Below are 57,239 nucleotides of genomic sequence, written 5' to 3'. Positions count from 1 at the left end.
AGGTGATGAAGAACCGGGTCATCGACCTCGCCCGGGCCCGCAACCGGGGCCCCGCCCTCCTGGACAACGCGACCTTCGAGACCGCGATCCTCAAGGACGCGGTCGACCCCATCGCCGCCCTGGAGGAGAGCCTGAACCTCTATCAGGCGATCAAGAAACTCCCCGAGCGCCAGCAGGACGTGGTCATCCTGCTCCACTGCCGCGGCTACAGCGTCGCCGAGACCGCCACCCACCTCGGCATCACCGAGGCCGGTGTGCGCTCCACCGCCCGCTACGCCCGCCGCCGTCTGCAACAACTCCTGGCCAAGGACAACCGATGACCTCACCCATTGACCGCATCCTCGCGCGGGCCCTGCTCAACCCCACTCCTCCCATCGACTTCGAGGCCGCCGAGGCCCGGCTCGCCGCCCGCCACGCCAACCCCGGCGGCGTCCCGCCCCAGGAGCGCCCCCCACAACAGGGCCCGGGGACCGCCGCGGCCGCCGGAGCCGCGGTGCCGGGCGCGGACGAGCGGATGGCGCAGGATCTGCACACCCTGTGCGAGGCGATCATCGCCCGGCCCGACGCCCTGACCCAGCTGCGGGACTTCCTCACCCGCCGCATCCTCGAACCGCCCGGCTCCCGGGTCCTGGGATGCGTACTCCAGCTGGCCGGGCACGAGGACCACGCCCAGTTCTGGTGGCAGTTCGCCGCCGGGGCCGGCGACCCCGCCGCCGCGTACTGCCTCTACCTCCACCACATGGCCCTCGGCGAGGACGGCCAGGCGCACGCATGGCTCGAGTGGTGGCACGAGCAGGCGGGCAACGACATCCCGCCGGTCACCGACACCGTGGAGGACTGGACCGCCACCGACCACGAGATGGCCGCCGCCCTGCGCATCCTGCACGGCCTGAAGAGAGGGCAAGAGGTCCCGCCCGCCACCAGGGCGGTCATCCACTACGTCGCCGAGGCCGTCGACTTCACCGACGACCCCGACATCGACCTCCCGCTGCCGGAGCCGGGGTTCGCCGACCGCATCGAGGACCTCACGACCACCAAGACCACCACGGACACCGCGCCCCCCGCCGACCGCGCCGTACTGCCGGAGCGGCCGCGCAGCGGTTCACCGGCGTAAGCGCGGCTCCGCGTAAGCGCGGCTCCGCCGCATGGCAGGGGCTTCGCCCCCGGACCCCGGGGTCCAGGGGCGAAGCCCCAGTCGGCACAACCCGCCGCAGGCGCGAACCTCAGCGCCGGGCCACCAGATCCCTGAGCGCCACGTTCAGCTCGAGGACGTTCACCCGCGGCTCGCCGATGAACCCCACCATGCGCCCCTCGGTCTTGTCCTTGACCAGCCTCTCCACCTGGCCGACGGACAGCCCGTTCCGCGCCGCGACCCGATGGACCTGGAGCTCCGCGTACCGCGGGGAGATGTCCGGGTCCAGACCCGAGCCGGAGGACGTCACCGCCTCGGCGGGGACCTGGGACGGCTTGACGGTGTAGCCGGGCACCGAGTTGTCCCTGACGACGGCTGCCTTGGCGTCCCGGACCTGCTGGAGGAGGTCCTTGCTGTCGGCGGAGAGGTTGGTGGCTCCGGACAGCAGCAGCTTGTACTGGGTGTTGACGCTGTTGCTGCCGAGGCCGTTCGCCGGGCGCCCCTGGAACCACTTCAGATCGGGGTCCGGGGTCTCCTGGCCCTTCTTCAGCGGCAGGTCGTACGACTGCCCGATCAGCGAGGAGCCGACGACCTTGCCGTGCGCCGTGATCTCGGAGCCGTTCGCCTTGTCGTGGAACAGCCCCTGGGCGACGCCGGTGACCAGCAGCGGGTAGATGACGCCCGTGACCAGGGTCAGCATCAGCAGGGCGCGCAGCCCGGCGCCGAACAGCCGGGCGGTGTTCGTGACGGTGTGGTTCATGGCGATCAGCCGATCCCGGGGATGAGGGAGATGAGGATGTCGATGATCTTGATGCCGATGAAGGGCGCGATCAGGCCGCCGAGACCGTAGATCCCGAGGTTGCGCCGCAGCATCCGGTCCGCGCTCATCGGCCGGTAGCGCACCCCCCGCAGGGCGAGCGGCACCAGCGCGACGATGATCAGCGCGTTGAAGATGACCGCGGACAGGATCGCCGAGTCCGGCGAGGACAGCTGCATGATGTTCAGCTTGTCCAGGCCCGGGTAGACCGCCGCGAACAGCGCCGGGATGATCGCGAAGTACTTCGCCACATCGTTGGCGATGGAGAAGGTGGTCAGCGCGCCCCGGGTGATCAGCAGCTGCTTGCCGATCTCCACGATCTCGATCAGCTTGGTCGGGTTGGAGTCGAGGTCGACCATGTTGCCGGCCTCCTTGGCGGCCGACGTCCCCGTGTTCATCGCCACCCCGACGTCCGCCTGCGCCAGCGCCGGGGCGTCGTTGGTGCCGTCACCGGTCATCGCGACCAGCTTGCCGCCCGCCTGCTCCCGCTTGATCAGGGCCATCTTGTCCTCGGGCGTGGCCTCGGCGAGGAAGTCGTCGACGCCCGCCTCCTCGGCTATCGCCTTGGCCGTCAGCGGGTTGTCACCCGTGATCATGACGGTCTTGATGCCCATGCGGCGCAGCTCGTCGAACCGCTCCCGCATGCCCTCCTTGACCACGTCCTTGAGGTGGATGACGCCCAACACCCGTGCCCCGTCGGCGTCTTCGACGGCGACCAGCAGCGGGGTGCCACCGGCCGCGGAGATCCGGTGGGCGAGCCCGTCCGCGTCCTCGGCGACCGTACCGCCGCGCTCCCGGACCCAGGCGATGACCGAACCAGCCGCCCCCTTGCGGATCTTCCGGCCGTCCACGTCCACGCCCGACATCCGGGTCTGCGCGGTGAACTCGATCCACTCGGCCCCCACCAGCTCGCCCTGGTGACGCTCGCGCAGCCCGTACTTCTCCTTCGCCAGGACGACGACGGACCGGCCCTCGGGGGTCTCGTCGGCCAGCGAGGACAGCTGGGCGGCGTCGGCGACCTCGGCCTCGGTGGTGCCGCGCACCGGCGCGAACTCCGCCGCCTGCCGGTTGCCCAGGGTGATGGTGCCGGTCTTGTCCAGCAGCAGCGTGGAGACATCACCGGCGGCCTCGACCGCCCGGCCCGACATCGCCAGCACATTGCGCTGGACGAGGCGGTCCATGCCCGCGATGCCGATCGCGGAGAGCAGCGCGCCGATCGTCGTCGGGATCAGACAGACCAGCAGCGCCACCAGCACCACCATCGTCAGATGCGTGCCCGCGTACTCCGCGAACGGCGGCAGTGTGGCGCAGGCGAGCAGGAAGACGATGGTCAGCGAGGCGAGCAGGATGTTCAGCGCGATCTCGTTGGGCGTCTTCTGCCGTGCGGCGCCCTCCACCAGGTTGATCATCCGGTCGATGAAGGTCTCGCCGGGCTTGGTGGTGATCCTGATGACGATGCGGTCGGAGAGCACCTTCGTACCGCCGGTCACGGCCGAACGGTCGCCACCGGACTCGCGGATGACCGGCGCCGACTCGCCGGTGATGGCCGACTCGTCCACCGAGGCGACGCCCTCGACGACATCGCCGTCGCCGGGGATGACATCGCCGGCCTCGCAGACCACCAGGTCACCGATGGTCAGCCCGGTGCCGGGGATCCGCTCCTCCGCGCCGTCCCCCAGCAGCCGCCGCGCGACGGTGTCGGTCTTGGCCTTGCGCAGGGTGTCGGCCTGCGCCTTGCCACGGCCCTCGGCGACCGCCTCCGCCAGATTGGCGAAGATCACGGTCAGCCACAGCCAGGCGCTGATCGCCCAGCCGAACCAGTCGCCCGGGTCAGTGAAGGAGAACGCGGTGGTCAGTACGGACCCGACCAGCACGACGAACATCACGGGCGACTTCACCATCACCCGCGGATCCAGCTTGCGGAAGGCGTCCGGCAGCGACCGCAGCAGCTGCTGGGGATCGAAGAGGCCCGCGCCGACACGGTCCTCGGCCGAGGTGTGCCCGGAGGGAACGCCGCTGTGCGGCGCCCTGGTCGGAGTGGCAGTGGACATGGAGTCCTCGTATTTTTCTCTCTGGGTGGTCATCACGCCAGCCCCTCGGCCAGCGGCCCCAGCGCCAGCGCCGGGAAGTACGTCAGACCGGTGATGATCAGGATCGCGCCCACCAGCAACCCGGTGAACAGCGGCTTCTCGGTGCGCAGCGTGCCCGCGGTGGCCGGGACCGGCCGCTGCCCGGCGAGCGAGCCCGCGAGCGCCAGCACGAAGACCATGGGCACGAAGCGGCCGAGCAGCATCGCGAGCCCGGTGGTGGTGTTGTACCAGTCGGTGTTCGCGTTCAGGCCGGCGAAGGCCGAGCCGTTGTTGTTCGAGGCGGAGGTGAAGGCATACAGCACCTCGGAGAAGCCGTGCGCGCCGGAGCCCCGCATCGAGTTCGGCGGCGTCGGCAGGGCCATGGAGGCGGCGGTGAAGACCAGGACCAGCGCCGGGGTGACCAGGATGTAGCAGGCCGCCAGCTTGATCTCGCGGGGACCGATCTTCTTGCCCAGATACTCGGGCGTACGGCCGACCATCAGCCCGGCGATGAACACCGCGATGATCGCCATGATCAGCATCCCGTAGAGGCCGGAGCCCACCCCGCCGGGCGCGATCTCGCCCAGCATCATGCCGAGCATGGTGATGCCGCCGCCCAGGCCGGTGAAGGAGGAGTGGAAGGAGTCCACCGCTCCGGTCGAGGTGAGCGTGGTCGACACCCCGAAGAGCGCCGAGCCGCCGACCCCGAAGCGGGTCTCCTTGCCCTCCATCGCGCCACCGGCTGCCTGGAGCGCCGGGCCGTGGTGGGCGAACTCGGTCCACATCATCAGGGCCACGAAGCCGACCCAGATGGTGACCATGGTCGCCAGGATCGCGTAGCCCTGCTTGACCGAGCCGACCATGACGCCGAAGGTGCGGGTCAGCGCCAGCGGGATGACCAGGATCAGGAAGATCTCGAAGAGGTTGGTGAACGGGGTCGGGTTCTCGAACGGGTGGGCGCTGTTGGCGTTGAAGTAGCCGCCGCCGTTGGTGCCCAGCTCCTTGATGGCCTCCTGCGAGGCCACGGCGCCGCCGTTCCACGCTTGCGAGCCGCCCATGAACTGGCCGACCTCGTGAATGCCGGAGAAGTTCTGGATCGCCCCGCAGGCGACCAGCACCACGGCGGCGACTGCCGCCACCGGCACCAGGACGCGGACCGTGCCGCGCACCAGATCGGCCCAGAAGTTCCCGAGCTCACCGGTGCGCGAGCGCGCGAAGCCGCGCACCAGCGCCACCGCGACGGCCATGCCCACCGCCGCCGACACGAAGTTCTGCACGGCCAGACCGGCGGTCTGCACGACGTGGCCCATGGCCTGCTCGCCCGCGTACGACTGCCAGTTGGTGTTCGTCACGAAGGACGCGGCCGTGTCGAACGCCTGCGCGGGCTCGATCGAGGAGAACCCCAGCGAGCCGGGCAGGCCGCCCTGGAGCCGCTGCAACAGATAGAGGAAGAGCACCCCGGCCGCCGAGAAGGCCAGCACCCCGCGCAGATACGCGGTCCAGCGCATCTCGGTGTCGGGGTTGGCACCGATGCCCTTGTAGATCCACTTCTCCACGCGTAGATGCTTCTCGGAGGAGTAGACCCTGGCCATGTAGTTGCCGAGGGGGACGTAGGCGAGCGCCAGCGCCCCCATGAGGGCGAGCAGCTGGAGCACGCCGGCGAGTACGGGACTCATGCTTGTTCTCAGAACCTCTCCGGGAAGATCAGGGCGAGGACGAGATAGCCCAGCAGGGCGACGGCCACGATCAGGCCGACGACGTTTTCGGCGGTCACAGCTTCGTCACCCCTTTGGCGACAAAGGCCACCAGCGCGAACACCGCGATGGTGACGACGACGAAGGCCACATCGGCCATCGCGAGCTCCTGGAAAGAGGTCGGGGGAGATCCGCGAACAGCGGATCGAATGGACAACGCAAGAAGGAAACCCCGACCCATGGCCGGATCCGACCGCCGTTGACGGGTCCCATACGGCGATCGACGCGCCTTTGACGCGCCTCTTACGGGCGCTGCGACGAGGGGTGGCGGCGACGGGCGCCACCACCTCCGGGAAACACGAAGTGCCGGCCGAGATGAGACTCGGCCGGCACTCTCATGGAGCCCGTGGGCTGTCGGTATGGGGGTCGGCGGACGGCTGACGCGCGGGCGTACCCGATCCGGACATGCCCTGCCGTCTCGGTCCTAGCGGCCGGCGGCCGGGATCTCCCGTCGCCGGTCGTCGCCGGCTGTGGCGGGGATGGCGTTGTCGATGAGGACCGCGGCGATGGCGGCGGCGGTGGGGAAGGCGTCGGCGTTGAGGACCCGGGTGCGGGCCGCGGCGCCGTCGATGAGCAGCGCGAGCTGCTCGCCGAGCTGTTCGGGGTCGGCGGCGCCGGCTTCGCGGGCGGTCTCGGCGAGCCGCGCGGCGACGGCCTTCTTGTAGTCGCGTGCGTACTGGGATGCCGGGTGCTCGGGGTCGTGGAGCTCGACGGCGGCGCCGATGTAGGGGCACAGGGGGGTGGTGGCGGGGACGTCGAAGGCGGCGAGGAGCCGTTCGCGGGGCGTGAGGTCGGTGCGGTCGAACACGCCGGACAGAACGGAGGGGTCGAACCGGCGCAGGTACTCGGCGACGAGTTCGTCCTTGCTGGTGAAGTGCTGGTAGGCCGTGCGCTTGGACACCTGGGCCACCGCGCAGAGCTGGTCCATGCCGGTGGGGTTGATGCCCTGCTCGCGGAACAGTTGCCGGGACGCGCTGAGGATGCGTTCGCGGGCGCCCCGGCCGCGGCGGCGGCCCTTGGGGCCCTTCTCCAACTCCGTCATGGCCCCATGGTACCGCAGCTGGGTAACGACCGGTGTACATAGTTTGCGCGCCGGCTGCCCGCCCGTACCGTAAGCACACAGGGCGGTGTACATAACGCCGTCACCCCAGGTGCGCACGGCACCACCGACCCAAGGGAGCGACTATGGGAAAGCTCGACGGCAAGGTAGCGGTCATCACCGGCGGCACCAGCGGCATGGCACTGGCCGGCGCCAAGCTGTTCGTCGACGAGGGAGCGCACGTCTTCATCACCGGCCGCCGCCAGGACGCCCTGGACGAGGCCGTGCAGCAGATCGGCCGCAATGTCACCGGCGTCCAGGGCGACGCCGCCGACCTGGCCGACCTGGACCGCCTGTACGACACCGTCAAGCGGGAGAAGGGAAGCCTCGACGTGCTGTGGGCCAGCGCCGGCATGGGCGAGCCCGCCCCGCTCGGCGAGATCACCGAGGCCCACTTCCACGCCGCGTTCTGGCTCAACGCCCGCGGCACCCTGTTCACCGTCCAGAAGGCCCTCCCGCTCTTCAACGACGGCGGCTCCATCCTCATGACCGGCTCCAACGCCTCCCTCGGCGCCTTCCCCGGCTGGAGCGTCTACGCCGGCAGCAAGGCCGTCCACCAGGCCTGGGCCCGCGTCTGGCTCAACGAGCTCAAGGACCGCCGCATCCGCGTCAACGTCCTGACCCCCGGCCAGGTCGCCACCGCCAAGCAGGAGGAACTCTTCGACGAGGCCACCAAGTGCCAGTTCGAGTCCCTCATCCCCCGCGGCCAGATGGGCCGCCCCGACGAGATCGCCACCGCCGCCCTCTTCCTCGCCTCCGACGACTCCAGCTACGTCAACGGCATGGAACTCGTCGCCGACGGCGGCATCACCGCCATCTGAACCGAGCGACGCACAACCAGGACAGGACATCTCATGAGCAACATCAGCATCATCGGCACCGGAAACATGGCCCGCACCATCGGCGCGCGGGCGATAACGGGCGGCAACGCCGTCGAGATCATGGGCCGCGATCAGTCCAAGGCCGCTGACCTGGCCAAGGCTCTCGGCGGCGGCGCCAACCACGGGGTGGGGAACTTGGACTTCGCGCTCAGCGTCACCGAACTTCCCGGCTGAGCAAAGAGAACTCCCCGCCCGGACCGACCCGAGCGGGGAGTTCGCCCGCCGGAAAACCACCTGAATCACTGGTATTGCCCCTAGGGGGCCGAAGCCGCCCCCGCCCCCCGGCGTCGCGACTGTTGACGTACCCAGGCCGTAGCCGGTAACTGTTGACGAGTCGCCTTCAAACCGGTTTAGAAATCGGTGCCCCAAGCCGAAGCCGTGACCGAATCAGCACCCGGAAGACCTCGTCGACCGACGCACGCCCCCACGGCAGCGTTGTCGGGATCTGGGCGCGCCCAAAGGAGTCCGCATGACGGAAAACGGAGTCGTCCCCCTGCCCGATCGACGTCGCGTCCTACTCGGGGGCCTCGGAATCACCGCCGGTGTCGCCGGGCTGACGCTGTCGGTGCCGGCTCTCGCGCGGGCTGCGGAGGCCGGTGGGAGTCGAGCGGTCACGGATGACATTCAGCTCATCATCGAACGCCTGCAACAGCGGTTCCTTGCGCAGGGCGACCAGGTGAGGATCGCCAATGGCATCTTCCTCGCCCGTACGTCCGAGGCCCTGACCTATGTCGAGTCCCTGCGCGCCGACGGCTCGTGGCCCAATGTGGACTACGACGACACCACGAGTTCCGCCAACGGTCGGGTCTGGTCGCCCTATCACGCGCTGTACCGCATGATCGCAATGGCTCATGCCTACCGTGACCCGGATGCCGCGGGCTACGGCAAACCGGAGCTGATCGAGGCCCTGAACCGTGCGTTTCTCTACTGGGACAGTGTCAAACCGACCAGCACGAACTGGTGGGAAGTCGAGATCGGCAAGTCGATGGCCATGGGCCGGGTGTCGATCTTCGTCGGCGACGAACTCAGCGCCGAGGCGCGGGAGGTGACCTACGCGCACAACACCGGCCGCCTGGACCCGGCCGGGGCGAACGGCTCCTGGAGGACCGAGAACTACCTCTATGAGGCCGTCGCGAAGCACGCGACCGCCGACATCGAGCAGGGTTACGCCACCATGTCGCAGACGGTCGCCGTCGACAGCAGCGGTAAGGTCACCGAGGCCGTGCAGGTGGACTCGTCCTTCTGGGCACATGGGGCGCAGCTCTACAGCGAGGGCTACGGCATGGCCCTGTTCACCATCGTCGCGGCCTGGGCCGATGTCGCGCGCGGCACCAGCTTCGCCTTCTCGCCCGAGAATATCGACGCCATCGCCTTCTACATCCTCGACGGGACCCGCTGGCTGATCCGCGGGGAGATCGGGATGATGTACCTCGGGTACCGTCCCCCCAATACCATCGATGGCATTACGAGTTACGCGGCCGACTTCCTCGAGCCGCTCGACCGGATGGTGCGGGCCGATGAGACGAACTCGGCGGCGTATCAGCGACTTGCCGACAATATCCGCGGGAAGATCCGGGAGAACGGCGTCACCGGGCATAAGTACTTCTGGCGCTCGGAGTTCTCCTCACATCTGCGGGACGAGTATGGAATCTTCACCAGGATCAATTCCCCTCGCATGAAGGGCAGCGAGTACCGCTCGACCTTCCGGCCCGAAGTCGGCAACGAGATCGACTGGAATGCGGCGGGAGCCACCTCGATCCAGGTCACGAACCGGGAATACGATGACCTCGTACCCGCCTTCGACTGGTTCCACTACCCGGGTGTCACCGCGCCTTACACCAAGGTGACGACGCAGTCGAGTCCCTCCAACCGCGGCAGCTTCACCGGCGGCGTCTCCGACGGGCGTTACGGGGCAAGCGTCTTCACCCTCGACCGGTTCTCGACGACGGGGCGCAAGAGCTACTTCTACTTCGACGATGAGATGGTCGCGCTCGGCGCCGGGATCAGTTCCACCTCGCAGCACGCCGTCCATACGACCGTCAATCAGGGAGCGGCCCGGCCCAATGCCTCCGTCGGCGGCAAGGCCGTACGCCCGGGGGCCGATTCAGCTGCCACCGGCGCCTCTTGGGCGTACAACGACGAGATCGGCTATGTCTTCCCGGAGGGTGGGCCGTTGAAGGTCTCGAACAAGGAGCAGACCGGGAGCTGGCTCGACCGTGATCCAGTGAAGCGGAACGCCTTTACCCTCTTCTTCGACCACGGCACCACCCCGGACGGAGCCAAATACGCCTACGTCCTCCTTCCCGGCGCGACACCCGAAAAGGTCCGCTCCTATGCGGCCAAGCCGGTCGTCAAGATCCTGCGCAACGACGAGCAGGTCCAGGCAGTCCGCCATCCGCGGCTGCGGCTGACGATGGCGACCTTCCATGCCGCGGGCTCCCTCGACCTGGGATCAGGCCGCACGCTGCGGGTCGATCAGCCCGCCATCATCATGCTCGACGAGGACGGCAGCTCCGCCGTGGTGAGCGTGGCCAACCCCGACCAGCCCGGCCTGACGGTCTCCGTCACCCTTGCCGCCCCCGGCCGCACCCGTCGTGCCGGCTTCCCGCTGGGCACCGGCCCGAACCTCGGCAAGACGGTGACGCAGCCCCTCAGGTGACGCGAAGCGCAGACATGAACCGCCCGCTGGCCTGTCTGTCCAGCTCTTCCACGTTTCGGCTCCGGTCGGGCCCACCCGAGCCCCGGCCCAACAGCCCGCGCCACACCCGCAGCGGTGAAGTACCGGTTCACAGGTCAGAGGCGTCAGTCCGCGGTCCGCTCCAGAGCGGCTACGCCGATCGCGCTGTCCGCCATCCCGTAGAACACATAGACGGTCCCCGCGATGCGCTCGATCGCAGTCGGGAAGACAACGTTGCCAAGCGTTCCTACCGTCTCCTCGCGGGTCTCCGGAGACAGCCACGGCTCCTGCGAGCGCGCCAGCACCCGCGCCGGATCGTCCGGGTCCAGCAGCATGCCCCCGGCCCGGTAGACGGCGCCATGGCTGAGCTCAAAGCCCCTCGCGACCGGACCGGTCACACCGTGGTGGACGAGCAGCCAGCCCTCGGGCACCCGCAGTGGCGGCGGACCCGCACCGATCTTCGCCGCCTCGAACGGCATCTCCGGAGCGGCCACCGGAGCGGAGTGCCGCAGCGAGGTCAGCGCCGAAAGATCGCGGCGGGCCGCCTCGGCGTCTACGTACGCGATCCAGATCGACGGGCGGCCGTCGGCCACCCCGGCCGGGACCGGGGCGCCCTCGCCCGGGCGCAGCCAGTCCAGGTCCCACATCGGCCGGTGCAGCATCGCAAAGCTCGCACGGCCGTCGGGGCCGGGCACGATCTCGGGGAAGAAGACAAGGTCCTTATTGGGGAAGAAGTTCAAGTCGGTGGACAAGTGCGACTGATACGTAAAATGCAGTGGGCCCAGACGGCGCCAGCTGATCGTGTCCGTGGAGACGGCCAACGCGGGCCGCGGGCCGAGCGGACCGTAGGCGACGTATGTCATGACGTGCACGCCCAGGTCGGGGATGAAGGTGATGCGGGGATCCTCCACGCCGGCATTGTGTGCACCCCGCTCGAAGCCTTCGTCCGGGGACAGCACCACGCCCTGGCGCTCGACGCCGACCGGTACGCCGTCTTCGATCACGACACGGGCGCGGCCGATCCGGGAGACATTGCCTGCCGCGACCATGCGGGGGAAGAGATAGAGCTCGCCGTCGGGTCCCCAGGCGGTGGCCGGATTGAGGACGCCCTCGGTCTCCAGGGGGTCGGCGGGGTCGGCGTTCATGAGCACGCCGACCCGGTTCAGTGCAAACGGGAGCGCGCTTTCGGTGTTGAGCCGGGTCATACCTAGCCTTTGATCGCGGATCCGAGGTTGGCGGAGGTGAAGTGGCGCTGGAAGAGCAGAAAGAGGACGACGGCCGGCACCGCCAGCACGCAGGCACCGGCGAGCACAGCGCCCATGGGGTTGGCCTGGGAGGTGGAATTGGCCTGCGAGAAGTTCGCCAGGCTGACCGCGAGGGGCTGCATCCCCTGGTCCTTGGTCACCAGGAACGGCCAGAGGAACTCGTTCCACGGGCCGATGAAGGTCACCAGCATGGCTGTGAGAATCGCCGGGCGCACCAGTGGCACCGCCACGGAGCGCAGGATGCGCAGCTCACTGGCTCCGTCCATACGCGCCGCGTCGAAGATCTCGCGCGGGATCTGGAGAAAGTACTGGCGGAAAATGAGCACGGCGACGGAGTTGATGGCGAACGGCAGGATCATTCCGGCGTAGCTGTCGGCGAGGCCGAAGTAACGCACCACCATCACGTACAGCGGGATCATCAGCAGCTGGAACGGGATCGCCTGGACCAGCAGGACGAGCGCGAACACCAGGCCACGGCCGCGGAAGCGCAGGATCGCCAGGGCGTAGCCGGCCAGCAGGCCGAAGACCAGCGTGCAGACCACCACCCCGACCGTCATGATCAGCGAGTTGGCCAGGGCGCCCAGCAGGCTGAACGAGTCGTCGATACCGGCGAGGTTGTCCAGGGTCAGGTTGCTCGGCTTCGGCAGCAGGCCGCCGAGGCCGGTGTCGCGCTTCTTCTGTAGCGCCCCGATGAGCATGTAGTAGAACGGCAGCAGCGCGGCGATGGCGCCGAGGCCGAGCGCGGCGTGGCGCAGGATGCGCAAGGTGCGGGCCATATCAGTCCCTCTCCATGACGCGCCGGGCGACGGTCGCGATGATGAGCACGCCGGTGACGAGAATCAGTCCGATGGCGGCCGCGGCATCCGGCTCGCCCTGCTCGATGCCCCGCTGGTACACCAGCAGCGCGGGGGTGAGCGAGGCGCCGCTCGGGCCGCCGCCGGTGAGCAGGAACGGCTCGGTGAAGATCTGCCCGGACGTGATGATCGACAGCAGGATGACGAGCGAGGTGACGGGCCGGACGGCCGGCAGGGTGACGGCCCGGAACGCCTGCCAGCGCCCGGCTCCGTCGGTCAGTGCCGCCTCGTGGAGCTCCTTGGGCACGTTCTGTAGCGCGGCGAGGTAGAGCAGGATGTAGAACCCGAGCTGCTTCCAGGTGACGTAGACGGCGATGAGCGGCATCACCAGGTGCTTGTTCGCCAGCCAGGACGGGTCCGGGGCCCAGGGGCCGAGGACGTTGTTGACGGCACCGGAGCCATTGAACAGAAACAGCCAGACCGCCAGCGTGGCGACCGAGGCCGTCACGTACGGCACGTAGTACGCCACCCGGAAGAAGCCGCGCCAGTGAGTCGCGGCGTTCAGTGCCGACGCCAGCACGAGCGCCAGGACCACGGTCAGCGGAATGTTGATCGCCATGAACAACCCGAGGTTGGCGAAGGCGCGCTGGGTCTTCTCCTCTCCGAGGACCTCGGTGAAGTTGTCGAACCCGACGAACGGGTGCGGCACGGAGACGCCGGGCGCGGTGAAGAAGTAGTCGTGGAAGGCCATCCATACGCCGACCCCGAACGGGATGATGAACACGACCAGGACGTAGGCGGTGTACGGCGCGGTCAGGACGAGCCCGAGCGGGCTGTTGCCCAGCCAACGCTCGAGCCGCGAGGCGCCGGGCCGGCGACCCGGCATACGGCGTTCGGGTCCGGCTGCCGGCGGTGTGTGCCGGGTCGATGGCCGGGGACGCCGGCCGCGGGGCGGATCACCTGCGGCCTGAGTCCCATCGCGGCTGTCGCGGAGTGATTTCATGGTGTGCCTCGTCAGCCGACGATCTGGTCGTCGATCTGTTGCGCGGCCTTGTCAAAGGTCGACTTCACATCGCCCTTCCCGGGCAGCACCGCGTCTTCCCAGGCTGTGCGGAACGTCTTCCACACCTCGGTCGAACCAGCGATGTTCGGCACGTCCACCGCCCGCGGCACCGCGTCGGCGAAGGGCTGGTAGAAGGGATTGTCCTTGAGATAGCCGCCCGCGACGGCGGCCACGTCACTGCGGGTGGGGAACTGTCCCGTCTCCTCCAGCAGTGCCGCGTCGTTCTTCGCGCTCATCGAGAACTTGGTGAATTCCCAGGCGGTCTGCTTGTGCTTGCACGAGGTGAACAGGCCGACGTTCTTGGAGTCCGCGAACGTCGATGTCTTGTCTGCCGGTATCCCCGCGGCCGTGGGCAGCGGCACCACGCCGTACTTCACCTTGCCGTCGAACTGCCCCTTGCCCCACGGCCCGGCGATGCCCATGGCGGCCACCCCGTCGGCGAACGGGCCCGCCCACATGTCGCCGCTGTACGCCTCCGGGGACGAGTAGCCGTTGGCATACATCTGCTGCCAGAGGCCGAGGGTCTGCCGTCCGGCCTGGGAAGTGAAGGTGGCCTTCTTGTCTTTCACCAGTTGCTTGCCACCGGAGTTGGCCAGGTACAGCGGATAGAAGTCGAACAGCGCATTGGTGTAGTCACTGGTCGCCGGCGGATACAAGGTGAACTTCGCCGCCTTGCTGCTCTTGATCTTCTTCGCCGCCGCCAGCACATCGTCGTACGTGCTCAGCTTCGGATTCTCGGCATCCAGACCGGCCTTTTTGAAGACGTCCTTGTTGTAATAGAGCATGAACGGGTTGGTTTTCCACGGCACTTGATACAACTTGCCGTCCGGGGAACGGAAGCCGCCCACGGCACCGCCGGAGCGCTTCTTGATGAAGGACTCGGCATCGCCGAAGGTGTCCGAGAGATTCACCAGACCGCCCTGCTTCTGGAATGCGGCGACCGCCGCCGGAGCGGTGTTGTAGACGAGGCACGGGGTGTTGCCCGCGGTGATCGCGGCCCCGATGACGTCTTCGGTGGACTTGCCCGACGGCACCGCCTTGGCGGTGACCTTCTCCTTGGGGTGCTCGGCGTTCCAGGCAGACACTGTGGCCTTGGCCCAGGCTTGCTCCTGCTCATTCGTCGAGTACCAGATGTCGATCGGTCCCGAGGTCGGCTTGCCGCCGCCGGCGTCGCCCGAACCGCAGGCGGACAATGGCAGGACAAGCGCCGCGGCGGCGGCCAGCACCGTAACGCGCGGAAAACGCCTCATTGTGCCCAACTCCCTTCCATGCGGGTGAATGAGGGTCCGAAGCGACTCCCCTCCTATCGCCGCCGACCCGCCCCGCCAGAATGATCACCGCGGGGTTACGAGCGTCATCAAACCGGTTTAATATCTAAGCGTCAAGGACGGGTGCGAAACGTTTCGGTAACCTGGTGGCGCAGAACTGCGCCACCCGGGAGCCGTACGTCCCGAATCAGTGGAAGGCGAGGCGGTATGGTGCGGGGCCAGGGCAAAGCGGGTGGATCGGCGGGCGGTTCCCGCCAGGCGATGCCTCCGCCGTCACGCCGGGGCGGGGGCAGTCGGCCGACGATCGGTGATGTCGCCGCACTGGCCCAGGTCTCCAAGGCGACGGTCTCCTTCGTCATCAACGACCGCCCCGGGGTCAGCCCGCAGGCGCGCCAGCGGGTCCTGGACGCGATCGACCAGCTGGGCTGGCAGCCCAACGCCGGCGCCCGGGCGCTCTCCACCAAGCGGTCCCAGACCCTCGGTCTGGTGATGCGCCGGCCGCCGGAGCTGCTGAGTACCGACCCGTTCTTCCCGCAGTTCGTCGCCGGCATCGAGACCGGCCTGGCGCCGCTCGGCTACGCGCTCGTGCTACAAGTCGTCCCCGACGAGGAAACCGAACGGCAGGCGTATGAGCGGCTGGCCCGTGACGGTCGGGTCGACGGCGTGTTCCTCACCGATCTGCGCACCGACGACCCGCGGCCGGCGCTCGTGACGGAGCTGGGTATCAGCGCCCTGATCGTCGGACCACCGCACCACGGCGGCCAGGTGCCGGCCCTCGGGGTCGACGACGGCAGCGGGGTGCGGCGTGCGGTCAGCCATCTGCGCTCACTCGGCCACCGGTGGATCGGACACGTCTGCGGCGCCGCGGGGTTTGTGCACACCGAGGCCCGGTGCGACGCCTGGCGCGGTGCGCTGGCGGATGCCGACCTGCCCGAGATCCCGCCCGTGGCCGCGGACTTCACCGGCGCGGCCGGCGCCCGGGCCACGCATCAGCTGCTGGACCTGGACCGTCCACCGACCGCCATCGTGTACGCCAACGACCTGATGGCCATCGCCGGGATCACCGCCGCGACCAGCCGCGGGCTGCGGGTCCCCGAGGACCTGTCGGTGGTGGGCTTCGACGACATCCCGCTGGCCGACTGCATCGCGCCACCGCTGACGACGGTGCGCCAGGATGTGCTGACCTGGGGTCGCGCCGCCGCACAGGCGCTGGTTTCGCTCACCGAGGGAAGAGAGTTCCAGGCTGCCGAGCTCCCGCCAGTGGAATTCGTGGTGCGGGCGAGCACCGCGCCGCCGCGGAGCTGAGTGTGGAGCCGTGAGCGGGGGCGGGCGCAGGCTCTCAGCTTCGGCCGACCGGTCCCGTCGACGTACGGCACTGCGAAGCAGGCGCCGACCCCGCCCTCGTCACACAGTGGATCGCCGAGACCCAGACCCGCCGGGTCGGACCGGCTCACCTACGTCCCGGCCCAAGCGATGGTACGTGCCGAGATCACGCTCGACCCGAAGAATGAAAAATCCCCACGGTCGGCGAACAACCGTGGGGAACTGGTACGTGTCCGAGGGGGGACTTGAACCCCCACGCCCGATAAAGGGCACTAGCACCTCAAGCTAGCGCGTCTGCCATTCCGCCACCCGGACCAGGTGTCTGCCGGTCGGCCCGTGGCCGTTCCGACAGGGAAAACCATAGCAAACATCGGGGCGTGCTCGATCACGGCCGGTCGTGCCCCGGAGTGGCCGGGTGAGTGGGCTGTGTGACGGGAGCATGACGGCGGCATTGCCGCCTTGGGCTGGGCGGGCGAGCGGAGGAGTATGGGCGGGTGACCCCTGTCGCGGGGGCCGTGGCAGGGCGTTCCGTGGCAGCGCAACGACGAGGAGGCATCGTGAGTGAGTCGCTTTCGGGCGCGACGACGACCGGGACGGTCAAGGGCGAGGACGAGGTGGTCGACCTCTGCCGTGACCTGATCCGGATCGACACCAGTAACTATGGCGACCACTCCGGCCCCGGTGAGCGCGCGGCCGCCGAGTACGTCGCGGAGAAGCTGGCCGAGGTGGGGCTCGAGCCCAAGATCTTCGAGTCGCACAAGGGCAGGGCGTCGACCGTGGCGCGGATCGAGGGGGAGGATCCGTCCCGGCCCGCGCTGCTCATCCACGGCCACACCGACGTCGTACCGGCCAACGCCGAGGACTGGACCCACCACCCCTTCTCCGGCGAGATCGTGGACGACTGCGTCTGGGGCCGGGGCGCGGTGGACATGAAGGACATGGACGCGATGACGCTCGCGGTCGTCCGGGAGCGGCTGCGCAGCGGCCGCAAGCCCCCGCGCGACATCGTGCTGGCCTTCCTCGCCGATGAGGAGGCGGGCGGGGTCTACGGGGCCAAGCACCTGGTCAACAACCACCCCGAGCTCTTCGAGGGCGTGACGGAGGCGATCGGCGAGGTCGGCGGCTTCTCCTTCACCGTCAACGAGCAGCTGCGGCTGTATCTGATCGAGACCGCCCAGAAGGGCATGCACTGGATGCGGCTCACGGTGGACGGCACCGCGGGTCACGGCTCGATGACCAACAACGACAATGCCATCACCGAGCTGACCGAGGCGGTCGGGCGGCTCGGGCGGCACAAGTTCCCGGTGCGGGTCACCAAGACCGTACGGTCCTTCCTGGACGAGCTGTCCGACGCCCTCGGCACCCCGCTCGACCCGGAGAACATGGACGAGACGCTCGCCAAGCTGGGCGGCATCGCGAAGATCATCGGGGCCACGCTCCAGAACACCGCCGCCCCGACCATGCTCAGCGCGGGCTACAAGGTCAACGTCATCCCGGGGCAGGCCACGGCGCATGTGGACGGGCGCTTCCTGCCGGGGTTCGAGGAGGAGTTCCTGGCCGACCTCGACCGCATCCTCGGCCCGCGGGTCAAGCGGGAGGACGTGCACGCGGACAAGGCGCTGGAGACCACTTTCGACGGGGCGCTGGTGGACGCCATGCAGTCGGCGCTGAAGGCCGAGGACCCGATCGCCCGCGCCGTGCCGTACTGCCTCTCGGGCGGTACGGACGCGAAGTCCTTCGACGACCTCGGCATCCGCTGCTTCGGCTTCGCGCCGCTGCGGCTGCCCCCGGAGCTGGACTTCGCCGGGATGTTCCACGGGGTCGACGAGCGGGTGCCGGTGGACGGGCTGAAGTTCGGTGTGCGGGTGCTGGACCGGTTCCTGGACGCCTGCTGAGGGCCTGCCCGAGGGGACTGCCGGGTCCGCCGAAGGGCTGACCCGATCGGCCTAATCGATCACACATACCGAAGGGACCAAAAAGGGTGAATGGTGTCGTAGCTTGATAGCTTGATTGCTCCTTCCTCGTTACATGGTGTGTGCGGCTCGTAACCGGGCCGCGATGCCGACGAGGGGGTGGTGCTGTGCCCCGCCTTCGGCGACTACCGCATCGATCACGTGACATCGGGTCACGGTCCACCGGGGTGTGATCCCGGGCGGTCTCGGAGTGTGCGCGCTCCGGGGCCGCTCGGGGATGGGGGTGCGGGCGAGATCGCCCGCGCGCACTCCGTCCGGGACGGAAGGCTAGGGGAGCAGAAAGTTATGCGACAGGTTGCGAAAAAGGGCCTGATCACCGTAGCCGCGGCCAGCGGCGTTCTCGCCGTGACCGGCGGCTATGCCCACGCGGCGGGGTCGGGCGCCGACGGTGGCGCCGCGTACTCGCCGGGCATCGTCTCGGGCAACAACATCCAGGTCCCGGCGCATGTGCCGGTGAACCTGTGCGGAAACACGGTCAGCGTCGTCGGTGTCCTCAACGGCGCGGGCGGGGGGCAGTGCGGCGACCGGAGCGGCGGCGGCTCGGGCGGCTCGTCCGGCGGTGGCGGCTCCCAGTCCGGCGGCTCGCAGGCGCAGGGCAGCAGCAGCGACTCATCGGGCATCGGCTCCGGCAACAACATCCAGGCCCCGATCGGCGTCCCGGTCAATGTGTGCGGGAACAACATCAGCGCGGTCGGGTACGGGAACAGCAGCGACGGCGGCGAGTGCGGGGAGACGGTGCCGGCGGTGCCGGAGAACCCAGGGGAGCCGGGGGAGCCGGGGGAGCCTGGCAATCCGGGTAACCCTGGCAATCCGGGGAACCCCGGGAACCCGGGCAATCCGGGGAACCCGGGGAATCCTGGCAACCCTGGGAACCCGGGGAATCCCGGAAACCCTGGTAACCCGGGTCAGCCTGGGAACCCGGGCAACCCCGGTAACCCGAGCAACCCGGGGGGCTCGAACCCCGGTGGTGGCTCGGAGCAGCCCGGGGACTCCCCGCAGGGCCACCAGGCCGAGCACGCGGGCGCCCATGGCCTCGACCCGTCCGCGAACCTCGGCAGCAAGGAGCAGCTCGCGCACACCGGTGCGGGCCCCGTCGAACTGGCCATTCCGGCCGCCGCGGGCATGCTGCTCGCGGGCACGGTGCTCTACCGCCGGGCCCGCGCCGCGCAGCCCTGATCACACCTCGCGCTGATGGGTGCTGACGGGTGCCGGGCGGTGTGCCCACCGCACCACACACCGTGCACCGCACCTCACACGCCGCGCATCACCCACCGGATCCCGTACGCCGGGTGACAGTGGCGTCACTCCGGGCGGGCCCCGCATCAAGTGGGGCCCGCCCGGTCATGCCCCGGCCCGCTACCAGGTCGCCCGTAGCTGGCGGATGATCCGGCGCCGCAATCGCACTCTGCGGCTGCCGTCGGGGTTGAGTCTCAAGCGATCCAACTCCCAGTGTCCGTACTCGGCATGGTCGGTGAGCAGGCGGGTAGTGGCCTTGCGGGAAACACCCCGCGGCACATACACATCACAGAATTCGTATTCCGGCATCGCATCTATTGTGCGGGAACTGCCCTGCTACGGATAGCGTCTGCACTATGTCTGATGCTGCGCAGCCATCCGCTGCCGAGGTACGTGCCGCCGCTGAAGCGGTGAAAGCCGCACTGGATCGTCACCTCGACGCCGTCGAACGTCGGTCGGGGGAAGGCGATCCGGCCGTCTACGCCGCGTTCAACGAACTGGCCGCGGCAGCCGAGGTCTACGACGAGCTGCTCTATGACGCCTACGACGAGGTGACGCCCTTCGAGATCCCTGGTGACGACCGCCTCCCCGCCTACACCGGGCCGGAGGAGCCGAGCGCGCTGAGCGTGCTGATCCGCAGGGACTACGTCGTCGCCGAACCGCAGCGACTGCTCTCGCAGGCGCAGCGGATCGCCGACCTGGATCCGGACATCGACACGGGGAACGACAAGCAGGGCGGGGCGGCCGCCGGGGAGAGCGTGCACACCGCCCTGGGGGTGGTCTTCGGCGAGTTCGAGCCGGACGAGATCGCCTCTCGGCACAAGGAGTTCGGCCTGGAGGAGGGTGACTCCACGCTCTGGGTGGTGGCGGCCGAGGAGCCCCCGGAGCCGGGGGAGTGGCTCTCCGCCCCCTTCGATCAGGCGGATCCGCATATGGTCGTGTGCCGCTTCGACATGAGCTCGGTCTTCGACGAGGAGCTCGAGGACGAGGACGAGGACGAGGACGACCTGGAGGTCCTGGAGCCGGGCAGCTGAGGTCGGGGGTCCGGGGCTGCTTGGCCCGGGGGCCGTTTGCCTTCGGACCGCTCGGCTCCGGACCAGCCGGTCCCGGACCGCTCGGTCCGGGACCGCTTCGCGGCCCGGGGCCACTTCGCAGTGGGCGGCTCGGTTCCCGGCCGCGTGGCTCGGGGCTGCTCGGTTCCCGGCCGCGTGGCTCGGGGCTGCTCGGTTCCGGGCCGCGTGGCTCGGGCTGCTCGGTTTCGGGTCTCTTGGGACCGCACTGCCCGGCTCCGGGCATCCGGTCCGGGATCCCCGGCCCCGGATCGTCTGACCGCGAGGCCGGGTGATCCGGGGGCTGGTCGCGGGGCGGGGCCCGGCGCGGGCCGTCGGTCAGCCGGTGGGCGCGGGTGGGACCTGGGCCTGGAGGAGGGCTCGCAGGCGGGTGGTGCGGTCCTTGAAGGGGGTTTCCGCCACCGCTCGCGGCAGCGCCGCATCCGCGCCGTGGACCACGGACAGATGGCGCTCACCGCGGCCGAAGGCCGTGTAGACCCAGGCCCGGGTCAGCCCCGCCGTGGCGTCGCCCGGCAGCACCACCACGGCGGCGGGCCAGCGCGCTCCCGCCGCTTGGTGCGCGGTGAGGGCCCAGCCGTGCCGCACCAGCTCGCCGACCTCCTCGCGCGCCACCACGACCGGTGTGCCCGCGCAGTCCAGACGCAGCCCCTCGGCGTCGGCCGAGACCACGGTGCCCGGCACCGTACGGCCCGGGGCCGGGGTGTACGCCACGCGGTCACCCGGGTCGAAGCCGCCGAACCGGCCGGGGCCGGGGTTGAGGCGCTCCTTCAGGGCCGCGTTGAGCGCGCGGGTGCCGGCCGCGCCGCCGTGGCCCGGGGTGATCACCTGGGTCTGCTCCGGCGGGACGCCGATCGCACGGGGCACCGAGTCGGCGACGAGCTGCACGGTGCGGTGCACCGCCTCGCCCGCGTCCCGCACAGGCACGATCACGACCTCCTTGCCGGGCGCCTCCACCTGGTTGAGCTCGCCGATCCCGATGCCCGAGACCAGCTCGCCGATGGGGCCCGGGTCGGGGGTGCGGGAGACGACCTGCGGGCAGCGGCGGGCCGCCACCAGATCCGCGAAGACCCGGCCGGGACCGGCCGACCACAGCACCCCCGGGTCCCCGTTCAGCACCAGACGGGCGCCGTCCGGCAGCGACTCGACCAGCATCGCGGCCGTCTCCACATCGAGCTGCGGGGCGTCCAGGACGACGAGCAGATCGAGCGCCAGAGCGCCCTCCTCGTCGCGTCCGGGGCCCTCGGCGTCGGCCAGCAGCCCGGCGACCGTGACGGCTGCGGAGGCGGCCGCCGGGGCCTCGTCCGGGCCCGCGGCGTCCGGACCGGCGCCCGGGGCCTCGCTCAGCGCGGCGGCCAGCCGCCGCCTGCCGTCCTCGGTGTGCGTGGCGGCGTAGGCCCGCAGGCCCATCGCGCGGGCGGCGGCGACCAGCGCCGCCGGTTCGGCGCGCGCCGCCTCGCCACCGCTGTGGGCGACCAGGCCGTGGGCCGCGACGGTACGGATGAGCTCCGCGGCGGAGGCGGAGGTCGCGGCGGCGGCCGCGCTCTCCCACTCGGCGCCGCCCACCGGCGCCTCGCCGTCCTGTGCGGGGGCGAAGGTGCTCGCCAGCCGGGCGAGACCGTCGGCCAGGCTCTCCTCCGCCAGGGCATAGCGGTCCAGCCCCAGCAGCACCCGCACCGGCTGCTCGGCGTCCTCGTCCTCGGCCGCCCGGGGCCGGGCCCCCGCCGGGGCGTCGAGCGCGTCCTGGAAGACCAGCACCGCGCCGTCCGCGATCGCGGTGCGCAGCGCCTCGTCCGGGTCCGGCACGGACGCCTTGGCGAGCGCGTCGCGCAGCGCGGACGACTCCAGCGCGGTGTGCCCCTCGAGGGCGGCGCGCTCCAGCAGCCATCCGGTGAGCGCCAGCGCGCGGCGCTCGTCACCGGGCTCGCAGGCCGGGCCGAGGAGGGAGCGGGCGAAGCCGTCCGCCTGGTCGGGGCGTACGCCGGGCACGGCCAGCAGCTGCCAGGGGTCCTCGCGCAGCGCCTCGGCGGCGTGCTCCCCGAGCGTTTCGGCGACCTTCCCGGCCAGGGCCTCGGGGGCGCCGCCCGCCGCGAGTACCTCCCGGACGTCGCCACTGCCGGGGACCTCGCCCCCCGGCCCGCGCGCCGGGCGGGCCGACGCCGGACGTACGGGAGCGGGCGCGGAGGCGGGCGCCGGCGCATGGGCCCGCTCACGGGGGGCTGCGGGTGCGGCGGGCGCCGCCGGACGCGCTGCCGGGGCGTCGTTGAAGAACGACGCCGCCGACCGCTCACCGCTCTCCACGGCCCGCACGGCGGCGGCCAACGCCTCAGCCGCCGCCGACCGCCGCCCCTTGCCACCACCGCCGGAGCTTTCCGCGCCGCCGCCGGATGAGTCCTGCCCGGCGGATCCGGAAGCGCCATCCCCCGCGCCCGCGTCACCGCTCGCCCCGGCGCCGCGCCCGGCCGGCCCCGGGCTTGACGCGCCGTGCCCGGCGGGAGGCTGCTCTCGGTCGGCGCCCTCGGCCTGAGGGCTCGCCCCGGCACCGCCGGACCCGCCCTGCCCGGCGGGGGTGGGAGCACCTGCTCCCGCGCCATCGCCCGCCCCGTCCGGCCCTGGCGCTTCCGCGTCCCCGGCCCCGGAACCCTGGCCCGCCCCTGAACCGCCGGACGGGCCCTGCCCAGCGGATGGGCCCTGCCCAGTGGACGGGCCCTGCTCAGTGGACGGGCCCTGCTCAGCGGATGGGGCCAGCCCCCCACCCGTTGCGGGCCCGTCGGCCCCGCCTGCTGCCGGGGGCTGTTCGCCGTCGGTGCCCTGGGCGCCGTGGGAGCTCGCTCCGGAGGCGGCGGCCCCTGCCTCGTCGGCCCCGCCCCGGCCGGCGGATTCCGCAGGTCCGGCGGCCGCGGCCGCCCTCGCGTCGTTCTGGTCCGCCCCCGCCGGGCCGCCCGACCCCACGGGGCCGCCCGTGGCGGCGGGCTCGCCGTGGGCGTCCGGGGCCGTCCCGGTAGCCGGGGCACCCGGGGCGCGGGCCGCAGGGTTCGCCGGCTCCGCCGGCGGGTCGGCCTCCTCGGGCGCGGGTGCGGCGTCGCCGGCGAGGCGGTCGGTACTCACAGCGTGCTCCAGTCCTGATCGGGATAGCGGTGCACGGGCGCCGACACATCGTCGAGCGCCTGGCAGATCTCGTCCGGAAGACTAAGGGTCTCCGCCGACAACGCCGCCCTCAGCTGCTGGGCGTTGCGCGCGCCGACGATCGGGGCGGTGACGCCCGGGCGGTCGCGGACCCAGGCCAGGGCCACATTGAGCGCGGTGGTCGCCAGGCCGTCGGCCGCTATGGCGACCGCCTCGACGATCCGGCCCGCCTCTTCGTCCAGATACGGCTCGACGAACGCCGCGAGCTCGGAGGCGCCGCGCGAGTCGGCGGGTGTCGTATGCCGGTACTTGCCGGTGAGCACACCGCGGCCGAGCGGCGAGGACGGCAGCAGCCCGACGCCCAGGTCGAGCGCGGCGGGCAGCACCTCGCGCTCCACACCCCGCTGGAGCAGCGAATACTCCATCTGTGTGCTGGCCAGCCGGGTGTGCGCGCCCGAGGAGGCCAGCTGCCAGGTGGCGGCCTTCGCGAGCTGCCAGCCGCTGAAGTTGGACACCCCCACATAGCGGGCCCGCCCGCTGCTCACCGCGATGTCGAGCGCCTGAAGGGTCTCCTCGAGCGGGGTGAACGGATCGAAGGCGTGCACCTGCCACAGGTCGACATAGTCCGTGCCCAGCCGCTCCAGCGAGGCGTCCAGCGCGGCCAGCAGATGGCCGCGCGAGGCGTCGAAGCGGCGGTCGGGGTCGGGCACGCTGCCCGCCTTGGTGGCGATCTGGAGATCGCGCCGGGGCAGTAACCCCTCCAGCAGCTGCCCCAGGAGGTATTCGGCGCCGCCGTCCGCGTACACATCCGCGGTGTCGACGAGTGTCCCGCCCGCCTCCCAGAACGCCTTGAGCTGATCCGCGGCGTCGTGTTCGTCAGTGTCCCGCCCCCAAGTGAGCGTGCCGAGCCCGAGCCGGGAGACGCGCAGGCCCGTGCGACCGAGGTGCCTTAGCTCCATGAACGTCGAGATTACTGGCCGCAAAGCGCCACGTGGGAGCCTGTGGATAACCCACCCCTGACGTAGCGGGGCCATGCGCGCTAGAGTCCCCGGAACAGCGACGTTACTGATCAGTAAGGGGTGCGGTATGAGGCTCGGCATCAACCTCGGCTACTGGGGCGCCGGAATGGACGCGGACAACCTCGCGGTCGCCCGCGAGGCCGACAGGCTCGGCTATTCCGTCTGCTGGGCGGCCGAAGCCTACGGTTCGGACGCCGCCACGGTGCTCGCGTGGGTCGCCGCGCAGACCGAGCGCATCGACGTCGGCTCCGCCATCTTCCAGATCCCGGCCCGCACCCCCGCCATGACGGCGATGACCGCCGCCACCCTGGACACCCTCTCCGGCGGCCGCTTCCGCCTCGGCCTCGGCGTCTCGGGGCCCCAGGTGTCCGAGGGCTGGTACGGGGTGCGGTTCGACAAGCCGCTGGCCCGCACCCGCGAGTACGTGGAGATCATCCGCAAGGCGATGTCGCGCGAGCGGCTGACCCACGAGGGCCGGAACTGGACCCTGCCGCTGCCCGACGGCCCCGGCAAGCCCCTCAAGCTCACCGTGCACCCGGTGCGGGAGTACATCCCGCTGTACATCGCGGCCATCGGCCCGAAGAACCTGGAGCAGACCGGCGAGATCGCCGACGGCGCCCTGGTCCTGTTCTACGACCCCGAGCACGCCGAGGAGACCACTCTCAGCCCGCTGCGCGCGGGCCGCGAGAAGGCGGGCAAGGACCTCGAGGGCTTCGACGTGGTGCCCACCGTCCCCATGGCCCTCGGCGACGACGTCCGCGCCCTCGCCGACCAGTTCCGCCCGTACACCGCGCTCTACGTGGGCGGCATGGGCAGCGCCAAGCAGAACTTCTACAACAAGCTCGCGCAGCGCATGGGGTACGAGAAGGAGGCCGCCGAGATCCAGGAGAAGTACCTCTCCGGGGACAAGGAGGGCGCCGCCGCGGCCGTCCCCCACGAGCTGATCGACTCCACCGCGCTGATCGGCCCCGTCGAGCGCATCGCCGACCGCATGCAGGCGTACGCGGGGGCCGGGGTCACCACCCTGTCGCTCACACCCGCGGGCTTCACGCTGGAGGAGCGGCTCGCCGGACTGCGGGCGGGCGTCGAGGCCCTGGAGCGGGCCGGACTCGCGTAGGCGCCGAGCCGAGCGCGGCGCCGGGAAAGTTCCGCGGCCGTGGTGGGGGCTCGGGGGTCTTCCCCGCCACGGCCGTCATCCAGCACAACGCCTCCGCCGCCCAGGGGTTACGCGGACGCGGCGTCCGGGAGGTTCCCCCGTTCGGCCGAGCCGGGTGCCCCAGCTGTTGCCACCGCCCCCACCGGGCCGTTGACTTTTTCTGCGCACGGCGGCTTCCGCGCACGGCGGCGCACGACCAGCGCACGGAGGTGGCGGCGATGCTCTCGGCGAAAAGCGTGTTCCAGGAGATCCTCGACAACGACGAGGCGTTCCGGCTCTTCTGCTCCGTCGCGGCCAGCGGGGAGGCCCAGGGAGGCTGGGAGAACGGCCGGATCGCCGCCCTGGTGCCCGAGAGCCGCCGCGACCTCGCGCCCAAGATCGCCCGCCATGGCGCCGACGAGGACAAACACGGCCGGATCTTCAACGCTCTGCTCCACAAGCGCGGTCTGGAGCCCATGGAGGTGCCGCGCGAGACCGACTACACGATGCTCCTGGAGGCGCGCGGCATCGGCCTCGCCCATGACAAGCTGCGCCGCGACGAACCGCTCACCGAGCACGACATCGTGATCTACCTCGCCCACAGCCGGGTCACCGAACAGCGCGCCTCCGCCCAGATGAGGATGTTGCGCGGATACTTCGGCGACCACCCCGACCTCGGCCGCGCGGTGCGCATGATCGCCGACGACGAGGACAACCACCTCGCCTACTGCCACGAGGAGCTGCTGCGCCTGGCCGCCGACGGATACGGCCGGACCATCCAGCGGACCCTGCGGGAGAGCGCGCTCGTCGAGATGGCGGTGTACCGGGACGTCAGCCTGGCCGTGATGGCCCACATGGGACGCGTTCTCGGCTGGCCCGGGCCGAAGTCCGCGCTGCTCGCGGCCGGGATCCACGCCCTGCACACGTATGAGCGGCTGGGCGGCTGGCGGCGCATGGTGTCCCTGCGGATGCCCGAGCGGCGGAACGCGCTGGGCGGACCCGTGAAGAGCGCTTCCGGCGCGGCCGAGGCGCCCGAGTTCGTCTGACCGAGCCGCGCGCCCGAGGCGCCCACGTCTGACCGGGCTCCGAGACCTCCGCTCAGAGCCACCCACGCCGCTTGAACCAGCGGTACAGCAGCGCGATCACACCGCCCATGAGCACGATCACCGCCGGATAACCCCAGGGCTGCTTCAGCTCCGGCATGTGCGTGAAGTTCATGCCGTAGATCCCGGCGATCATCGTCGGGACCGCGGCCATGGCCGCCCACGCCGAGATCTTCCGCATGTCGTCGTTCTGCCGCACGCCCATCTGCGCGAGATGGGCGGAGAGGATGTCCGACAGCAGCCGGTCCAGCCCCTCCACATGCTCGTTCACCCGGGTCAGATGGTCGCTGACATCGCGGAAGAACGGCCGGGAGCCCTCGTGCACGAACGGCACCCCGGCGCCGGTGAGCCGCTCCATCGGCTCCCCCAACGGCCCGGCCGAGCGGCGGAATTCCATCACCTCGCGCTTGAACGCGTAGATCCGCCCGGCGGTGTTCTGCCCGGCGCCCGCGTTCGGGGCGAAGACCTCCGTCTCCAGCCCCTCCAGGTCCCCGTGCAGAGCGTCGGCCACGTCCAGGTAGTGGTCCACGACCGCGTCGGAGACCGCGTACATCACCGCCGTGGGGCCGTGCTGGAGCACCTCGGGCATCTTCTCCAGGCGGTCGCGCACCGAGCCCAGCGGATTGGCCTCGCCGTGCCTTACGGTCACCACGAAGGAGTCACCGACGAAGACCATCAGCTCACCCGCGGTGACGTTCCCGGCCTTCTCGTCGTACTGCACCGGCTTGAGCACCAGGAACAGCGAATCGTCGTAGACCTCCAGCTTCGGCCTCTGGTGGGCGCACAGGGCGTCCTCGACGGCCAGCGGATGCAGTCCGAACTCGCTGGTGACCAGCTCGAACTCCTTCTCGGTCGGCTCATGCAGCCCGATCCACAAGAAGGCGTCCCCACTCGCGCGCGCCTCGTCCAGGGCGTCGGAGAAGTCAGCGGGTCCCTCGGTACGGGCCCCGTCCCGGTAGATGGCACAATCCACGATCACGCTGCGCATTGTGCCTCGCGTGATGCCCATCGGCACAGGGGGACCCCGTGCGGGATCGGTGCGCATCCCCGCTGAGCGGCGCCGGAGGGGTCGTAGGGTGGCAGCCATGCCCATGCTGATCCTCGTACGGCACGGCCGGTCCACCGCCAATATCGCGGGCGTCCTCGCGGGCTGGACACCCGGTGTCGCCCTCGACGAACGCGGTACGGCCCAGGCGGCGGCGCTGCCCGGCAGACTGGCCGGGGTGCCGCTCGCCGCCGCCGTCACCAGCCCGCTCCAGCGCTGCCGGGAGACGCTGGCCCCGCTGCTCGCCGCCCGCCCCGAACTGCCGCTGCACCCCGACGACCGGATCGGGGAGTGCCACTACGGCGACTGGTCCGGCCGGAAGCTGGCCGAGCTCGCCGATGAACCATTGATGAACATCGTCCAGCAGCATCCGTCCGCGGCCGCCTTCCCCGGTGGCGAGTCCATGCGCGCCATGCACGCGCGCGCGGTGGAGGCGGTGCGCGACTGGAACGCCCGGATCGAGAGCGAGCACGGCGCGGACGCGGCCTATCTGATGTGCTCCCACGGGGACATCATCAAGGCGCTGGTCGCGGACGCCCTCGGACTCCATCTCGATCTGTTCCAGCGGATCTCGGTCGAGCCCTGCTCGGTCACCGCGATCCGGTACACCCCGACCCGGCCCTTCCTCGTCCGGCTCGGGGACACCGGGGACTTCGCGGGTCTGGCGCCGCGCGAGGAGAACTCCGGCCACCGCGGCGGGGACGCGGCGGTGGGCGGCGACGCGGGAGCACCGTGATCGCTGTGCGCAGTAGGGTGGTGCCGCGGTGCGAGGGCGCCGTGACAGCCGTGACCGGGCGGTCGTGACACCCAGCGGTCAGCAGTCAGTCAGCCGAGCAGTCGAATCAAATGGAGCAGGACGTTGTCCCGTCAGGTGTTCCTCTATGACCCGCCGGACCGTTTCGTCGCCGGTACGGTCGGGCTGCCTGGTCGCCGTACCTTTTTCCTACAGGCATCCGCCGGCAGCCGGACCACCAGTGTCGCGCTGGAGAAGACGCAGGTCGCCGCGTTGGCCGAGCGGATAGACGAGTTGCTGGACGAGGTGGTGCGGCGCACCGGCGGAAACGCCCCGGTCCCCGCCGTCGCACCGACCGAACTCAGCGACACCGGACCGCTGGAAGTCCCCGTGGAGGAGGAGTTCCGGGTCGGCACCATGGCACTCGCCTGGGACGGCGAGGAGCAGCGGATGATCGTCGAGGCGCAGGCGCTGGTCGAGCTGGAGGCCGAGTCCGAGGAGGACCTGGCCGAGGCCGAGGAGCGGCTGCTCCAGGACGATGTGAACGGCCCGCCCATGCTGCGGGTGCGGCTCACCGGGACGCAGGCGCGCGCGTTCGCCAAGCGCGCCCTGGAAGTCGTCAACGCCGGCCGGCCGCCCTGCCCGCTGTGCAGTCTGCCGCTCGACCCGGAGGGACACGTATGTCCGCGCCAGAACGGATACCGCCGCGGAGCCTGACGCCCCCGGCCCCGGCCGAGTTGCTGGCTCTCGGTGAGCTGACGGTGCGCGGCCGGGTCCGGGAGGCGTCCAACGCGGTGCTGTACTGCACGGTCGAGTACGAGGGCCACAGCGCCCCTTGTGTCTACAAGCCGGTGGCCGGGGAGCGGCCGCTGTGGGACTTCCCGGACGGCACGCTCGCCCAGCGCGAGGTCGCGGCGTACGAGATCTCCGAGGCCACCGGCTGGGGCCTGGTGCCGCCCACGGTGCTGCGCGACGGGCCGTACGGGCAGGGGATGTGCCAGCTCTGGGTGGAGGTCGAGACGGCCACCGACGGGCCGGACGGGGCCGACGGCGGGCCGGACGGCGACGGCTCGGCGGAGACCGGGGGAGCGGAGCTGCTCGCGCTCGTCGAGGGTGATGAACCGGGTCCCGGCTGGAAGGCCGTGGGCTACGCCGAGGTGGGCGAGGGCCGTACGGCGCTGCTGGTCCACGCCGACGACGTACGGCTGCGCCGGCTGGCCGTCCTCGACGCGGTGATCAACAACGGCGACCGCAAGGGCGGCCATCTGCTGCCCGCGGCCGGTGGCCGGCTCTATGCGATTGATCACGGAGTGACCTTCAACGCCGACGACAAGCTGCGCACCCTGCTGTGGGGCTGGGCCGGGGAGCCGCTGCCGGACGATGTGCTGGAGGTGCTGCGCCGGCTGGCGGGCGAGCTGGCCGACGGTGGCCCGCTGAGCGCCCGGCTGGCGGAGCTGATCACCGGAGCCGAGATCGAGGCCCTGCGGGCCCGTGTGGCCGCGCTGTTGCGGACCGGGAAGCACCCCGAGCCCAGCGGCCAGTGGCCCGCCATCCCCTGGCCGCCGGTCTGATCGGACCGGGCCGCTCCGGACCCTCCGGTCCGGGTGGACCGGCCGGTTCCGGGGCCGTGGGGCCGTCCGCTCCGGGGCCGTGAGCCGTCCGCTCCGGGGCCTGGCGGGGCCCGCCGCGCCCCCGCCAGGGGCCCTGGAGCACGGATCGGGCGGCTCAAGCAGCTCGCGGACGTCCGCGCAAGACCGCCCATCCGGCCAACACCACAGGTCCGGTTCGTATACGGACGCTGCATCCGGTTACGCTCATTGCATGTATGCCTGGCCCGCTTCTGAGGTTCCCGCCCTGCCCGGCAGTGGCCGCGACCTGAGCATTCACGACACCGCGACCGGGGGACGGATCACCCTGACCCCCGGTCCCGTCGCGCGCATCTACGTCTGCGGGATCACCCCGTACGACGCGACCCACATGGGTCATGCGGCGACCTATAACGCGTTCGACCTCGTTCAGCGCGTATGGCTCGACACCAAGCGCCAGGTGCACTACGTCCAGAACGTCACCGATGTCGACGATCCCCTGCTGGAGCGGGCGCAGGAGAACGGCGACGACTGGACGGCCCTCGCCGAGCGTGAGACCGCCCTCTTCCGCGAGGACATGACGGCCCTGCGGATGCTGCCCCCGCAGCACTACATCGGGGCCGTCGAGTCGATACCGGGGATCGTGCCGCTCGTGGAGCGGCTGCGCGACCTGGGCGCCGCCTATGAACTCGAGGGCGACATCTACTTCTCCGTGGAGTCCGACCCCGCCTTCGGCTCGGTCAGCCGGCTCGACGCCGAGGCCATGCGGCTGCTGTCCGCCGAGCGCGGCGGCGACCCGGAGCGCCCCGGCAAGAAGAACCCCCTCGACCCGATGCTGTGGATGGCCGCCCGTGACGGCGAGCCGAGTTGGGACGGCGGATCGCTCGGTCGCGGCCGCCCCGGCTGGCACATCGAATGCGTGGCCATCGCCCTGGACCACCTCGGCATGGGCTTCGACGTACAGGGCGGCGGATCCGATCTCGCCTTCCCGCACCATGAGATGGGCGCCTCGCACGCCCAGGTCCTCACCGGTGAGCGGCCGTTCGCCAAGACGTATGTGCACGCCGGGATGGTGGCCCTGGACGGCGAGAAGATGTCGAAGTCCAAGGGGAACCTGGTCTTCGTCTCGGCGCTGCGCCGCGACGGCGTCGACCCGGCGGCCATACGGCTCGCGCTGCTGGCCCGTCACTACCGCTCGGACTGGGAGTGGACGGACGGGCTGCTGCGGGAGGCCGAGGAGCGCCTCGACCGCTGGCGTGCCGCCGTCTCGCGGCCCGACGGGCCCTCGGCCGAGGCGCTGGTGGAGGAGGTCCGCGCGGCGCTCGCGGACGACCTGGACTCCCCGGCCGCCCTGGCCGCCGTCGACCGCTGGGCCGCCGCGCAGTCGGCCACCGGCGGTACGGACGAGGGGGCGCCCGGTCTGGTCTCGCGCGCCGTGGACGCGCTGCTGGGCGTGGCCCTCTGAGCGGCCCTCTGAGTGGGCCTCTGACGCGTCGTCGGGGCGCCGCGCCGCGACGGTGAACGCATGAGCCCGCGCCGGGGTCCGCCCGGCGCGGGCTTCTCGCTGTCTCGTACGCGGGGTACGAGACGTGTGCGGCGTGCGTGGCGTACGCGACCTACGAGGCGTACGAGACGTGCGTGACGGTCGTGGTTACCGGTCGGAGCCGGACCCCTCGTCCCCGTCGCCACCCCGGTCCGTGCCGCCCTCGTCGCGGCGGTAGGCGTCCTGGCCCTCGGTGCCCCGGTCCTCGGTGCCCTGGCCGTCGTCCGCCTCCTTGTCGCTGTCGGCGTCCTCGGCATCGCCCGCACCCGCGCCCGCGTCCACGTCCTTGGCCTCGTCCTCGGCGCCGCCGGTGTCCTCCGTGTCGTCGTCCTTGGCCACCTCGTCCTTGGGGGACGGCTTGCGCGGCCGCCCATGGCCGGTGGAGGGGTCGCGCAGATAGGGGGCGCCAGGGCCGCCCGCGCCGCCCTCCAGACCGCCGCTCTCGGTCGCGTGGCCACCGGCGGGGCCGGGCTGGCCGTCACGCCGCCGCAGATAGCGCTCGAACTCGCGGGCGATGGCCTCGCCGGACGCCTCGGGCAGCTCGGCGGTGTCCCGCGCCTCCTCCAGCGACTGGACGTACTCGGCGACCTCGCTGTCCTCGGCGGCCAGCTGGTCCACGCCCAGCTGCCAGGCCCGCGAGTCCTCGGTCAGCTCGCCGAGGGGGATGCGCACCGAGATGAGGTCCTCGAGGCGGTTCAGCAGCGCAAGGGTGGCCTTCGGGTTCGGCGGCTGCGAGACGTAGTGCGGCACGGCCGCCCACAGGCTCACCGCCGGGACACCGGCGTGGGTGCACGCCTCCTGGAGGACCCCGACGATCCCGGTCGGGCCCTCGTAGCGGGTCTCCTCCAGATCGAGGCTGCGGGCCAGGTCCGGGTCGGAGGTGACCCCGCTGACCGGCACCGGCCGGGTGTGCGGGGTGTCGCCGAGCAGCGCGCCGAGGATGACGACCATCTCCACGCCCAACTCATGGGCGTAGCCGAGGATCTCGTTGCAGAACGACCGCCAGCGCATGCTCGGCTCGATGCCGCGCACCAGCACCAGGTCCCGGGACTTCTCCCCGGTGTCCGCCCGGACCACCGAGAGCCGGGTCGTCGGCCAAGTGATCTTGCGCACGCCGCCCTCGAGGGCCACGGTGGGCCGGTTCACCTGGAAGTCGTAGTAGTCCTCCGCGTCGAGCGAGGCGAAGACCTCGCCCTTCCACTCCCGGTCCAGGTGCCCGACCGCGGTCGAGGCGGCGTCTCCGGCGTCGTTCCAGCCCTCGAAGGCACAGATCATGACCGGGTCGATCAGCTCGGGAACCCCCTCAAGCTCGATCACCCAGCGCCTCCTTCCGACCGGGGCGGACGGATGGTGCCGCCTCCAGCTCAGTTTCCCATTGCGTGCCACCCAAGCCTACGGCTTTCCGGGGCCCCGGCCGCAGCCCCTGTCCAGGAGCACTAAGAGATTCATCCGATCTGTCCTTCGAAAGTTCCGACGCACCTCTGGACGAAACCCCTAGGGCAGCGCTATACATCGGATCATCGCGAAAGGTCCGATGTTCTCTCTCGCGCATCGTTTCAGGGAGCCCCCATTGAGTCAGCGTCCATCCGTCACCGAGCTCGAGGTCCATGACATCCGGTTTCCCACCTCGGAGCAGCTCGACGGCTCGGACGCCATGAACCCGGACCCCGACTACTCCGCCGCCTACGTCGTGCTGCGCACGGACGCGGGGGAGGGGACGGCGGCCTCCGAGGGACACGGCTTCGTCTTCACCATCGGCCGCGGCAACGATGTCACCGCGGCCGCCATCCGCTCCCTGCGCCCCCATGTGGTGGGCCGCCCCGCGCCGCTGACGGCCACCGAGCTCGCCGCCCTGCACCGCGAGCTGACCCATGACTCGCAGCTGCGCTGGCTCGGGCCCGAGAAGGGGGTCATGCACATGGCCGCGGGCGCGGTGGTCAACGCAGCCTGGGACCTCGCCGCCCGGCAGGCCGGAAAGCCCCTGTGGCAGTTCCTCGCCGAGATGTCGCCCGAGGAACTGGTCGAGCTGGTCGACTTCCGCTACCTCAGCGACGCGCTCACCCCGGAGGAGGCGCTCGCCATTCTGCGCGCCGCCGAGCCCGGCCGCGCCGAGCGCGCCGCGCTGCTGCGCGAGCGGGGCTACCCCGCCTACACCACCTCGCCCGGCTGGCTCGGCTACTCCGACGAGAAAATGATCAAACTGGCACAGGAGGCCGTCGCCGACGGCTTCGGCCAGATCAAGCTCAAGGTCGGGGCCGATCTGGACGAGGACCTCAGACGGATGCGGCTCGCCCGCGAGGCGGTCGGCCCGGATGTGCGCATCGCCGTGGACGCCAACCAGCGCTGGGACGTGGCGGAGGCGGTGCGCTGGATGAGCGCCCTGGCCCCGTACGACCCGCACTGGATCGAGGAGCCCACCAGCCCGGACGACGTCCTCGCCCACGCCGCCATCCGCGCCGGGCAGCCGGTCAAGGTCGCCACCGGTGAGCACGTCGCCAACCGCGTGGTCTTCAAGCAGCTGCTCCAGGCCGAGGCGGTTGACTTCGTCCAGATCGACGCGGCGCGGGTCGCGGGGGTCAACGAGAACCTCACGATCCTGCTGCTCGCCGCCAAGTACGGACTTCCGGTGTGCCCGCACGCGGGCGGCGTCGGGCTGTGCGAACTCGTCCAGCACCTGGCCATGTTCGACTACGTGGCCGTCTCGGGCAGCTGGGAGGACCGGGTCATCGAGTATGTCGACCACCTCCACGAGCACTTCGCCGATCCCGCGGTCGTCGAGTCGGGCCGCTACCGGGCTCCGACCGCGCCGGGCTTCTCCGCCCGTATGTACCCAGAGTCGATCGCCGCCTACCGCTATCCGGACGGGCCCGAATGGCGGACCCGTCTGGCACGGTCCGTACCGGCGCCGCCCGTATCGGCTCAGCCCGTAGCAGCACCGTCCGCATCCGCACGGCCTCAGGAGGACCACCAGTGACCACCGGCGACTTCGAAGGGCTGGCCGCGCTCGTCACCGGCGGGGCCTCCGGCATCGGCGCCGCCATCGCCGCCACACTGCGCGACCGGGGCGCGCGGGTCGCCGTGCTCGACCGCGATCCGTCGGGCGCCCCGGACGGCACGCTGCCGCTCAAGGCCGATGTCACCTCCGACGAGGGGGTCAGAACCGCGGTGGACGCGGCGGTGGCCGAGTTCGGCGCCCTGCACACCGTCGTCGGCAACGCGGGCATCGGCGCGATCGGGAGCGTCGAGGACAACTCCGACGAGGAGTGGCACCGGCTGCTGGACATCAATGTGCTGGGCCTGGTCCGCACCGCGCGGGCCGCGCTGCCCCACCTGCGCGCCGCCGCGACCGACCGGCCCGGCGCCGTCTCCATCACCCACACCTGCTCGATCGCCGCCACCGCGGGGCTGCCGCAGCGCGCCGCCTACAGTGCCAGCAAGGGCGCCGTGCTGTCGCTGACCCTCGCCATGGCGGCGGACCACATCCGCGAAGGGGTGCGTGTCAACTGCGTCAACCCCGGCACGGTGGACACCCCGTGGGTCGGCCGGCTGCTCGACCAGGCCCCCGACCCGGCGGCCGAGCGCGCCGCCCTGGAGGCCCGGCAGCCCACCGGACGGCTGGTCTCCGCCGACGAGGTGGCCGCCGCCGTCGCGTATCTCGCCAGCCCCGCCGCCGCGGCCGTCACCGGCACCGCGCTGGCCGTCGACGGAGGGATGCAGGGGCTGCGGCTGCGCCCCGCCTCCTCCTGAGACAACCGCCCGACCGCTCGGACCCACCGCCCGGCCGCTCGGACCCACCGCCCGACCACTCGGGGCGGCGGCCCGGCCGCCCGGGAGAACGGCACAACCGCCTCCGCGTGAGGCCGGCACCACCCGCACGACCAGACCCAGGAACGACCAAGGACGGGACTCGATGACGAGACTCCGCACCACCGGCACCGCCGCCTGCGCCGTGCTGCTGGCCGTCGCAGCGCTCACCGGCTGCAACCGAGAGAGCAATGGCGCCGGCGGCGGCAAGGTCGGCATCGACATGCCGCGGACGGACACCGACTTCTGGAACTCCTACCAGCAGTATCTGGAGAAGGGCATCGACAAGGGCACGGTCTCCGCGCTCCCGCTGTCCAACTCGCAGAACGACATCGGCAAACTGGTCGCCAACGTCCAGGCGTTCACCGACCAGGGCGCCAAGGCGGTCATCATGGCGCCCCAGGACACCGGGGCCATCTCCTCCACGCTGGAGCAGCTGGAGGAGAAGAAGATCCCCGTCGTCAGCGTGGACACCCGGCCCGACTCCGGCAAGGTCTACATGGTGGTGCGCGCCGACAACCGGGCGTACGGCACCAAGGCGTGCGAGTACCTCGGCGAGAAGCTGGGCGGCAAGGGCCGGATCGCCGAGCTCCAGGGCGACCTCAGCTCCATCAACGGCCGGGACCGCTCGCAGGCGTTCGCCTCCTGCATGAAGAAGAAGTACCCCGGCATCAAGGTGCATGAGCTGCCCACCGACTGGAAGGGCGATGTGGCCTCCGCCAAGCTCCAGAGCCTGCTGGCCCAGCACAAGGACGTGAGCGGCATCTACATGCAGGCGGGCGGCGCCTTCCTCCAGCCCACGCTCGCGCTGCTGGAGCAGAAGCGGCTGCTGAAGCCCGCCGGTTCGGCCAAGCACATCACGATCATCTCCAACGACGGGATACCCGAGGAGCTGGACGCGATCCGCTCCGGGAAGATCGACGCCACGCTCTCCCAGCCCGCCGACCTCTACGCCCAGTGGGCCCTGAACTACGCGAAGGCCGCTCTGGACGGCAAGACGTTCAAACCCGGCCCGACCGACCACAACTCCAAGATCGTCAAGATCGAGAACGGCCTGGAGGACCAGCTCCCGGCGCCGCTGGTCACCAAGGAGAACGTCGACGACAAGAAGCTGTGGGCCAACCAGCTCGAGAAGAAGTGACCATGGCCGACGCCGAACAGCCCGCCGTCGTACGGGCTCAGGGCATCGTCAAGCGGTTCGGGCCCACCGTCGCCCTGGACCACGCCCGGCTGGCGGTGCGGCCCGGGGAGGCCCACGCGCTGGTCGGGCGCAACGGGGCCGGCAAGTCCACGCTGGTGTCCGTCCTGACCGGGATGGAGCGCCCGGACGAGGGCGAGGTGACCTTCGCGGGCGAGTCCGCCCCCGGCTACGGCGACACCGCCGCCTGGCAGCGCAAGGTGGCCTGCGTCTACCAGAAGTCGATGGTGGTCCCGGATCTGACGGTCGCCGAGAACCTCTATCTCAACCGCTTCCCGGGCGCCGGGCGCATCCGCTGGCGCGCCCTGCGCGAGGACGCCCGCGCGCTGCTGTCCGAGTACGGCGTGGAGGTGGATCCGCAGGCGCGGGCGAAGGATCTCAGCGTCGAGCAGCGGCAGTTCGTGGAGATCGCCCGGGCGCTCTCCTTCGGCGCCCGGCTGATCATCCTCGACGAGCCCACCGCCCAGCTCGACGCGGGCGGGATCGACCGGCTCTTCGCCAAGCTGCTGGAGCTGCGCCGGCAAGGGGTCGCCTTCCTGTTCATCTCGCACCATCTGCAAGAGGTCTACGAACTCTGCGACACCGTCACCGTCTTCCGCGACGCCCGCCATGTGCTGACCGCCCCGGTCGCCGGCCTCCCCAAGGAGGAGCTGGTGGCGGCGATGACCGGGGACGACGGCGGGGCGCCCGAGGGCGACTCCCGGGCCGTGGCCCGCGCTCCCGTCGCCCGTAAGGAGGCCGACCCGGACGGGGAGCCGGTGCTGCGCACCGAAGGCCTCGCCCTGGAGGGCGAGTTCGACCCGCTGGACCTGGTGGTGCGCCCCGGCGAGGTGCTCGGCCTGGCCGGGGCCACGGCCAGCGGCAACACGGCGGTCGGCGAGACCCTGGTGGGCTTGCGCAAACCGGCCGGCGGGCGGCTGTCGGTGCGCGGCCGGCCGGTGCGCCCCGGCAGCGTGCCGCACGCCCTCGACGCGGGCATCGGCTACGTCCCGGAGGACCGGCACGACCAGGGCCTGGTCCTGGGCCGCAGCGTCGCCGAGAACGCCACCCTGACCGTCACCGACCAGCTCGGTCCCTACGGCACCGTGCTGCCCTCCCGGACCCGCGCCTTCGCCCAGCGGATGATCACCTCCCTGGACATCAAGACCTCCGGCCCCTCGCAGCCGGTTTCGGGTTTGTCCGGCGGAAATCAGCAGAAGGTCGTCATCGCGCGGGCGCTGGCCCGTGAGCCCAGCGTCCTGGTCGCGATCCGCCCGACCGCCGGGGTGGACGTGAAGTCCAAGGACGCGCTGCTCGGCGTCGTACGGGACGTGGCCGCGTCCGGGAGCGGCGCGGTCATCGTCTCCGACGAACTGGACGACCTGCGGGTCTGCGACCGGATCCTGGCGTTCTTCCACGGCCGGGTGGTCGCCGAGTTCGGCAGCGGCTGGAGCGACCGCCAGCTCGTGGCCGCCATGGAGGGCATCACGGAGCCGGGCACCAACGGCACGGCGGGGGACACAGAAGACCGCACAGAAGGAAGGCAGACATGACCGATACCGCACGGCAGCGGACCGCCGAGGCGGTGGCTGACGACCCGGCGGGGGGCCGGCCGCGGATCGACATCGCGCGCTGGCGCGATCTGTCGCTGGTCCCCGTGATCTTCGTCCTCGGGGTGATCGGCTTCATCGTCTCGCCCGCCTTCCTCACCGAGGACAACCTGATCGGGGTCGTCCAGCAGTCCACCGAGCTGGGGCTGCTGGTGCTGGGCGAGGCGCTGATCCTGATCAGCGGGCGGATGGACCTCTCCCTGGAGTCGACCATCGCCGTGGCGCCGGTGATCGCCCTGTGGCTCGTGCTGCCCGAGCACGGGGCGCGGTTCGAGGGCCTGGGGCTGCTGCCGGTGTGGACCGCGATACCGCTGTGCCTGGCGGTCGGGGCGCTGATCGGCGCGGCCAACGGCTTTCTGATGCTCAAGCTGCGCGTCAACGGCTTCATCGCGACCCTGGGCATGCTCACCATGCTGCGCGGGCTCCAGGTCGGCATCGCCGAGGGCCAGTCGATCGTCAACGTCCCCGAGTCCTTCCGCTACCTCGGCAAGGCCGAGTGGCTGGGCGTGCCCGCCGCCGTGTGGATCTGCCTGGGGCTGTACGCCCTCGGCGGCCTGGCCCTTGGCTATCTGCGGCACGGACGCGCGCTGTACGCGATCGGCGGCAACCCCGAGGCCGCGCGCGCCGCGGGCATCCGGGTGGACCGGATCACCTGGATCGTGCTGAGCGTCGGCGGACTGCTGGCCGCCTTCGCGGGCATCCTCTACACGGGCCACTACGGCTCGGTCGCCGCGACCCAGGGCAACGGCTGGATCTTCCAGGTGTTCGCCGCGGCGGTCATCGGCGGGATCAGCCTCAAGGGCGGCCGCGGCACCCTCTTCGGCGCGCTCACCGGCGTGCTGACGCTTCAGCTGGTCGTCAATGTGATGACCCTCGGCGGGGTACCGCCCCTGTGGAACCAGTTCATCAACGGCTCGATCATCATCGTCGCGCTGATCATCTCCCGCTACGCCAGCGGCGAGAAGCAGGACTGAGAGCCGGGAGGAAGCCATGGCGGTCGACGGCGGACGGGTTCCGAGCGGCCCGCGCGAACTGGGGCGCTCGGGGGTGTGCGTACCACCCCTGGGGCTGGGCTGCGCGCCGCTGGCCAACCTCTACGAGGCGGTGCCGGAGGAGCGCGCGCTGGACACCGTAAGGGCGGCGTTCGACACCGGTCTCACCTATATGGACACCGCGCCGCACTACGGCGTCGGGCTGTCCGAGGAGCGGCTGGGGCGGGTGCTGGCCGGGCGCGACCGCGCCGGGTACACGCTCTCCACCAAGGTGGGGCGGCGGCTGCGGCCGCGCGCCCCCGGGGAGCCCGTCCAGGCGGACGGGTTCGCCGACACCCCCGACCGGGTCCGGATGTGGGACTTCACCCGGGACGGCATCCGCGCGAGCCTCGAGTCCTCCCTGGAGCGGCTCGGGGTCGACACCGTGGACATCGTCTACCTCCACGACCCGGAGGACCACGTCCGTGAGGTCTACGAGACGGCCTTCGCGGCGCTGGCCGAGCTGAAGCGGGAGAAGCTCGTCCGGGCCATCGGCTTCGGCATGAACCACAGCGACCTCCTCGCCCGGTTCGTCGCCGACTTCGACGTGGACGTCGTGCTGTGCGCCGGGCGCTGGACGCTGCTGGAGCGCACCGCCTTCGACGATCTGCTGCCGGTGTGCGAGCGGCGCGGCACCTCCGTGGTGGTCGGCGGGGTCTACAACTCCGGGCTGCTCGCCGACCCGGCCCCCGGCGCCCGCTACGACTACCAGCAGGCGCCGCCCGAACTCCTCGCCCGGGCCCGGCGGCTGGCCGAGGTGTGCGCCGAGTTCCAGGTGCCGCTGCGGGCCGCCGCGCTGCGCTTCCCCTTCGGCCACCCGGCGGTGGCCGCGGCGGTGGTCGGCTGCGCCTCCCCGGCCGAAGTCCGGGACAATGCCGGGATGTTCGCCCACGACATCCCCGACGAGCTGTGGCAGGCCCTGGTCCGGCGCGGTCTGCTCGACGACGACATCCCGCTGCCGGTCTGAACCACTGAGGAGTGCCCGAGTGCCCTTGCCGCGCCGTATCGACGCCCATCACCACCTGTGGGACCTGACCCGCCGTGAGCAGCCGTGGATGGACGGCGCGTGGGCCGAGCCCATCCGCCGCACCTTCACCCCGGACGACCTGGCCCCGCATCTGGAGGCCCATCGGATCGACGCCACCGTCGTCGTCCAGTCCAGCTCGTCCGTGGAGGAGACCCGGGAACTCCTGGCCCTGGCCGGCGGGTCGGACCGGATCGCGGGCGTCGTCGGCTGGGCGGACCTCACCGACCCCGGGGTGGGCGAGGTGCTCGCGGAACTGGCCGCCGGGCCCGGCGGCGACCGGCTGGTGGGCCTGCGTCACCAGGTGCAGGACGAGCCGGATCCGCGGTGGCTGGACCGCGAGGACGCCCGCCGGGGGCTGGCCGCGGTGGCCGACGCGGGGCTGGTCTACGACCTGCTGGTCACCCCGCGCGAGCTGCCCGCGGCCATCGACGCCGTCCGCGAGCTGCCGCAGCTGCGCTTCGTCCTCGACCACGCCGCCAAACCGCCCGTGGCGAGCGGTGAGCGCGACCCCTGGGCGTTGCAACTGGCCGCGCTCGCGGCGCTGCCGAACGTCGACTGCAAGCTGTCGGGTCTGGTCACCGAGGCCGACTGGGACGGCTGGAAGCCCGAGCAGGTGCTTCCGTACGCCTGGCATGTGCTGGACGCCTTCGGGCCGGGCCGGGTGCTGTTCGGCTCCGACTGGCCGGTGTGCGTTCTGGCCGCGACCTACGACGAGGTGGTGGCCCTTGCGGAGCGGGCCACCCTGCGGCTCGGCGAGGGCGAGCGCGCCGCCGTCTTCGGCGGTAACGCGGCCCGCGCGTACGGTCTGGGAACCTAGGGGGTTTGCGGCGGTACGCGTACGCCTGCGGCGGGCTGCTTTCCCCTCCCCGCCCCTTCCCGAAACTGGGGCTCCGCCCCAGACCCCGCTCCTCAAGCGCCGGAGAGGCTGGAGGGCGGGGCTCCGCCCGGACCTGCTCCTCAAGCGCCGGAGGGGCTGGAGGGCGGGGTTCCGCCCCGGACCTGCTCCTCAAGGCGCCGGAGAGGCTGGCAAGCGGAGCCCGCCGGCGGGGGTCTGGGGGCGGAGCCCACAGCGGGGGGCGGGGCGGGGCCCCGGGGGGTTCAGAGTGTGGAGCGCAGCCACTGCTCCACGCTCGCGATGTGCACCGTCGCCCACGACCGCGCCGCCTCCGCGTCGCGGTCCCGCAGGGCGGCCAGGATCGCCCGGTGCTCATGGAGGGTGCGGCTGACCGCGTCCTCCTGCGTCAGACCGCGCCACACCCGGGCCCGGGTGGTGGGACCGGAGAGCCCGTCGAGCAGGGAGCAGAGCACCGAGTTGCCGGAGGTCTGGACGATGCCGCGGTGGAACTCCAGATCGCAGGCGACCAGCTCCTCCACCGACGGCTCCTGCCCGAGCGCGTCCAGCTGCTCCTGGAGCCGGTCCAGCTCGGCGTCGCTGATCCGGGTGGAGGCCAGCGCCGTGGCCGCGGGCTCCAGGATCCGCCGCACCGCCAGGAACTCCAGCACCGTGTCGTCGCGGTGGAAGTCCACGACGAAGCTCAGCGCCTCCAGCAGCAGCTGGGGATCGAGGCTGGTCACATAGGTGCCGTCGCCCTGACGTACGTCGAGGATCCGGATCAGCGACAGCGCCCGTACGGCCTCCCGCAGCGAGTTGCGCGACAGCCCCAGGTCGGCGGCGAGCTCACTCTCCTTGGGGAGCCGGTCACCGGGGCGCAGCGCGCCCGAGACGATCATGCCCTTGATTTTTTCGATCGCCTCGTCGGTGACCGCCATGGTGGACCTCCCCGGGCCAAACATCCGATGTATCAGGTCCATTATGACGTGCTTGAACCGGCGGCGTCTGCCGGGGACGCCGCCGGTCCAGTGTGACCTTTTACCAGGAGGGCCCGAAGGCGGGCTCAGAGCCGGTTCATCGGATGGCTCAGAAGGTGAACGGCCCCGGGGACTGGGGCGTGGTGGCGGTGCAGTTCACCGTGATCAGACCGAAGATCACCAGCTTGAGCGACTTGGCCTCCAGGACGTCGCCCGCGGCCACCGTGCCCTTGAGCGGGCCGGTGGTCACATCGGAGCCGGTCGGGATCGCCGGGTTGGAGCTGCCGGTGAAGGTCTTGGTCCCGCCGCCGCTCTTCGACAGCGTCAGCGTCGAGCTCACCGAGCCCGCCGGAACGTCGATCGGGGCCTTGATCGCCCCCGAGGACAGGGTGATGGTCGCGGAGGTCCCGCTCTGCGTGGCGGTCAGGGTGGCCAGACCCGATCCGAACGTCCCGCAGTCGGCCGTGAGGGTGGCCGTCGTGGGGGTGACCGCGGTCGCGGTCGGTGCCAGCGCCAGCGCGCCGGCGGCCAGTGCGGCTGTTCCCATTGCCGTGCTGATCCCGAGCTTGATCCGTCTCATGGGATTGCCTTCCGGAGTGGGGGAAGTGCGGCTGAGGTGTGGGGGGTTCGCGCCCGTCATCCACGGGCGATGTCATTGATGCGCGCACCGCCGAAGAAGGCAAGAGCGATTCAGCTGATTTTTAACGCGCGAGTAAGTTCACCGGCCCGCGGTGGACCGGCCGCCAACTGCCCGCCACGCACCGCGAGTTCACAGGATCACGCAAGGGCCCCGGCCGCGCGCCGCGCGGCGGTCGGGGGGTAAAGAGCGGTCCGGGCGGCCGGGTGAGGAGACGTTTCCTCGCACCCGGCCGCCCGGACCCGGGAAGGCGGCCCCGCGGGGGTCAGGGTCGCTTGGCCAGCAGATCCTCGACCCGGCTCCGGATGTCCTCGGAGTCCAGGCCGCGGATGGTCAGGGTGGTGCGGCGGCGCAGGACGTCGTCCGCCGTGCGCGCCCACTCGTAGTCCCGGGCGTAGACGACCTGCGCCCAGATCTCCGGGGCGTCCGGATGGATCCGCTCCGCGAGCGCCGGGTCGCCGCCGGCCAGCCGGGCGATGTCGAAGGAGAGCGAGCCGTAGTGGGTCGCGAGGTGGCGGGCGGTGTCGGCGGCCATGCGCGGGCCGGGGGTGCCGCCGTCCACCAGCAGCCGGTGCTCGACGGCGTGCGGATTGGCCAGGCCCGGCAGCGGCATGTGCCGGGGCAGCTGCTTGACCGGCTCCATGTCGTCGGCGAGCGGACGGCCCGGCAACTCGGCCAGCTTCTGCATCACGGTGCGGCCGATGTGGCGGAAGGTGGTCCACTTGCCGCCGGCTATGGAGAGCATTCCGCCCTTGCCCTCGGTGACCACGGTCTCCCGCTTGGCCTTGGCGGTGTCGCCAGGGCCGCCGGGCAGCACCCGCAGACCCGCGAAGGAGTAGGTGATCAGATCGCGGGAGAGCTGCTGGTCGCGGATGGAGAAGGCGGCCTCGTCCAGGATCTGGGAGATGTCCGCCTCGTTGACCGCGACATCGCCCGGGTCGCCCTCGAACGCCTCGTCCGTGGTGCCCAGCAGCAGCATGTCCTCCCAGGGGAGGGCGAAGGTGATGCGGTACTTGTCGATCGGGGTGGCCAGCGCCGCCCGCCAGGGCGAGGTGCGCTTGAGGACCAGGTGGGCGCCCTTGGACAGCCGGATCGACGGCGCCGCGTTCGGGTCCTCCATCCGGCGCAGATGGTCCACCCAGGGGCCGGTGGCGTTGAGCACCAGCCGGGCGTCGACCCCGAACTCGGTGCCGTCGGTGCGGTCCCTGAGCTCGGCGCCGGCGACCCGGCCGTCGTTCTTGCGCAAGGCCATGACCTCGGCGTGGTTGAGGACGGTGGCGCCCGCCTCCGTGGCCGCCCGGACCGTCATCAGGGCCATGCGGCTGTCGTTCATCTGGCCGTCGCCGTAGACCGCGACCGCCTTGAGGCCCTCGGTGCGCAGCTCCGGGACGTCGCGCGCGGCCCGCTCGGCGCCGATCACATGGCCCACGCCGTCACGGAACGCGGAGAGCGCCGAGTAGGCGAAGACGCCCGCGCCCAGCTTGGCCGCGCCGTGCGGACCGCCCTTGTAGACCGGCAGGTAGAAGGTGAGGGGGTTGGACAGGTGCGGGGCGACGGTACGGGAGACCGCGCGCCGCTCGAAGTGGTTCTCGGCGACCAGCTTGACCGCGCCCGTCTGGAGGTAGCGCAGGCCGCCGTGGAGCAGCTTGGAGGAGGCCGAGGACGTGGCGCCGGCGAAGTCACCGGCGTCCACCATCGCCACCCGCAGCCCGGACTGCGCGGCATGCCAGGCAGTGGTGATGCCCAGGATGCCGCCGCCGATCACCAGGAGGTCGTACGTCGCCTTGGAGAGCTGTTCCCGGGTTTCGGCTCGGCTCGGGTTCGAACCGGCAGCCGGGTGCGTTCCGAGGGAGGACGGAACGCTCTGCAAGGTGGTCATTGATTACTCCTCGTCTTCGATCCAGCCCATGGTCCGCTGCACGGCCTTGAGCCAGCTCTTGTACTCGCGGTCGCGGACGTCCGCGTCCATTCGGGGGGTCCATTCGGCCGCCCGGCGCCAGTTCGCGCGCAGGGCGTCGGTGTCCGGCCAGAAGCCGACGGCGAGACCGGCGGCGTAGGCGGCGCCGAGGCAGGTGGTCTCGGCGACCATCGGGCGCACCACGGGCGCGTCCAGGGCGTCCGAGAGGGTCTGCATCAGGAGGTTGTTGGAGGTCATACCGCCGTCGACCTTGAGCGAGGTGAGCTCGACCTCGGAGTCCTTGGTCATCGCGTCGACGATCTCGCGGGTCTGCCAGGCGGTGGCCTCGAGCACGGCGCGGGCGATGTGCGCCTTGGTGACGTAGCGGGTCAGGCCCGCGATCACACCGCGCGCGTCGGACCGCCAGTACGGGGCGAACAGGCCCGAGAAGGCGGGTACGAAGTACGCGCCGCCGTTGTCCTCGACCGAGCTCGCGAGCGTTTCGATCTCGGCGGCGCTGTTGATCAGGCCCATCTGGTCCCGCATCCACTGCACCAGCGAGCCGGTGACCGCGATCGAGCCCTCCAGGGCGTAGACCGGCTTCTCGTCGCCGATCCGGTAGCCGACGGTGGTCAGCAGCCCGTTGTAGGAGTTGACCGGCTTCTCGCCGGTGTTCATCAGCAGGAAGGTGCCGGTGCCGTAGGTGGACTTGGCCTCGCCCTCGGAGTAGCAGGTCTGGCCGAACAGGGCCGCCTGCTGGTCGCCGAGCGCGGAGGCGACCGGCACGCCCGCCAGGACGCCCTCGGCCGTGTGCCCGTAGATCTCGGCGGAGGAGCGTATCCGCGGCAGCACGGCGGCCGGGATGTCCATCGAGGCCAGGATCTTCTCGTCCCAGTCCAGGGTGTGCAGGTTCATCAGGAGGGTGCGGGAGGCGTTGGTGACGTCGGTGACGTGCACGCCGCCGTTGACCCCGCCGGTCAGGTTCCAGATGACCCAGGAGTCCATGGTGCCGAAGAGGATGTCGCCCGCCTCGGCCCGCTCGCGCAGCCCCTCGACGTTGTCGAGCAGCCAGCGGATCTTGGGACCGGCGAAGTAGGAGGCCAGCGGGAGGCCGGTCTCGCGGCGGAAGCGGTCCTGGCCGACGTTGCGGCCGAGCTCGCGGCAGAGGGCGTCGGTGCGGGTGTCCTGCCAGACGATGGCGTTGTGCACCGGCTCACCGGTTTTGCGGTCCCACAGCAGGGTGGTCTCGCGCTGGTTGGTGATGCCGATCGCCTTGACGTCGACGGCGGTGATCTCGGCCTTGGCGATGGCGCCGGCGACCACCTCCTTGACGTTCTCCCAGATCTCGGTGGCGTTGTGCTCCACCCAGCCGGGCTTGGGGAAGATCTGCTCGTGCTCCTTCTGGTCGACCGAGACGATGCGGCCGTCCCGGTCGAAGACGATGCAGCGGCTGGAGGTGGTGCCCTGGTCGATGGCCGCGATGAACGGTCCGTGGCCGTGGGACGAGGCGCTGGTGGTGTGGGTGTCGGTCATGATCTGCTGCTCTCCTGCGGGTGGTGGGGTGGACTAGGCGAAGGCGATCTCGTAGATCCCGCCCGCGATGGCGCCGCCGATGAGCGGGCCGACGACGGGGATCCAGGCATAGCCCCAGTCCGAGCCGCCCTTGTTGGGCAGCGGCAGGAGGGCGTGGGCGATCCGGGGGCCGAGGTCACGCGCCGGGTTGATGGCGTAACCGGTCGGGCCGCCGAGCGAGAGGCCGATGCCGACCACCACGAACGCAGTGATCATGACGCCGATGACACCGAGGCCCTTGCCGTCGCCGTTGAGCCCCTGAGTGAGGATGGCGAGCACGAGCACGGCCGTGGCGATGATCTCGGTGGCGAGGTTCTGACCGACGTTCCGGATCTCCGGGCCGGTGGAGAAGACGCCCAGCACCGGGCCGGCGCCGCTGGTCTGCTGCTTGTCCGCCGCCACCGTGTCCTGGGCGCCCGGGCCGCCGACGATCTCGCGGTCGGTGAGATGGGCGTGGAAGTGGCCGAGGTAGGCGAGCCACACCAGCGAGGCACCGATCACCGCGCCGAGCATCTGCCCGAGGAAGTAGATCGGCACCTTGCTCCACTCGACGCCGCCCTCGATGGCGAGGCCGACCGTCACCGCGGGGTTGAGATGCGCCCCCGAGAGCGGTGCGGAGATATAGGCGCCGGTGAGCACGGCGAAGCCCCACCCGAGGGTGATGGCGACCCACCCGGCCTCGAACGCCTTGGATTGCTTCAGTACAACGCCGGCGACGACACCGCAGCCGAGCAGAATGAGAACGGCGGTACCGATGGTCTCGCCGATGAAGATGTCGGAGCTGGACACCCGCGACTCCTTTGTCCTTCGTCCAGGGGAAGGCGAACCCCCGGTGCTGTCCGGTGGTCCGCGCCCTCGTGGGAGGGCGTTGGTCGGCCCGCGGCGAGTCCACCATAGCGAATATTGTCGTCAGGTGTTCGACAATGCCGACCGATGAACGGCAGTTTTCTTCACGCCGAAGACCCCGTCAAGGGTCGTGTGAAGGAAAAATCGCGCGTATGTGAAACCGTGATGAAGCAGGTCATGCCGGGATATGGGGGCAGATCCGCACGCGCCCGCACGATTCAGAAACCACGGGCCCGCACGATTCAGAAACGCAGGGCACCCAGGTCCCGGGAGACGGCACGCGCGCAGTCCCGTACGGCGGCCACGAGCTCCGAGCGCAGCTCCCCGTCCGCGCACACCCGCTCGACCGCGCCCGTTATCCCCACCGCGCCCACGGGCAGCCGGCGCCGGTCGTGGATGGGGGCCGCGACGGACGCCACGCCCTCCCAGGTCTCCTCCACGTCGCAGCCCCAGCCGCGCGCCCGGGTCAGGTCCAGCACGGCCTCGAACTCGCGCTCCCCGGTCACCGTGCGGGGCGTGAACGCCTTACGGTCGACCTCGGTCACCTCGCTGTGCGCGACCGGGTCGTAGGCGGAGAGCACCTTGCCCAGGGCCGTGGAGTGCAGCGGGTGCATCGCGCCGACCTCCAGCACCTGGCGGCTGTCGTCCGGCCGGAAGACATGGTGGACGATCAGCACGCCCTGCTGGTGCAGCACGCCCAGGTACACGCTCTCGCCGCTGGACCGGGCCAGGTCGTCGGCCCACACCAGGGCGCGGGCGCGCAGCTCGTGCACGTCCAGATAGCTGTTGCCCAGGCGCAGCAGCTCCGCGCCGAGCTGATAGCGGCCGGACGCCTCGTCCTGCTCCACGAAGCCCTCCTGCTGGAGGGTGCGCAATATGCCGTGCGCGGTGCCCTTGGCCAGCCCCAGCGTGGAGGCGATGTCGGACAGTCCCAGACGTCGCTCACCACCGGCGAGCAGGCGTAGCATCGCGGCGGCGCGCTCCAACGACTGGATGTTCCGGGCCATCGCCAACCTCCTGACTGCGGTTCGACAATGCTGAACACTATCGGTCCATGCCGACTGCGTGGTACCAGGCGGCCGTGTGTCGGCGATCGATGGACTCACCGGGTGCTCATCGGCCCCGCTCATCCCGGGTGATGGACCGACCCTCGCGAAATGACCACTGGCGGCTACCCTGGCGTGGTGCGCCGTCCCCGGGGGAGGGCGCAAAGCCGACAGCCGTCGCACTCCAGGGAGCACATCCATGGCCTCTCATACGCCATCGCCCACATCCGCCGCCCGAGCCGACGCGCTCCGCGAAGCGCTGGCCACCCGAGTGGTGGTCGCCGACGGCGCGATGGGGACGATGCTCCAGGCGCAGGAGCCCAGTCTCGACGACTTCCAGCAGCTCGAGGGCTGCAACGAGATCCTCAACATCACCCGCCCGGACATCGTCCGCTCGGTCCACGAGGAGTACTACGCCGCAGGCGTGGACTGCGTCGAGACCAACACCTTCGGCGCCAACCACGCGGCGCTCGGTGAGTACGACATCGCCCACCGCGTCCACGAGCTCTCCGAGGCCGGCGCCCGGATCGCCCGTGAGGTCGCCGACGAGTTCAGCGCCGACGGACGCCAGCGCTGGGTGCTGGGCTCGATGGGCCCAGGCACCAAGCTGCCCACCCTCGGCCACGCCCCGTACACCGTCCTCCGCGACGCCTACCAGGCCAACGCCGAAGGCATGATCGCCGGCGGCGCGGACGCCCTCCTGGTGGAGACCACCCAGGATCTGCTCCAGACCAAGGCCTCGATCATCGGCGCCCGCCGCGCCCTCGAGGCCACCGGCGCCAACCTCCCGGTGATCTGCTCGGTCACCGTCGAGACCACCGGCACCATGCTGCTCGGCTCCGAGATCGGCGCGGCGCTCACCGCCCTCGAGCCGCTCGGCATCGACATGATCGGCCTCAACTGCGCCACCGGCCCCGCCGAGATGAGCGAGCACCTGCGCCATCTCGCCCGCCACTCCCGGATCCCGCTCTCCTGCATGCCCAACGCCGGCCTCCCGGTGCTGGGCAAGGACGGCGCCCACTACCCCCTCACCCCCGCCGAGCTGGCCGACGCCCAGGAGACCTTCGTCCGCGAGTACGGGCTCTCCCTGGTCGGCGGCTGCTGCGGCACCACGCCCGAGCATCTGCGCCAGGTCGTCGAGCGGGTCCGCGACCTGACCCCCACCGAGCGCACCCCTCGCCCCGAGCCAGGCGCCGCCTCGCTCTACCAGACCGTGCCGTTCCGCCAGGACACCTCGTACCTGGCGATCGGCGAGCGCACCAACGCCAACGGCTCCAGGAAGTTCCGCGAGGCCATGCTGGAGGCCCGCTGGGACGACTGCGTGGAGATGGCCCGCGAGCAGATCCGCGAGGGCGCCCATCTGCTCGACCTGTGCGTGGACTACGTCGGCCGGGACGGCGTCGCGGACATGGAGGAGCTGGCCGGGCGGTTCGCCACCGCCTCCACCCTCCCCATCGTCCTGGACTCCACCGAGGTCGACGTCATCCGGGCCGGGCTGGAGAAGCTCGGCGGACGCGCGGTCATCAACTCCGTCAACTACGAGGACGGGGACGGCCCCGAGTCGCGGTTCGCCAAGGTCACCCGGCTGGCCCAGGAGCACGGCGCCGCCCTCATCGCGCTGACCATCGACGAGGAGGGCCAGGCCCGCACGCCGGAGAAGAAGGTGGAGATCGCCGAGCGGCTGATCGCCGACCTGACCGGCAACTGGGGCATCCTCGAGTCGGACATCCTCATCGACACCCTGACCTTCACCATCTGCACCGGTCAGGAGGAGTCCCGTAAGGACGGCATCGCCACCATCGAGGCGATCCGCGAGCTCAAGCGGCGGCATCCGGACGTCCAGACCACGCTGGGCCTGTCCAACATCTCCTTCGGCCTCAACCCGGCCGCCCGCATCGTGCTCAACTCCGTCTTCCTCGACGAGTGCGTCAAGGCGGGCCTGGACTCGGCCATTGTGCACGCCTCCAAGATCCTGCCCATCGCGCGGTTCGAGGAGGAGCAGGTCCAGACCGCCCTGGACCTGATCTACGACCGCCGCGCCGAGGGCTATGACCCGCTCCAGAAGCTGATGGGGCTCTTCGAGGGCGCCACCGCCAAGTCCCTCAAGGCGGGCAAGGCCGAGGAGCTGGCCGCGCTGCCCCTGGAGGAGCGCCTCAAGCACCGCATCATCGACGGCGAGCGCAACGGCCTGGAGGCCGACCTCGACGAGGCCCTCCAGGAGCGCCCCGCCCTCGACATCGTCAACGAGACGCTGCTGGAGGGCATGAAGGTGGTCGGCGAGCTGTTCGGCTCCGGCCAGATGCAGCTGCCGTTCGTCCTCCAGTCCGCCGAGGTCATGAAGACCGCGGTCGCCCATCTGGAGCCGCACATGGAGAAGTCGGACGACGAGGGCAAGGGCACCATCGTGCTCGCCACCGTCCGCGGCGACGTCCATGACATCGGTAAGAACCTCGTGGACATCATCCTGTCCAACAACGGCTACAACGTGGTCAACCTGGGCATCAAGCAGCCGGTCTCCGCGATCCTGGAGGCCGCCCAGGAACACCGCGCCGACGTCATCGGCATGTCAGGGCTGCTGGTCAAATCCACCGTGATCATGAAGGAGAACCTGGAGGAGCTGAACCAGCGCAAGCTGGCCGCCGACTACCCCGTGATCCTCGGCGGCGCCGCGCTCACCCGGGCCTATGTCGAGCAGGATCTGCACGAGATCTACGAGGGCGAGGTGCGCTACGCCCGCGACGCCTTCGAGGGGCTGCGGCTCATGGACGCCCTGATCGCCGTCAAGCGCGGGGTGCCCGGCGCCACGCTCCCCGAGCTCCGGCAGCGCCGGGTGCCCAAGCGGGACGTGTCCGTGACCGAGCCGGAGCCCGAGGGCCCGTCCCGGTCCGACGTGGCCACCGACAACCCCGTGCCCACCCCGCCCTTCTGGGGCACCCGCGTGGTCAAGGGCATCCAGCAGGCCGACTACGCCTCCTGGCTGGACGAGGGTGCGCTGTTCAAGGGCCAGTGGGGGCTCAAGGAGGCCCGTACCGGCGACGGGCCGAGCTACCGGGAGCTGGTGGAGTCCGAGGGCCGTCCGCGGCTGCGCGGCTGGCTCGACAAGCTGCACACCGAGAACCTGCTCGAGGCGGCCGTCGTCTACGGCTACTTCCCGTGCGTCTCCAAGGGCGACGACCTGGTGCTGCTGAACGAGGACGGCAGCGAGCGCACCCGCTTCACCTTCCCGCGCCAGCGCCGCGGCCGCCGGCTGTGCCTGGCCGACTTCTTCCGCCCGGAGGAGTCGGGTGAGACCGATGTCGTCGGCCTCCAGGTGGTCACCGTCGGCTCGAAGATCGGTGAGGCCACCGCCGAGCTGTTCGCCGCCGACTCCTACCGCGACTACCTGGAGCTGCACGGGCTGTCCGTCCAGCTGGCGGAGGCGCTGGCCGAGTACTGGCACGCCCGGGTCCGCGCCGAGCTGGGCTTCTCGGGTGAGGACCCGAGCGAGATGGAGGAGATGTTCGCGCTGAAGTACCGCGGCGCGCGCTTCTCGCTGGGCTACGGCGCCTGCCCCGACCTGGAGGACCGCGCGAAGATCGCCGATCTGCTGGAGCCGGAGCGGATCGGGGTGAAGCTCTCGGAGGAGTTCCAGCTCCACCCCGAGCAGTCCACGGACGCCATCGTGATCCACCACCCGGAGGCGAAGTACTTCAACGCGCGGTAGACGCGGGGTAGCCCTCCGGCGGCCTCCCGTGACCGCCTTGGGTGCTCACCGGGCGCGCCGGCGCGGCGCGACGTAGACTGGTCGATCCGGTAGAGGCCGGTCGCCTTCCCGTCAGTGGAAGGGGACCGGCCTTCGTGCCCCTTATCCGGAGGTGTTTGGATGACCAGCAGCATCCCCGCCGTCGACACTCGTACGGCCGAAGGCTCGGCTCTGCAAGCCGTTCTGCTCGACATGGACGGCACCCTGGTCGACACCGAGGGCATCTGGTGGGACGCGGAGGTCTCCATCTTCGCCGAGCTCGGGCACGCCCTCGCCGAGGAGTACCGCCAGGTCGTGGTGGGCGGCCCGATGTCGCGCAGCGCCCAGTTCCTGATCGAGGCCACCGGCGCCGAGATCGCCCTCGCCGAGCTCACCGGCCTGCTCAACAGCCGCTTCACCGAGCTGATCGACGGCAGTGTGCCGATGCTGCCCGGAGCTCACCGGCTGCTCACCGAGCTGGCCGCGCACTCCATCCCCACCGCCCTGGTCTCCGCCTCCCACCGGCGGGTGATGGACCGTGTCCTGCGCTCGCTCGGCCCGGAGCACTTCGCCCTGACGGTGGCGGGCGACGAGATCGGGCGGACCAAGCCGCATCCGGACCCCTATCTGTTCGCCGCGGCCGGGCTGGCCGCCGAGCCGGGGCGGTGCGTGGTCATCGAGGACACCGACACGGGCGTACGGGCCGCGGAGGCGGCCGGGTGCCGGGTGGTCGCGGTGCCGTCCGTGGTGCCGATCGAGCCCGCGGCGGGGCGTACGGTCATCGGCTCGCTCGAAGAAGTCGATCTCGATTTTCTGCGCACTCTGGTCACGGCGGTGCACTGATCGCGCACCGAGCGTATTCCTGTAAATGACAAACTGAATAGCGCGGGTGGAGTTTTCACGTTCCGTTGGCAACAACCGAACGTGATGTTTATCACTGCATATGCCGTGGACGGATGCGCTCGTTGACTGTCGCGCGTCCCGTCTGGTGCGTTTTGGGCGAGCCCTTGTGTCCGGATTGGTGGCATGGCGTACGAATCGCGGCCACGTCCGGATATCGGGCGATGATCGCTCGTTATCGGGGCGTGATATCGCCTCAACTTCGTTGTGTCTGAGCATCACTGGTGCCGCGGACTAATCTCGTCGCGAGTAGTTGATCGATGGCAGGGAGACTCCCGACAATGACGCGCAAGTCGCTGGTGCTGCCGGCCGTGGCCGGCCTCCTGATCTCCACGCTCGCCGCGTGCGGTGGTACCGACGGCTCGGGCTCGGACGGCAAGACGCTCGTCCTGGGCAGCACGGACCGCATAGAGGCGTCGAAGGCGGCGCCCGCGCCGCTGGATCCCGCCCTGGCCTACGACTTCGCGTCCTGGAGCGTGCTGCACAACGCCTTCCAGACGCTGATGCGGCTGCCGCGCTCGGGCACCGAGCCGATACCCGACGCGGCCGAGAAATGCGGCTTCCAGGACAGACAGAGCGAGCAGTACCGCTGCACGCTGCGCGAAGGCCTGAAGTTCTCCAACGGCCACGACCTCACCTCGAAGGACGTCAAGTTCTCCCTCGAGCGGGTGCTGCGCATCGACGACCCCAACGGCACCAAGTCCTTGCTGTCCAACGTGGACAAGATCGAAACTCCCAGCGACCGCGAGATCGTCATCCACCTCTCGCAGCCGGACGCGACCTTCCCGTCGAAGCTCACCACCCCGGCCGCCGCGATCCTGGACAGCGAGGTCTACAAGCCCGACGCGCTGCGCGACGGCTTCGAGATGACCGGCTCGGGCCCGTACAGCGCCAGGACCGAGGTGCGCGACAACCGGCTGACGAAGGTCGTCTTCACCAAGAACTCCCACTACAAGGGCGATGTCGAGCCAAAGGCCGACAAGGTGGAGATGCGGTTCTACGACTCCGCGTCGACCATGGAGAAGGCGCTGGTCAAGGGCGACATCGACCTCGTACACCGCGGCTTCTCGCCGGAGCAGATCGACAAGCTCAACAAGGGCGAGGTCAAGGGCGTCCGCCTCTTCGAGTCCTCCGGCCAGGGCATCCGCTACCTGGTCTTCAACACCTCGGACCCGGCGGTGAAGAACAAGGCGGTCCGGCAGGCCATCGCCCACCTCGTGGACCGCCAGGCGCTGGTGCGCGATGTGTACAAGCGGACCGCCGAGCCCCTCTACTCGATGATCCCCACCAGCATCTCCTCGCATATCAACTCGTTCCACAACGAGTACGGCGACCCGGATCCCGACGAGGCCCGGCGCGTGCTGAACCAGGCCGGTATCGACACCCCGGTGAAGCTGACGCTGACCTACACCACCGACCACTACGGCCCGGAGACGGCCGGGGAGTTCAAGGAGCTGCGCAAGCAGCTCAACGCCAGCGGGCTGTTCTCCGTGACGATCAAGGGCTACCCGTGGCGGGACTTCCGCCCCGCGCTCATCAAGCGCCAGTTCTCCGCCTCCGGGATGGGCTGGCTCCCCGACTTCCCGGACCCCGACAGCTACACCGCGCCGTTCCTCACCAAGGACAACTTCCTCAACTCGCCCTACCGCAACCGCACCATCCAGGACGAGCTGATCCCCAAGACCCGGCAGGAGGCCCAGCGCAGCCTCGCCGACAAGGACTACCAGTCCATCCAGAACGCCGTCGCAAGCGATGTGCCCTACCTTCCGCTGTGGCAGGGCAACACGTACGTGGCCGCCCGCGGGAACGTGACGGGCGCCGAGTACGCCTTCGACTCCTCGACCATGCTCCAGCTGTGGGAGCTCGGTAAGGGCGACTGAGAACGACTTACGGGGGCCGGACACGAAGACGTCGAGTGTGTGAGGAAATACCGTTGAGGAAACGTGATCAGTGGCTGGCAGCGCCCCTCGGGGCGGGACTGGCCGCCGCGCTGCTCACCGGCTGCGGCAGCGAGGACGGGGACGCGGCGGGCACCGGCGAGCACGTGGCCATGGGGATGTCGGACGAGGTGCTCGCCACCGACCCGGCGTCGGGCTACGACCCCGGCTCCTGGCTGCTGTTCAACAACGTCTTCCAGTCGCTGCTGAGCTTCCCGAAGGGCAGCACCACCCCGCAGCCGGAGGCGGCGGAGAAGTGCTCCTTCAAGGACAGCACCAGCCGGGTGTACTCCTGCACGCTGAAGAACGGCCTGAAGTTCACCGACGGCCATCCGCTCACCTCCGAGGACGTCAAGTACTCCTTCGAGCGCACCAAGCGGATCAACGACCCCAACGGCCCGGCGCTGATGCTCACCTCCATCGGGAGCATCGACACCCCGGACAAGCGGACCGTCGTCTTCCATCTGAAGGACTCCGACGCGACCTTCCCGCAGAAGATCGCCTCCGGCGCCGGATCCATCGTGGACCACGAGGAGTACCCGGCCGACAATCTGCGCACGGACCACAAGGCGGTCGGCTCCGGCGTCTACAAGCTGGACTCCTTCACCAAGGGCGAGGCGGACTTCTCCGTCAACGGCGACTACCAGGGGCCCGCCAAGCCGAAGAACTCCGGGCTGACCCTGAAGTTCTTCCACGGCGCGCAGGCGCGGCTGAAGTCCGCCGTGCAGAAGGGCGATGTGGACCTCGCCTACCGCGGGCTGGCCATGCGCGACCTCGCCGACCTCCAGGCGCAGAGCCTCGGCGGCGGCAAGAGCCTGAACGTGGTCGAGGGCACCGGCGCCGAGGTCCAGCACCTGGTCTTCAACATGAAGGACCCGGTGGCGGGCAAGCTCGGGGTGCGCAAGGCCATGGCGTACCTCATCGACCGCTCCACCCTGGTGCGGGACGTCTACAAGCGCACCGCCGAGCCGCTGTACTCGGTGGTCCCGGCCGGTATCACCGGCCACAACACCGCCTTCTACGACAAGTACGGCGACCGCCCGCAGCCCGATAAGGCCAAGCAGGCGCTGCGGGACGAGGGGATCACCGGCAAGGTCAAGCTGACCCTGTGGGGCACCCCGATCCGCTACGGCCCCGGCACCGTCCCGGGCCTGCGTCGGATCGCCGAGCAGCTCAACGCCAGCGGGCTGTTCGACGTCGATGTGAAGAGCGCGGACGTCGCCACGTACGAGAAGGGCGTGGCCGGCGGAAAGTACGGCGTCTATGTGAAGGGCTGGGTGCCCGACTACCCGGACCCGGACAACTTCGTCGCCCCGTTCTTCGGCGCCGGCAATGTCCTGGCCAACCACTACACCTCGCCGCGGCTGACCGCGCAGCTGATCCCCGCCACCGCCGAGCAGCCCAGCCGCGAGGCCACGGTCGGCGACTTCCAGCGGATCCAGGACATCATCGCCGACGAGGTGCCGATGCTCCCGCTGTGGCAGGGCAAGCAGTACGCGGTGGCCCAGGACGACATCACCGGGCTCCAGTGGACCCTCGACTCCTCGACCGTCTTCCGCTTCTGGGAGATCGGCAAGTCGTCCGGCAGCTGACGCACTGACGGGGACGACCGGACGGCCGCCCCCGTCACCCCGAGCCGCCCCGGTGACGCCTACTGCGCGCCGGGGCGGACCAGCCCGCTCTCATAGGCGTAGACGGCAGCCTGCACCCGGTCGCGCAGCCCCAGCTTGGTCAGCACATGGCCCACATGCGTCTTGACCGTGGTCTCGCTGACGAACAGATCAGCGGCGATCTCCGCGTTGGACAGCCCCCGGGCCACCAGCTTCAGCACCTCGACCTCGCGCTCGGTGAGCGTGTGCAGGGTGTCCGGCACCGGCTCCTCGCCCGACGGCAGATGCCCCGCGTACTTGTCCAGCAGCCTGCGGGTGATGCTGGGCGCCAGCATCGCCTCGCCCGCCGCCACCACGCGGATGGCCTGCACCAGCTCGGTGGCCGGCGCGTCCTTCAGCAGGAAGCCGCTGGCCCCGGCGCGCAGCGCCTCCACCACGTACTCGTCCAGGTCGAAGGTGGTCAGCACCAGCACCTTGGCCGGGCCGTCCCGCCCCGGACCAGTGATCTGACGGGTCGCCTCCACACCGTCCATCCGCGGCATCCGGATGTCCATCAGGACCACATCGGGCTGGAGCGCCCGCACCTGGTCGAGGGCCTGTAGACCGTCCCCGGCCTCACCGACGACCGCCAGATCCTGCTCCGCTTCCAGAATCATCCGGAATCCGGTGCGCAGCAGCGGTTGATCATCGACCAGTAGGACGCGGATCGCCACGGGGAACTCCCTCTCCTAGACCGCGTCCATTCTGCCGGACTGCACAGGCACCACCGCCAGCGGATACGGCGGCGGCGTACCCCCGAATTCCGGACAGTGTGCCTGGTGGTCGCACCAGCCGCAGAGCCTGGTCTGCCGGGGCACGAACGCACCGGTCTCCGTGGCCAGCCGGATCGCCTCCCACAGCGCCAGCA

General features: G+C 70.7%; 48 protein-coding genes, 1 tRNA gene and 1 pseudogene (2 of these 50 running past the window's edge). 26 read left to right on the top strand and 24 right to left on the bottom strand.

All coding sequences use genetic code 11. The features are described 5' to 3' along the window. Both ACT2CW_RS28105 and ACT2CW_RS28100 read left to right on the top strand, forming a co-directional pair. Nucleotides 1–320 carry the 3' portion of a sigma-70 family RNA polymerase sigma factor gene (locus tag ACT2CW_RS28105; RefSeq protein ID WP_164436369.1) on the top strand. 229 nt of this gene lie to the left of the window's left edge, so only the last 320 of its 549 coding nucleotides appear in the window; the start codon falls outside the window, past its left edge; it ends in the stop codon at nt 318–320. Continuing rightward, nucleotides 317–1,114, top strand: coding sequence for a hypothetical protein (locus tag ACT2CW_RS28100; protein WP_445518624.1), 798 nt, complete (start codon nt 317–319; stop codon nt 1,112–1,114). Before ACT2CW_RS28105 ends, ACT2CW_RS28100 begins: the two co-directional genes overlap by 4 nt. A 109-nt stretch (nt 1,115–1,223) precedes the next feature. On the opposite strand, the gene ACT2CW_RS28095 is transcribed toward ACT2CW_RS28100, so the two are convergent. The 6 genes from ACT2CW_RS28095 to ACT2CW_RS28070 all read right to left on the bottom strand — a co-directional run bounded on the left by ACT2CW_RS28095 (nt 1,224) and on the right by ACT2CW_RS28070 (nt 6,814). Continuing rightward, nucleotides 1,224–1,892 carry a potassium-transporting ATPase subunit C gene (locus ACT2CW_RS28095; RefSeq protein ID WP_445518623.1) on the bottom strand — a complete coding sequence of 223 codons (669 nt, stop codon included), beginning with the start codon at nt 1,890–1,892 and terminating at the stop codon, nt 1,224–1,226. Between the two features lie 5 nt (nt 1,893–1,897). Next, a complete protein-coding gene (kdpB, locus tag ACT2CW_RS28090) occupies nt 1,898–4,033 on the bottom strand; it encodes a potassium-transporting ATPase subunit KdpB (RefSeq protein WP_445518622.1) in 2,136 nt (711 codons plus the stop codon). Beyond that, entirely contained in the window at nt 4,033–5,694 is a 1,662-nt protein-coding gene (gene kdpA, locus ACT2CW_RS28085; protein ID WP_445518621.1) for a potassium-transporting ATPase subunit KdpA, read from the bottom strand. The genes kdpB and kdpA overlap by 1 nt, the downstream gene beginning before the upstream one ends. A gap of 8 nt (nt 5,695–5,702) precedes the next feature. Continuing rightward, entirely contained in the window at nt 5,703–5,792 is a 90-nt protein-coding gene (kdpF, locus tag ACT2CW_RS28080; RefSeq protein ID WP_018566520.1) for a K(+)-transporting ATPase subunit F, read from the bottom strand. Continuing rightward, nucleotides 5,789–5,929 (bottom strand): hypothetical protein, encoded by a 141-nt coding sequence (locus ACT2CW_RS28075; protein ID WP_182471070.1) that lies wholly within the window; start codon nt 5,927–5,929, stop codon nt 5,789–5,791. The genes kdpF and ACT2CW_RS28075 overlap by 4 nt, the downstream gene beginning before the upstream one ends. A gap of 267 nt (nt 5,930–6,196) precedes the next feature. After that, on the bottom strand, nt 6,197–6,814 hold the full coding sequence (locus ACT2CW_RS28070) for a TetR/AcrR family transcriptional regulator (protein WP_445518620.1): 618 nt from the start codon (nt 6,812–6,814) through the stop codon (nt 6,197–6,199). Between the two features lie 143 nt (nt 6,815–6,957). Here ACT2CW_RS28070 and ACT2CW_RS28065 point away from each other — a divergent pair, with 143 nt between their 5' ends. From ACT2CW_RS28065 to ACT2CW_RS28055, 3 genes and pseudogenes are all read left to right on the top strand, one after another. After that, entirely contained in the window at nt 6,958–7,692 is a 735-nt protein-coding gene (locus ACT2CW_RS28065; protein ID WP_445518619.1) for an SDR family NAD(P)-dependent oxidoreductase, read from the top strand. 33 nt (nt 7,693–7,725) lie between these two features. After that, nucleotides 7,726–7,878 (top strand): annotated as a pseudogene (locus ACT2CW_RS28060) (NAD(P)-binding domain-containing protein); the annotation flags it as partial. A gap of 343 nt (nt 7,879–8,221) precedes the next feature. Beyond that, complete coding sequence (locus tag ACT2CW_RS28055) at nt 8,222–10,411, top strand: polysaccharide lyase family 8 super-sandwich domain-containing protein (protein WP_445518618.1); 2,190 nt, start codon at nt 8,222–8,224, stop codon at nt 10,409–10,411. Between the two features lie 143 nt (nt 10,412–10,554). On the opposite strand, the gene ACT2CW_RS28050 is transcribed toward ACT2CW_RS28055, so the two are convergent. The 4 genes from ACT2CW_RS28050 to ACT2CW_RS28035 all read right to left on the bottom strand — a co-directional run bounded on the left by ACT2CW_RS28050 (nt 10,555) and on the right by ACT2CW_RS28035 (nt 14,777). Then, nucleotides 10,555–11,634 (bottom strand): glycoside hydrolase family 130 protein, encoded by a 1,080-nt coding sequence (locus tag ACT2CW_RS28050; RefSeq protein WP_445518617.1) that lies wholly within the window; start codon nt 11,632–11,634, stop codon nt 10,555–10,557. Between the two features lie 2 nt (nt 11,635–11,636). Further along, on the bottom strand, nt 11,637–12,470 hold the full coding sequence (locus tag ACT2CW_RS28045; protein ID WP_445518616.1) for a carbohydrate ABC transporter permease: 834 nt from the start codon (nt 12,468–12,470) through the stop codon (nt 11,637–11,639). A gap of 1 nt (nt 12,471) precedes the next feature. Next, entirely contained in the window at nt 12,472–13,374 is a 903-nt protein-coding gene (locus tag ACT2CW_RS28040; protein ID WP_445518615.1) for a carbohydrate ABC transporter permease, read from the bottom strand. Nucleotides 13,375–13,502: 128 nt separating this feature from the next. Beyond that, nucleotides 13,503–14,777 carry an extracellular solute-binding protein gene (locus tag ACT2CW_RS28035; protein ID WP_445518614.1) on the bottom strand — a complete coding sequence of 425 codons (1,275 nt, stop codon included), beginning with the start codon at nt 14,775–14,777 and terminating at the stop codon, nt 13,503–13,505. Between the two features lie 303 nt (nt 14,778–15,080). Here ACT2CW_RS28035 and ACT2CW_RS28030 point away from each other — a divergent pair, with 303 nt between their 5' ends. Further along, nucleotides 15,081–16,124, top strand: a complete 1,044-nt coding sequence (locus ACT2CW_RS28030; RefSeq protein WP_164436345.1) for a LacI family DNA-binding transcriptional regulator — start codon at nt 15,081–15,083, stop codon at nt 16,122–16,124. Between the two features lie 248 nt (nt 16,125–16,372). Here the strand turns inward: ACT2CW_RS28030 and ACT2CW_RS28025 are convergent. Further along, nucleotides 16,373–16,457: transfer RNA gene (locus ACT2CW_RS28025), tRNA-Leu, on the bottom strand. A 242-nt stretch (nt 16,458–16,699) separates the two neighbouring features. On the opposite strand from ACT2CW_RS28025, the gene ACT2CW_RS28020 reads away from it, so the two are divergent. Next, complete coding sequence (locus tag ACT2CW_RS28020) at nt 16,700–18,037, top strand: M20/M25/M40 family metallo-hydrolase (RefSeq protein ID WP_210947787.1); 1,338 nt, start codon at nt 16,700–16,702, stop codon at nt 18,035–18,037. Nucleotides 18,038–18,400: 363 nt separating this feature from the next. Further along, nucleotides 18,401–19,291, top strand: coding sequence for a chaplin family protein (locus ACT2CW_RS28015; RefSeq protein WP_445518613.1), 891 nt, complete (start codon nt 18,401–18,403; stop codon nt 19,289–19,291). Nucleotides 19,292–19,471: 180 nt separating this feature from the next. Here ACT2CW_RS28015 and ACT2CW_RS28010 read toward each other — a convergent pair whose 3' ends face one another. After that, nucleotides 19,472–19,660 (bottom strand): DUF5703 family protein, encoded by a 189-nt coding sequence (locus ACT2CW_RS28010; protein ID WP_014059547.1) that lies wholly within the window; start codon nt 19,658–19,660, stop codon nt 19,472–19,474. Between the two features lie 47 nt (nt 19,661–19,707). On the opposite strand from ACT2CW_RS28010, the gene ACT2CW_RS28005 reads away from it, so the two are divergent. Further along, on the top strand, nt 19,708–20,385 hold the full coding sequence (locus tag ACT2CW_RS28005) for a hypothetical protein (protein ID WP_445518612.1): 678 nt from the start codon (nt 19,708–19,710) through the stop codon (nt 20,383–20,385). Nucleotides 20,386–20,739: 354 nt separating this feature from the next. On the opposite strand, the gene ACT2CW_RS28000 is transcribed toward ACT2CW_RS28005, so the two are convergent. Both ACT2CW_RS28000 and ACT2CW_RS27995 read right to left on the bottom strand, forming a co-directional pair. Beyond that, nucleotides 20,740–23,166 (bottom strand): helix-hairpin-helix domain-containing protein, encoded by a 2,427-nt coding sequence (locus tag ACT2CW_RS28000; protein ID WP_445518744.1) that lies wholly within the window; start codon nt 23,164–23,166, stop codon nt 20,740–20,742. A gap of 356 nt (nt 23,167–23,522) precedes the next feature. Beyond that, nucleotides 23,523–24,503, bottom strand: coding sequence for an aldo/keto reductase (locus ACT2CW_RS27995; protein ID WP_037956508.1), 981 nt, complete (start codon nt 24,501–24,503; stop codon nt 23,523–23,525). Between the two features lie 127 nt (nt 24,504–24,630). On the opposite strand from ACT2CW_RS27995, the gene ACT2CW_RS27990 reads away from it, so the two are divergent. Continuing rightward, nucleotides 24,631–25,680 carry an LLM class F420-dependent oxidoreductase gene (locus tag ACT2CW_RS27990; RefSeq protein WP_164426274.1) on the top strand — a complete coding sequence of 350 codons (1,050 nt, stop codon included), beginning with the start codon at nt 24,631–24,633 and terminating at the stop codon, nt 25,678–25,680. A gap of 257 nt (nt 25,681–25,937) precedes the next feature. After that, nucleotides 25,938–26,744, top strand: coding sequence for a ferritin-like domain-containing protein (locus ACT2CW_RS27985; RefSeq protein ID WP_445518611.1), 807 nt, complete (start codon nt 25,938–25,940; stop codon nt 26,742–26,744). 52 nt (nt 26,745–26,796) lie between these two features. On the opposite strand, the gene corA is transcribed toward ACT2CW_RS27985, so the two are convergent. Continuing rightward, nucleotides 26,797–27,789: a magnesium/cobalt transporter CorA gene (gene corA, locus ACT2CW_RS27980; RefSeq protein WP_182470296.1), complete on the bottom strand. Its 993-nt coding sequence runs from the start codon at nt 27,787–27,789 to the stop codon at nt 26,797–26,799. A gap of 97 nt (nt 27,790–27,886) precedes the next feature. Between corA and ACT2CW_RS27975 the strand changes: the two genes are divergently transcribed. From ACT2CW_RS27975 to mshC, 4 genes are all read left to right on the top strand, one after another. Beyond that, nucleotides 27,887–28,582 carry a histidine phosphatase family protein gene (locus tag ACT2CW_RS27975; RefSeq protein WP_445518610.1) on the top strand — a complete coding sequence of 232 codons (696 nt, stop codon included), beginning with the start codon at nt 27,887–27,889 and terminating at the stop codon, nt 28,580–28,582. Nucleotides 28,583–28,705: 123 nt separating this feature from the next. Continuing rightward, nucleotides 28,706–29,296 carry a DUF3090 domain-containing protein gene (locus tag ACT2CW_RS27970; protein WP_037956497.1) on the top strand — a complete coding sequence of 197 codons (591 nt, stop codon included), beginning with the start codon at nt 28,706–28,708 and terminating at the stop codon, nt 29,294–29,296. Next, nucleotides 29,260–30,150: an SCO1664 family protein gene (locus ACT2CW_RS27965; RefSeq protein WP_086881678.1), complete on the top strand. Its 891-nt coding sequence runs from the start codon at nt 29,260–29,262 to the stop codon at nt 30,148–30,150. Before ACT2CW_RS27970 ends, ACT2CW_RS27965 begins: the two co-directional genes overlap by 37 nt. Before the next feature lie 250 nt (nt 30,151–30,400). Further along, a complete protein-coding gene (gene mshC, locus ACT2CW_RS27960; RefSeq protein ID WP_182470253.1) occupies nt 30,401–31,630 on the top strand; it encodes a cysteine--1-D-myo-inosityl 2-amino-2-deoxy-alpha-D-glucopyranoside ligase in 1,230 nt (409 codons plus the stop codon). Between the two features lie 186 nt (nt 31,631–31,816). On the opposite strand, the gene ACT2CW_RS27955 is transcribed toward mshC, so the two are convergent. Continuing rightward, nucleotides 31,817–33,025: a PAC2 family protein gene (locus ACT2CW_RS27955; protein WP_445518609.1), complete on the bottom strand. Its 1,209-nt coding sequence runs from the start codon at nt 33,023–33,025 to the stop codon at nt 31,817–31,819. Nucleotides 33,026–33,362: 337 nt separating this feature from the next. On the opposite strand from ACT2CW_RS27955, the gene ACT2CW_RS27950 reads away from it, so the two are divergent. The 7 genes from ACT2CW_RS27950 (at nt 33,363) to ACT2CW_RS27920 (ending at nt 41,174) form a co-directional block, all read left to right on the top strand. Beyond that, nucleotides 33,363–34,682 (top strand): enolase C-terminal domain-like protein, encoded by a 1,320-nt coding sequence (locus tag ACT2CW_RS27950; RefSeq protein ID WP_414085173.1) that lies wholly within the window; start codon nt 33,363–33,365, stop codon nt 34,680–34,682. Next, nucleotides 34,679–35,455 carry an SDR family NAD(P)-dependent oxidoreductase gene (locus tag ACT2CW_RS27945; protein WP_445518608.1) on the top strand — a complete coding sequence of 259 codons (777 nt, stop codon included), beginning with the start codon at nt 34,679–34,681 and terminating at the stop codon, nt 35,453–35,455. Before ACT2CW_RS27950 ends, ACT2CW_RS27945 begins: the two co-directional genes overlap by 4 nt. A gap of 163 nt (nt 35,456–35,618) precedes the next feature. Continuing rightward, nucleotides 35,619–36,653: a sugar ABC transporter substrate-binding protein gene (locus ACT2CW_RS27940; protein ID WP_445518607.1), complete on the top strand. Its 1,035-nt coding sequence runs from the start codon at nt 35,619–35,621 to the stop codon at nt 36,651–36,653. 2 nt (nt 36,654–36,655) lie between these two features. Continuing rightward, nucleotides 36,656–38,242: a sugar ABC transporter ATP-binding protein gene (locus tag ACT2CW_RS27935; protein WP_445518606.1), complete on the top strand. Its 1,587-nt coding sequence runs from the start codon at nt 36,656–36,658 to the stop codon at nt 38,240–38,242. Continuing rightward, the gene (locus ACT2CW_RS27930) at nt 38,239–39,273 is read left to right on the top strand and encodes an ABC transporter permease (protein WP_138911444.1); all 1,035 of its coding nucleotides are present in this window, start codon (nt 38,239–38,241) and stop codon (nt 39,271–39,273) included. Before ACT2CW_RS27935 ends, ACT2CW_RS27930 begins: the two co-directional genes overlap by 4 nt. Nucleotides 39,274–39,289: 16 nt before the next feature. After that, a complete protein-coding gene (locus tag ACT2CW_RS27925; RefSeq protein ID WP_233361628.1) occupies nt 39,290–40,297 on the top strand; it encodes an aldo/keto reductase in 1,008 nt (335 codons plus the stop codon). Between the two features lie 25 nt (nt 40,298–40,322). Next, complete coding sequence (locus tag ACT2CW_RS27920) at nt 40,323–41,174, top strand: amidohydrolase family protein (RefSeq protein ID WP_445518743.1); 852 nt, start codon at nt 40,323–40,325, stop codon at nt 41,172–41,174. Nucleotides 41,175–41,455: 281 nt separating this feature from the next. Here ACT2CW_RS27920 and ACT2CW_RS27915 read toward each other — a convergent pair whose 3' ends face one another. The 6 genes from ACT2CW_RS27915 to ACT2CW_RS27890 form a co-directional block, all read right to left on the bottom strand. After that, nucleotides 41,456–42,127 (bottom strand): FadR/GntR family transcriptional regulator, encoded by a 672-nt coding sequence (locus tag ACT2CW_RS27915; protein WP_020872565.1) that lies wholly within the window; start codon nt 42,125–42,127, stop codon nt 41,456–41,458. Nucleotides 42,128–42,275: 148 nt separating this feature from the next. Then, nucleotides 42,276–42,746 (bottom strand): hypothetical protein, encoded by a 471-nt coding sequence (locus tag ACT2CW_RS27910; RefSeq protein WP_138911446.1) that lies wholly within the window; start codon nt 42,744–42,746, stop codon nt 42,276–42,278. Between the two features lie 322 nt (nt 42,747–43,068). Further along, a complete protein-coding gene (locus tag ACT2CW_RS27905; protein WP_445518605.1) occupies nt 43,069–44,682 on the bottom strand; it encodes an FAD-dependent oxidoreductase in 1,614 nt (537 codons plus the stop codon). Nucleotides 44,683–44,685: 3 nt separating this feature from the next. Beyond that, nucleotides 44,686–46,233: a glycerol kinase GlpK gene (gene glpK, locus ACT2CW_RS27900; protein ID WP_138911448.1), complete on the bottom strand. Its 1,548-nt coding sequence runs from the start codon at nt 46,231–46,233 to the stop codon at nt 44,686–44,688. 33 nt (nt 46,234–46,266) lie between these two features. Then, entirely contained in the window at nt 46,267–47,061 is a 795-nt protein-coding gene (locus ACT2CW_RS27895) for an MIP/aquaporin family protein (protein WP_445518604.1), read from the bottom strand. A gap of 299 nt (nt 47,062–47,360) precedes the next feature. After that, entirely contained in the window at nt 47,361–48,125 is a 765-nt protein-coding gene (locus tag ACT2CW_RS27890) for an IclR family transcriptional regulator (protein ID WP_164426294.1), read from the bottom strand. Nucleotides 48,126–48,363: 238 nt separating this feature from the next. On the opposite strand from ACT2CW_RS27890, the gene metH reads away from it, so the two are divergent. The 4 genes from metH (at nt 48,364) to ACT2CW_RS27870 (ending at nt 56,314) form a co-directional block, all read left to right on the top strand. Beyond that, a complete protein-coding gene (metH, locus tag ACT2CW_RS27885) occupies nt 48,364–51,867 on the top strand; it encodes a methionine synthase (RefSeq protein WP_445518603.1) in 3,504 nt (1,167 codons plus the stop codon). Nucleotides 51,868–52,026: 159 nt separating this feature from the next. Then, nucleotides 52,027–52,728, top strand: a complete 702-nt coding sequence (locus tag ACT2CW_RS27880) for an HAD family hydrolase (protein ID WP_445518602.1) — start codon at nt 52,027–52,029, stop codon at nt 52,726–52,728. Nucleotides 52,729–53,066: 338 nt separating this feature from the next. Next, nucleotides 53,067–54,665, top strand: a complete 1,599-nt coding sequence (locus ACT2CW_RS27875) for an ABC transporter substrate-binding protein (RefSeq protein WP_164426299.1) — start codon at nt 53,067–53,069, stop codon at nt 54,663–54,665. Between the two features lie 53 nt (nt 54,666–54,718). Next, a complete protein-coding gene (locus tag ACT2CW_RS27870) occupies nt 54,719–56,314 on the top strand; it encodes an ABC transporter substrate-binding protein (protein ID WP_445518601.1) in 1,596 nt (531 codons plus the stop codon). A 59-nt stretch (nt 56,315–56,373) separates the two neighbouring features. Here the strand turns inward: ACT2CW_RS27870 and ACT2CW_RS27865 are convergent, their stop codons facing one another. Continuing rightward, nucleotides 56,374–57,045, bottom strand: a complete 672-nt coding sequence (locus ACT2CW_RS27865) for a response regulator (RefSeq protein ID WP_009719179.1) — start codon at nt 57,043–57,045, stop codon at nt 56,374–56,376. A gap of 15 nt (nt 57,046–57,060) precedes the next feature. Further along, on the bottom strand, nt 57,061–57,239 hold the final stretch of the coding sequence (locus ACT2CW_RS27860; RefSeq protein WP_414084590.1) for a RecB family exonuclease. 727 nt of this gene lie beyond the right edge of the window; only the last 179 of its 906 coding nucleotides appear in the window; its start codon lies off the right edge, out of view; the stop codon is at nt 57,061–57,063.

The sequence above is a fragment of the Streptomyces sp. NEAU-174 genome, from assembly GCF_052665095.1.
Note: the sequence above shows the minus strand (reverse complement) of the source record. Positions and strands in the feature narration are given on the sequence as shown.

Coding starts and splice junctions, on each gene's coding strand:
- ACT2CW_RS28100 (WP_445518624.1), top strand. CDS start 317: ATGACCTCACCCATTGACCGCATCCTCGCGCGGGCCCTGCTCAACCCC.
- ACT2CW_RS28095 (WP_445518623.1), bottom strand. CDS start 1,892: ATGAACCACACCGTCACGAACACCGCCCGGCTGTTCGGCGCCGGGCTG.
- kdpB (WP_445518622.1), bottom strand. CDS start 4,033: ATGACCACCCAGAGAGAAAAATACGAGGACTCCATGTCCACTGCCACT.
- kdpA (WP_445518621.1), bottom strand. CDS start 5,694: ATGAGTCCCGTACTCGCCGGCGTGCTCCAGCTGCTCGCCCTCATGGGG.
- ACT2CW_RS28070 (WP_445518620.1), bottom strand. CDS start 6,814: ATGACGGAGTTGGAGAAGGGCCCCAAGGGCCGCCGCCGCGGCCGGGGC.
- ACT2CW_RS28065 (WP_445518619.1), top strand. CDS start 6,958: ATGGGAAAGCTCGACGGCAAGGTAGCGGTCATCACCGGCGGCACCAGC.
- ACT2CW_RS28055 (WP_445518618.1), top strand. CDS start 8,222: ATGACGGAAAACGGAGTCGTCCCCCTGCCCGATCGACGTCGCGTCCTA.
- ACT2CW_RS28050 (WP_445518617.1), bottom strand. CDS start 11,634: ATGACCCGGCTCAACACCGAAAGCGCGCTCCCGTTTGCACTGAACCGG.
- ACT2CW_RS28045 (WP_445518616.1), bottom strand. CDS start 12,470: ATGGCCCGCACCTTGCGCATCCTGCGCCACGCCGCGCTCGGCCTCGGC.
- ACT2CW_RS28040 (WP_445518615.1), bottom strand. CDS start 13,374: ATGCCGGGTCGCCGGCCCGGCGCCTCGCGGCTCGAGCGTTGGCTGGGC.
- ACT2CW_RS28030 (WP_164436345.1), top strand. CDS start 15,081: ATGCCTCCGCCGTCACGCCGGGGCGGGGGCAGTCGGCCGACGATCGGT.
- ACT2CW_RS28015 (WP_445518613.1), top strand. CDS start 18,401: ATGCGACAGGTTGCGAAAAAGGGCCTGATCACCGTAGCCGCGGCCAGC.
- ACT2CW_RS28010 (WP_014059547.1), bottom strand. CDS start 19,660: ATGCCGGAATACGAATTCTGTGATGTGTATGTGCCGCGGGGTGTTTCC.
- ACT2CW_RS28005 (WP_445518612.1), top strand. CDS start 19,708: ATGTCTGATGCTGCGCAGCCATCCGCTGCCGAGGTACGTGCCGCCGCT.
- ACT2CW_RS27995 (WP_037956508.1), bottom strand. CDS start 24,503: ATGGAGCTAAGGCACCTCGGTCGCACGGGCCTGCGCGTCTCCCGGCTC.
- ACT2CW_RS27990 (WP_164426274.1), top strand. CDS start 24,631: ATGAGGCTCGGCATCAACCTCGGCTACTGGGGCGCCGGAATGGACGCG.
- ACT2CW_RS27985 (WP_445518611.1), top strand. CDS start 25,938: ATGCTCTCGGCGAAAAGCGTGTTCCAGGAGATCCTCGACAACGACGAG.
- corA (WP_182470296.1), bottom strand. CDS start 27,789: ATGCGCAGCGTGATCGTGGATTGTGCCATCTACCGGGACGGGGCCCGT.
- ACT2CW_RS27975 (WP_445518610.1), top strand. CDS start 27,887: ATGCCCATGCTGATCCTCGTACGGCACGGCCGGTCCACCGCCAATATC.
- ACT2CW_RS27965 (WP_086881678.1), top strand. CDS start 29,260: ATGTCCGCGCCAGAACGGATACCGCCGCGGAGCCTGACGCCCCCGGCC.
- mshC (WP_182470253.1), top strand. CDS start 30,401: ATGTATGCCTGGCCCGCTTCTGAGGTTCCCGCCCTGCCCGGCAGTGGC.
- ACT2CW_RS27950 (WP_414085173.1), top strand. CDS start 33,363: ATGAACCCGGACCCCGACTACTCCGCCGCCTACGTCGTGCTGCGCACG.
- ACT2CW_RS27940 (WP_445518607.1), top strand. CDS start 35,619: ATGACGAGACTCCGCACCACCGGCACCGCCGCCTGCGCCGTGCTGCTG.
- ACT2CW_RS27935 (WP_445518606.1), top strand. CDS start 36,656: ATGGCCGACGCCGAACAGCCCGCCGTCGTACGGGCTCAGGGCATCGTC.
- ACT2CW_RS27930 (WP_138911444.1), top strand. CDS start 38,239: ATGACCGATACCGCACGGCAGCGGACCGCCGAGGCGGTGGCTGACGAC.
- ACT2CW_RS27925 (WP_233361628.1), top strand. CDS start 39,290: ATGGCGGTCGACGGCGGACGGGTTCCGAGCGGCCCGCGCGAACTGGGG.
- ACT2CW_RS27915 (WP_020872565.1), bottom strand. CDS start 42,127: ATGGCGGTCACCGACGAGGCGATCGAAAAAATCAAGGGCATGATCGTC.
- ACT2CW_RS27910 (WP_138911446.1), bottom strand. CDS start 42,746: ATGAGACGGATCAAGCTCGGGATCAGCACGGCAATGGGAACAGCCGCA.
- ACT2CW_RS27905 (WP_445518605.1), bottom strand. CDS start 44,682: ATGACCACCTTGCAGAGCGTTCCGTCCTCCCTCGGAACGCACCCGGCT.
- glpK (WP_138911448.1), bottom strand. CDS start 46,233: ATGACCGACACCCACACCACCAGCGCCTCGTCCCACGGCCACGGACCG.
- ACT2CW_RS27890 (WP_164426294.1), bottom strand. CDS start 48,125: ATGGCCCGGAACATCCAGTCGTTGGAGCGCGCCGCCGCGATGCTACGC.
- metH (WP_445518603.1), top strand. CDS start 48,364: ATGGCCTCTCATACGCCATCGCCCACATCCGCCGCCCGAGCCGACGCG.
- ACT2CW_RS27880 (WP_445518602.1), top strand. CDS start 52,027: ATGACCAGCAGCATCCCCGCCGTCGACACTCGTACGGCCGAAGGCTCG.
- ACT2CW_RS27875 (WP_164426299.1), top strand. CDS start 53,067: ATGACGCGCAAGTCGCTGGTGCTGCCGGCCGTGGCCGGCCTCCTGATC.